This window comes from Aliifodinibius sp. S!AR15-10 (assembly GCF_031569985.1).
Taxonomy (GTDB): domain Bacteria; phylum Bacteroidota; class Rhodothermia; order Balneolales; family Balneolaceae; genus JAMQKA01.
In genome coordinates this window covers 1-47,133 of sequence record NZ_JAMQKA010000050.1, presented here as the reverse complement: position 1 = coordinate 47,133, position 47,133 = coordinate 1, and the positions used below count along the sequence as shown (strand labels likewise).

Annotated in this window: 53 protein-coding genes and 1 pseudogene; 22 read left to right on the top strand and 32 right to left on the bottom strand. The window is 48.2% G+C overall.

Annotation, left to right across the window (positions count from 1 at the left end; all coding sequences use genetic code 11):
* The first annotated feature begins 418 nt into the window (after positions 1–418).
* Positions 419–1,237, top strand: coding sequence for a helix-turn-helix domain-containing protein (locus NC796_RS21845; protein WP_310687744.1), 819 nt, complete (start codon positions 419–421; stop codon positions 1,235–1,237).
* A 9-nt stretch (positions 1,238–1,246) separates the two neighbouring features.
* Here the strand turns inward: NC796_RS21845 and NC796_RS21840 are convergent, their stop codons facing one another.
* The 3 genes from NC796_RS21840 to NC796_RS21830 all read right to left on the bottom strand — a co-directional run bounded on the left by NC796_RS21840 (position 1,247) and on the right by NC796_RS21830 (position 3,802).
* A complete protein-coding gene (locus NC796_RS21840) occupies positions 1,247–1,612 on the bottom strand; it encodes a winged helix-turn-helix transcriptional regulator (protein WP_310687742.1) in 366 nt (121 codons plus the stop codon).
* 66 nt (positions 1,613–1,678) lie between these two features.
* Positions 1,679–2,608 (bottom strand): NAD-dependent epimerase/dehydratase family protein, encoded by a 930-nt coding sequence (locus NC796_RS21835; RefSeq protein WP_310687741.1) that lies wholly within the window; start codon positions 2,606–2,608, stop codon positions 1,679–1,681.
* A gap of 159 nt (positions 2,609–2,767) precedes the next feature.
* Positions 2,768–3,802 carry an aldo/keto reductase gene (locus tag NC796_RS21830; protein WP_409070403.1) on the bottom strand — a complete coding sequence of 345 codons (1,035 nt, stop codon included), beginning with the start codon at positions 3,800–3,802 and terminating at the stop codon, positions 2,768–2,770.
* 178 nt (positions 3,803–3,980) lie between these two features.
* Between NC796_RS21830 and NC796_RS21825 the strand changes: the two genes are divergently transcribed.
* The 4 genes from NC796_RS21825 (at position 3,981) to NC796_RS21815 (ending at position 6,023) form a co-directional block, all read left to right on the top strand.
* Positions 3,981–4,829: an AraC family transcriptional regulator gene (locus tag NC796_RS21825; protein ID WP_310687736.1), complete on the top strand. Its 849-nt coding sequence runs from the start codon at positions 3,981–3,983 to the stop codon at positions 4,827–4,829.
* A 97-nt stretch (positions 4,830–4,926) separates the two neighbouring features.
* The gene (locus NC796_RS21820) at positions 4,927–5,178 is read left to right on the top strand and encodes an NAD(P)-binding oxidoreductase (protein ID WP_310687734.1); all 252 of its coding nucleotides are present in this window, start codon (positions 4,927–4,929) and stop codon (positions 5,176–5,178) included.
* Entirely contained in the window at positions 5,117–5,353 is a 237-nt protein-coding gene (locus NC796_RS26895) for an NAD(P)H-binding protein (RefSeq protein ID WP_409070402.1), read from the top strand. The genes NC796_RS21820 and NC796_RS26895 overlap by 62 nt, the downstream gene beginning before the upstream one ends.
* A gap of 70 nt (positions 5,354–5,423) precedes the next feature.
* Positions 5,424–6,023: an anthrone oxygenase family protein gene (locus NC796_RS21815; protein ID WP_310687732.1), complete on the top strand. Its 600-nt coding sequence runs from the start codon at positions 5,424–5,426 to the stop codon at positions 6,021–6,023.
* Positions 6,024–6,077: 54 nt separating this feature from the next.
* Here NC796_RS21815 and NC796_RS21810 read toward each other — a convergent pair whose 3' ends face one another.
* Genes NC796_RS21810 through NC796_RS21800 form a run of 3 tightly spaced genes read right to left on the bottom strand, consistent with a single transcriptional unit; the run spans position 6,078 to position 7,991 of the window.
* Positions 6,078–6,689 carry a protein-tyrosine-phosphatase gene (locus NC796_RS21810; RefSeq protein ID WP_310687730.1) on the bottom strand — a complete coding sequence of 204 codons (612 nt, stop codon included), beginning with the start codon at positions 6,687–6,689 and terminating at the stop codon, positions 6,078–6,080.
* A 59-nt stretch (positions 6,690–6,748) separates the two neighbouring features.
* Positions 6,749–7,654 (bottom strand): arsenite methyltransferase, encoded by a 906-nt coding sequence (locus NC796_RS21805; protein ID WP_310687728.1) that lies wholly within the window; start codon positions 7,652–7,654, stop codon positions 6,749–6,751.
* Position 7,655: 1 nt separating this feature from the next.
* A complete protein-coding gene (locus NC796_RS21800; RefSeq protein WP_310687726.1) occupies positions 7,656–7,991 on the bottom strand; it encodes a metalloregulator ArsR/SmtB family transcription factor in 336 nt (111 codons plus the stop codon).
* 278 nt (positions 7,992–8,269) lie between these two features.
* Between NC796_RS21800 and NC796_RS21795 the strand changes: the two genes are divergently transcribed.
* The 5 genes and pseudogenes from NC796_RS21795 (at position 8,270) to NC796_RS21775 (ending at position 11,555) form a co-directional block, all read left to right on the top strand.
* Positions 8,270–8,755 carry a helix-turn-helix domain-containing protein gene (locus tag NC796_RS21795; protein ID WP_310687724.1) on the top strand — a complete coding sequence of 162 codons (486 nt, stop codon included), beginning with the start codon at positions 8,270–8,272 and terminating at the stop codon, positions 8,753–8,755.
* Between the two features lie 193 nt (positions 8,756–8,948).
* Positions 8,949–9,916 (top strand): annotated as a pseudogene (locus NC796_RS21790) (aldo/keto reductase).
* Positions 9,917–9,931: 15 nt separating this feature from the next.
* Positions 9,932–10,519, top strand: a complete 588-nt coding sequence (locus tag NC796_RS21785) for a TetR family transcriptional regulator (protein ID WP_310687723.1) — start codon at positions 9,932–9,934, stop codon at positions 10,517–10,519.
* Positions 10,520–10,567: 48 nt separating this feature from the next.
* Positions 10,568–10,765, top strand: coding sequence for a tautomerase family protein (locus tag NC796_RS21780; protein ID WP_310687721.1), 198 nt, complete (start codon positions 10,568–10,570; stop codon positions 10,763–10,765).
* Positions 10,766–10,985: 220 nt separating this feature from the next.
* Entirely contained in the window at positions 10,986–11,555 is a 570-nt protein-coding gene (locus NC796_RS21775; RefSeq protein ID WP_310687719.1) for an ATP-dependent Clp protease proteolytic subunit, read from the top strand.
* Between the two features lie 12 nt (positions 11,556–11,567).
* On the opposite strand, the gene NC796_RS21770 is transcribed toward NC796_RS21775, so the two are convergent.
* From NC796_RS21770 to NC796_RS21750, 5 genes are read right to left on the bottom strand one after another with little or no spacing between them, the layout of a single operon-like run.
* Positions 11,568–12,806, bottom strand: coding sequence for an MFS transporter (locus NC796_RS21770; RefSeq protein ID WP_310687717.1), 1,239 nt, complete (start codon positions 12,804–12,806; stop codon positions 11,568–11,570).
* Positions 12,803–13,645 carry an arylamine N-acetyltransferase gene (locus NC796_RS21765; RefSeq protein WP_310687715.1) on the bottom strand — a complete coding sequence of 281 codons (843 nt, stop codon included), beginning with the start codon at positions 13,643–13,645 and terminating at the stop codon, positions 12,803–12,805. Before NC796_RS21765 ends, NC796_RS21770 begins: the two co-directional genes overlap by 4 nt.
* Positions 13,642–14,217: an NAD(P)H-dependent oxidoreductase gene (locus NC796_RS21760; protein ID WP_310687713.1), complete on the bottom strand. Its 576-nt coding sequence runs from the start codon at positions 14,215–14,217 to the stop codon at positions 13,642–13,644. Before NC796_RS21760 ends, NC796_RS21765 begins: the two co-directional genes overlap by 4 nt.
* A gap of 7 nt (positions 14,218–14,224) precedes the next feature.
* Positions 14,225–14,575: an antibiotic biosynthesis monooxygenase gene (locus tag NC796_RS21755; RefSeq protein WP_310687711.1), complete on the bottom strand. Its 351-nt coding sequence runs from the start codon at positions 14,573–14,575 to the stop codon at positions 14,225–14,227.
* A 10-nt stretch (positions 14,576–14,585) separates the two neighbouring features.
* Positions 14,586–15,197 (bottom strand): superoxide dismutase, encoded by a 612-nt coding sequence (locus NC796_RS21750; protein WP_310687709.1) that lies wholly within the window; start codon positions 15,195–15,197, stop codon positions 14,586–14,588.
* 226 nt (positions 15,198–15,423) lie between these two features.
* Here NC796_RS21750 and NC796_RS21745 point away from each other — a divergent pair, with 226 nt between their 5' ends.
* Complete coding sequence (locus NC796_RS21745) at positions 15,424–16,053, top strand: metalloregulator ArsR/SmtB family transcription factor (protein ID WP_310687707.1); 630 nt, start codon at positions 15,424–15,426, stop codon at positions 16,051–16,053.
* Positions 16,054–16,084: 31 nt separating this feature from the next.
* Here the strand turns inward: NC796_RS21745 and NC796_RS21740 are convergent, their stop codons facing one another.
* Complete coding sequence (locus NC796_RS21740) at positions 16,085–17,131, bottom strand: nucleoside hydrolase (RefSeq protein WP_310687705.1); 1,047 nt, start codon at positions 17,129–17,131, stop codon at positions 16,085–16,087.
* A gap of 262 nt (positions 17,132–17,393) precedes the next feature.
* On the opposite strand from NC796_RS21740, the gene NC796_RS21735 reads away from it, so the two are divergent.
* The 6 genes from NC796_RS21735 (at position 17,394) to NC796_RS21710 (ending at position 22,429) form a co-directional block, all read left to right on the top strand.
* On the top strand, positions 17,394–18,332 hold the full coding sequence (locus tag NC796_RS21735; protein ID WP_310687703.1) for an STAS domain-containing protein: 939 nt from the start codon (positions 17,394–17,396) through the stop codon (positions 18,330–18,332).
* Positions 18,333–18,343: 11 nt separating this feature from the next.
* Positions 18,344–18,709 (top strand): STAS domain-containing protein, encoded by a 366-nt coding sequence (locus NC796_RS21730; RefSeq protein WP_310687701.1) that lies wholly within the window; start codon positions 18,344–18,346, stop codon positions 18,707–18,709.
* A 163-nt stretch (positions 18,710–18,872) separates the two neighbouring features.
* Complete coding sequence (locus NC796_RS21725) at positions 18,873–19,325, top strand: anti-sigma regulatory factor (RefSeq protein ID WP_310687699.1); 453 nt, start codon at positions 18,873–18,875, stop codon at positions 19,323–19,325.
* Positions 19,315–19,944, top strand: a complete 630-nt coding sequence (locus tag NC796_RS21720; RefSeq protein ID WP_310687697.1) for a SpoIIE family protein phosphatase — start codon at positions 19,315–19,317, stop codon at positions 19,942–19,944. Before NC796_RS21725 ends, NC796_RS21720 begins: the two co-directional genes overlap by 11 nt.
* 7 nt (positions 19,945–19,951) lie before the next feature.
* The gene (locus NC796_RS21715; RefSeq protein ID WP_310687695.1) at positions 19,952–21,766 is read left to right on the top strand and encodes a PAS domain-containing protein; all 1,815 of its coding nucleotides are present in this window, start codon (positions 19,952–19,954) and stop codon (positions 21,764–21,766) included.
* Between the two features lie 24 nt (positions 21,767–21,790).
* A complete protein-coding gene (locus tag NC796_RS21710) occupies positions 21,791–22,429 on the top strand; it encodes a response regulator transcription factor (protein ID WP_310687693.1) in 639 nt (212 codons plus the stop codon).
* Positions 22,430–22,778: 349 nt separating this feature from the next.
* Here the strand turns inward: NC796_RS21710 and NC796_RS21705 are convergent, their stop codons facing one another.
* The 6 genes from NC796_RS21705 to NC796_RS21680 form a co-directional block, all read right to left on the bottom strand.
* Positions 22,779–23,810 carry a sodium:calcium antiporter gene (locus NC796_RS21705; protein WP_310687691.1) on the bottom strand — a complete coding sequence of 344 codons (1,032 nt, stop codon included), beginning with the start codon at positions 23,808–23,810 and terminating at the stop codon, positions 22,779–22,781.
* 472 nt (positions 23,811–24,282) lie between these two features.
* The gene (locus tag NC796_RS21700) at positions 24,283–25,050 is read right to left on the bottom strand and encodes a sulfite exporter TauE/SafE family protein (protein WP_310687690.1); all 768 of its coding nucleotides are present in this window, start codon (positions 25,048–25,050) and stop codon (positions 24,283–24,285) included.
* Positions 25,051–25,108: 58 nt separating this feature from the next.
* Positions 25,109–26,524, bottom strand: a complete 1,416-nt coding sequence (locus NC796_RS21695; protein WP_310687689.1) for an MBL fold metallo-hydrolase — start codon at positions 26,522–26,524, stop codon at positions 25,109–25,111.
* A gap of 40 nt (positions 26,525–26,564) precedes the next feature.
* Positions 26,565–26,984 carry a DUF6691 family protein gene (locus NC796_RS21690; protein ID WP_310687687.1) on the bottom strand — a complete coding sequence of 140 codons (420 nt, stop codon included), beginning with the start codon at positions 26,982–26,984 and terminating at the stop codon, positions 26,565–26,567.
* A gap of 27 nt (positions 26,985–27,011) precedes the next feature.
* Positions 27,012–27,572 carry a YeeE/YedE thiosulfate transporter family protein gene (locus NC796_RS21685; protein WP_310687685.1) on the bottom strand — a complete coding sequence of 187 codons (561 nt, stop codon included), beginning with the start codon at positions 27,570–27,572 and terminating at the stop codon, positions 27,012–27,014.
* A 41-nt stretch (positions 27,573–27,613) separates the two neighbouring features.
* Positions 27,614–28,003 carry a DUF302 domain-containing protein gene (locus tag NC796_RS21680; RefSeq protein ID WP_310687683.1) on the bottom strand — a complete coding sequence of 130 codons (390 nt, stop codon included), beginning with the start codon at positions 28,001–28,003 and terminating at the stop codon, positions 27,614–27,616.
* Positions 28,004–28,347: 344 nt separating this feature from the next.
* Between NC796_RS21680 and NC796_RS21675 the strand changes: the two genes are divergently transcribed.
* The 3 genes from NC796_RS21675 (at position 28,348) to NC796_RS21665 (ending at position 34,651) form a co-directional block, all read left to right on the top strand.
* Complete coding sequence (locus tag NC796_RS21675; protein WP_310687682.1) at positions 28,348–29,139, top strand: GntR family transcriptional regulator; 792 nt, start codon at positions 28,348–28,350, stop codon at positions 29,137–29,139.
* A gap of 781 nt (positions 29,140–29,920) precedes the next feature.
* The gene (gene glgB, locus NC796_RS21670) at positions 29,921–32,119 is read left to right on the top strand and encodes a 1,4-alpha-glucan branching protein GlgB (RefSeq protein WP_310687680.1); all 2,199 of its coding nucleotides are present in this window, start codon (positions 29,921–29,923) and stop codon (positions 32,117–32,119) included.
* A 1,047-nt stretch (positions 32,120–33,166) separates the two neighbouring features.
* Positions 33,167–34,651, top strand: a complete 1,485-nt coding sequence (locus tag NC796_RS21665; RefSeq protein ID WP_310687678.1) for a PLP-dependent aminotransferase family protein — start codon at positions 33,167–33,169, stop codon at positions 34,649–34,651.
* Between the two features lie 160 nt (positions 34,652–34,811).
* Here NC796_RS21665 and NC796_RS21660 read toward each other — a convergent pair whose 3' ends face one another.
* From NC796_RS21660 to NC796_RS21600, 13 genes are all read right to left on the bottom strand, one after another.
* Entirely contained in the window at positions 34,812–35,582 is a 771-nt protein-coding gene (locus NC796_RS21660) for a DUF899 domain-containing protein (protein WP_310687676.1), read from the bottom strand.
* A gap of 78 nt (positions 35,583–35,660) precedes the next feature.
* On the bottom strand, positions 35,661–36,275 hold the full coding sequence (locus NC796_RS21655; RefSeq protein WP_310687675.1) for a dihydrofolate reductase family protein: 615 nt from the start codon (positions 36,273–36,275) through the stop codon (positions 35,661–35,663).
* A gap of 283 nt (positions 36,276–36,558) precedes the next feature.
* Positions 36,559–36,906, bottom strand: a complete 348-nt coding sequence (locus tag NC796_RS21650; RefSeq protein WP_310687673.1) for a nuclear transport factor 2 family protein — start codon at positions 36,904–36,906, stop codon at positions 36,559–36,561.
* A gap of 39 nt (positions 36,907–36,945) precedes the next feature.
* Positions 36,946–37,275, bottom strand: coding sequence for an effector binding domain-containing protein (locus NC796_RS21645; protein ID WP_310687747.1), 330 nt, complete (start codon positions 37,273–37,275; stop codon positions 36,946–36,948).
* A 204-nt stretch (positions 37,276–37,479) separates the two neighbouring features.
* Positions 37,480–38,043 (bottom strand): dihydrofolate reductase family protein, encoded by a 564-nt coding sequence (locus tag NC796_RS21640; protein ID WP_310687672.1) that lies wholly within the window; start codon positions 38,041–38,043, stop codon positions 37,480–37,482.
* A gap of 22 nt (positions 38,044–38,065) precedes the next feature.
* Positions 38,066–38,464, bottom strand: a complete 399-nt coding sequence (locus NC796_RS21635) for a VOC family protein (protein ID WP_310687670.1) — start codon at positions 38,462–38,464, stop codon at positions 38,066–38,068.
* Positions 38,465–38,722: 258 nt separating this feature from the next.
* Complete coding sequence (locus tag NC796_RS21630; protein WP_310687668.1) at positions 38,723–39,124, bottom strand: VOC family protein; 402 nt, start codon at positions 39,122–39,124, stop codon at positions 38,723–38,725.
* A gap of 119 nt (positions 39,125–39,243) precedes the next feature.
* Entirely contained in the window at positions 39,244–39,603 is a 360-nt protein-coding gene (locus NC796_RS21625; protein ID WP_310687667.1) for a DUF1801 domain-containing protein, read from the bottom strand.
* Positions 39,604–39,649: 46 nt separating this feature from the next.
* Positions 39,650–40,027, bottom strand: coding sequence for a DUF1801 domain-containing protein (locus NC796_RS21620; protein WP_310687665.1), 378 nt, complete (start codon positions 40,025–40,027; stop codon positions 39,650–39,652).
* A 61-nt stretch (positions 40,028–40,088) separates the two neighbouring features.
* Positions 40,089–40,490: a DoxX family protein gene (locus NC796_RS21615; protein WP_310687663.1), complete on the bottom strand. Its 402-nt coding sequence runs from the start codon at positions 40,488–40,490 to the stop codon at positions 40,089–40,091.
* 182 nt (positions 40,491–40,672) lie between these two features.
* A complete protein-coding gene (locus NC796_RS21610; RefSeq protein WP_310687662.1) occupies positions 40,673–41,116 on the bottom strand; it encodes an SRPBCC domain-containing protein in 444 nt (147 codons plus the stop codon).
* Between the two features lie 21 nt (positions 41,117–41,137).
* Positions 41,138–42,070 carry a VOC family protein gene (locus tag NC796_RS21605; RefSeq protein ID WP_310687660.1) on the bottom strand — a complete coding sequence of 311 codons (933 nt, stop codon included), beginning with the start codon at positions 42,068–42,070 and terminating at the stop codon, positions 41,138–41,140.
* Between the two features lie 103 nt (positions 42,071–42,173).
* Positions 42,174–42,671 carry an SRPBCC domain-containing protein gene (locus NC796_RS21600; RefSeq protein WP_310687659.1) on the bottom strand — a complete coding sequence of 166 codons (498 nt, stop codon included), beginning with the start codon at positions 42,669–42,671 and terminating at the stop codon, positions 42,174–42,176.
* A gap of 301 nt (positions 42,672–42,972) precedes the next feature.
* On the opposite strand from NC796_RS21600, the gene NC796_RS21595 reads away from it, so the two are divergent.
* Together NC796_RS21595 and NC796_RS21590 are read left to right on the top strand one after the other, a co-directional pair.
* Entirely contained in the window at positions 42,973–43,953 is a 981-nt protein-coding gene (locus NC796_RS21595) for a helix-turn-helix domain-containing protein (protein WP_310687658.1), read from the top strand.
* 602 nt (positions 43,954–44,555) lie between these two features.
* Positions 44,556–45,899, top strand: coding sequence for an aminopeptidase P family protein (locus NC796_RS21590; RefSeq protein WP_310687656.1), 1,344 nt, complete (start codon positions 44,556–44,558; stop codon positions 45,897–45,899).
* Between the two features lie 660 nt (positions 45,900–46,559).
* On the opposite strand, the gene NC796_RS21585 is transcribed toward NC796_RS21590, so the two are convergent.
* A partial coding sequence (locus NC796_RS21585; RefSeq protein WP_310687654.1) for a hypothetical protein occupies positions 46,560–47,133 on the bottom strand: 574 nt, incomplete at its 5' end.

Sequence of the window (47,133 nt, the reverse complement as noted above, 5' to 3'; positions counted from 1 at the left end):
ATCAAGTTTCGTAGATTGCAGGCGAGACATGAGGACCTCCTCTGATTTGTTAAACAGGATTACAGGAAAGAATGTAAGACGAATCCAGGGGATGGTCCCCTTTTTTTAACATAAAGCCTGAACTTGTTTCAGGATCTGGCAAAGTTAATATCCGTTGACCTGGCTTTAGATATCATCAACGATTCCTCAATCCCCACGAGATCCCGGATCAGGTCCGGATGACTGATAGTTTTAAAACCAACCTGTCATAAATTAATCTGACATCAAATATCTTAAAATCCCGTTATTTTTTATTAGAAAAAGGCGACATCCAATTTTTCAGCAGATCCTGAAAGCTTGCCTGGCTATTGCAGTTTTAATCCGGCTGTTATATTATAATTTATTACCTGATTTCTCTCACCATCAACATTTTTTATAGATGAAATATCGAGAAATAACCCCTCCGAAGCACCTGCAACATGTGATCCGTTTTTTCTGGATTGCCGAGGCCGACGCAGATTCCGCTGAATCGGTAGCCTTTCGTATTGTGGCCGATGGTTGTCCCGGAATTATCTTTCAGCAGAGCAACTCCAGGTATGCACATGGGGCGGTTATCTCGGAGCCGCTTCCCAACCTGTTTTTATATGGACAAACGACCCGGCACGGCATCCTCTGCTCATTCGGTAAAACCTATACCATCGGGGTGAACCTTTATTCCTATGCACTGAAAACCATTTTTGGGTACGATGCTGACGAATTTATGGATGAGATCGTGGACCTGGACCTGGTCCAGCCTGATTTGTATGAAAGATTGTGTTACGCCTGGAAAACGAAAGGTAAAATTGAGCTTTTATGCTCTTTTCTTACCGAACAGATCGCCCAAAATACGTTTGTTGACGACAAGCCCGTCATGAGCAGCATACGGCAAATAAATGAGTCAAGGGGCAATATTCCGATTCAGAGTATACACAGCGAGCTACAACTCTCCGAGCGACAATTTCAGCGGCGGTTTAAGCAGCAGGTCGGCGTGACACCGAAGCTTTTTTCCCGCATTATCCGGTTTCAGTCGGCACTGCAGCAGGTGCGCAGCCACCAGTACCAACAGCTCTCGGATGTGGCTTTTGACAACGGCTATGCCGACCAGTCACATTTTATCCGCGATTTTAATGAATTTGCGGGACTGAATCCCGGTGCCTACGACAAAGGGGATGTCTCGTTCATTTGCCGGCACCGCGAATGGAATATGGCGTTTAGTTAGACCTGGTCACTAAGCCTGGTCTGCAGTCTCTTCCCGGTGCATCTCTCCCCAGTCCGACATTTGTTGCAGCATCGGCTCCATGGAATGCCCCAATTCTGTGAGCTCATATTCCACACGCGGCGGCACTTCCGGGTACACAATGCGGTTTATTAGCTGATCTTCCTCAAGTTCACCCAGCTGCTTGGCCAGCATCCGTTCCGAAACGCCGGAAAGCTGATCTCTAATTTCACTGAACCGTGATCTCCCGCTATCCAGCAGTGCCCATAAGATGCCGGCTTTCCACCGTCCGCCAATCAGCCTCAGCGTATACCCCATCCCACAGTTCGCTGTAATCTTTTTCTCATTAATCCAGTTGGTTGAGGTTTGTTTTCGCATAGATTTATTCCTATAAATTTAAAGATTACCCATTGTGTAAAACATTTTGAAGTTGAGCTATTTTTCTTAATTCCTTTCTGCTTTAACCGTTTCCCGGATTCCTTCCACATACGGAGTTGGAGCGAAATCAAAACGCTTTTCAAATTTGGTGCTGTTGAAGACGTAATCCCGGTCGTATTGGTAGTACATTTCAACGATTTCGCTCATGACAGAGTCAAATAGTCCGATTAATCTCACCACAAATTTCGGGGCTGTACGATATTTCGGTTTTACGCCCAGTTCATTTGCGATAGCTTCGATCCATTCTTTGCCGGTGGGAGGATCTCCGGCCGTCGGCAAGTGCCATATTTGATTGTAGGCGTCTTCCGTGTTTCCCAGCAATGCCGTTGCTTTGGCTGCGTCCGGCACATAGGTAAAGGAGTGTTTGACATCCGCTGATCCAAGCCAGTTTGCCTTCTTTCCCTCGCGCAGGGGGTTTATCACCGTTTCCGTCAGCATGCTGGTGTCTTTGATATTGGGACCATAGAAGTCGGCCGAACGGGCTATCAGCGCCGTCAGTTCGCCTGCGTCAACGGCCTCCATAAGCATTCTGGCAATTCGGGCCCTGATTTCTCCTTTCTTGCTGGGTGGATTCACCGGGGTTTCCTCATCCATTCCATCCAAATAGTTTTCATCATACATGTAGATATTGTCGAAGAAAACCAGCTTGCAATCGTGTTCATTGCAAGCAGTAATCACATTCTGCATGATTTTGGGCCAGCTTTCCTGCCACACATCCAGATCATATCGAAGTCCTGCCGTAAGGTATGCCACAGAAGCCCCGGCAACCGATTTGCGGGTATCGGAAAGATTCAACAAATCCGCCGAAACCAGCTGGTCGGAAGGGTTCACTTTCTCCGGGCTGCGACTCACCAACCTGATTTCACCGGTAAATTCGGTAAGTTCTTTGGCCAACGCTCTTCCTACGGCTCCACCTGCTCCAAGTATCGTTTGCATTCTTCAATGAGTACTTTTTAAAGATTCGATTTTATTCGCCTTTACAAACCTTAATGTATTGCTTTATCACGACTGTTACAGCGAGTTAACCTATTCTTAATCTCCCCTTTGGGATAGGCTCAGGGCGTCTCTCAATAGTAAGAAGATCGTTATTTTGGATCAGACAGCGGGTGGATTAAGTTGCTGAAACCCCTCTTGTCGGCGATACGGCCAGTAGGGATAGGCCGCCGTTTTCTCGCTGACCTCATCCAGCCGGGACATTTGATCTGAGGTGAGGTTCCAGCCGACCGCCCCGAGGTTGTCGAGCAGCTGTTCTTCATTTCGTGCACCAATGATCACGGAGGAAACCGTCGGCCGCTGCAGCAGCCAGTTGATGGCAATTTGTGGGATCGACTTCCCGGTTTCTTCCGCAATTTCATCAAGGACATCGACCACGTCGTACAGGTGCTCTTCGTCAACGGGAGGACCGAGATCGGCAGTTTCGTGCAGTCGGCTTTTTTCAGGCAACGGTTGGTTGCGTCGGATTTTGCCGGTCAGCCGACCCCAGCCCAGCGGACTCCATACCATCGCTCCCACGCCCTGGTCCTGCCCCAGCGGCATCAGCTCCCACTCGTAATCGCGGCCCACCAGCGAGTAGTAGGTCTGGTTCGCCACATAGCGCGGGTAGCCGTATCTCTCTGAGATGGCAAGCGATTTCATCAGCTGCCAGCCCGAAAAGTTGGAGACTCCTACATAGCGTACCTTCCCGGCTCGCACGAGATCATTAAGCGTGGCAAGCACCTCTTCTATCGGCGTTGATGCATCAAAGGCGTGGATCTGCAGCAGGTCGATGTAGTCGGTTTGCAGGCGCTGCAGCGAGGCATCCACGGCGCGGAGCAGGCGGGCGCGCGACGACCCGGAATCATAGGGACCGTCACCCATGGGCAGGGTGGTTTTGGTGGAGATCATCAGCTGATTCCGCCTTCCCTTGATGGCTTCGCCCAGGACCTCCTCCGAAGCCCCATTGGAATAGACATCGGCAGTGTCGAACAGGGTTACGCCCGCTTCCAGGCAGATGTCGATCATCCGGCGGGCTTCCTCAACGTCGGTGTCGCCCCAGTGGCTGAACAGCGGTCCCCGGCCCCCAAACGTTCCTGCACCAAAGCTGAGAGCGGGCACCTTCAGTCCCGATGCTCCAAGATTTCGATACTCCATGTTGTCAGATTGTGTATCCATTTTTGTGTAGTTTTTGATTGATAATTTGTTACTCAGATGAAGGCTTCTTTTGAAATCAGAGGCCTCGACGAGCTTGTATTTGGTGCTATCAATAAACGGAGAGGCGCCGGGCTGGTCGTTGTATAATTTTGATATCATTTTGTAAACAGGCAGGAACATGGAGCGATACGTACAGTTTGAGCCCTTCATGATTGAAGATTTCGAGACCGACCACTGGGACCATCTCAAGCACCGACACAACCATTTTGAGATTATCTTCATCATGCATGGGAGCGGAAAGCATATCGTCGATGATCACGAGATGACTTACAAGGACGGGGATCTTTTCCTGCTCCGTCCGGAGGATTCCCATGAATTCAGGGTCGATCGAATGACCCGTTTTATCTACTTCAAGTTCACACAACTGTATGTTTCCAACAACAAACTCCAGGTACCAGAGCACTGGAACCGTGAGGTCGATCTGCTGCTTCGGAAATCACTGGTATCCCACAGTAGTTTGCTTAATTCTGCCGAAGACATAGGAATGACCCGGAACCTGATGGAGATGATATCAGGAGAGTGCCGCCGGTCTTCAGCCAGGTACCGGGAGATTATTTTTCAACTCTTTTCCGTTATACTGACGCTAATCAAGCGCAATCAGCCGCAGCCTTATCAAAATTTTGAAGAGGATGATACTTCCAAAATTGAATCGATCCTCTACTATATTGAGTGCAATATTCACGATCCCGATGCATTGAGCGGAAAGAAGATTGCCGAGGAGTTCTACCTCTCTCCCAATTATATTGGCTCCTTTTTCAAACGTAATACAGGCGTAACACTGAGCGGTTATATTTCGGAATACCGGTACAAGCTGATTGAGCAACGGCTCCGCTACAGCAGAGACTCACTGAAGCAGATTGCCGCTGATTTCGGTTTCTTTGATGCCAGTCACCTGAACAAGTTTTTCAAGAAGCACGCCGGTGAAAGTCCCTCTGATTACCGGATGGAAACGGGGCAAGAAGATTAGCGATTCTAAAAAAAGATGTCGGTTTTATTCTATTCCAAGATTACTGGGGTGAATATCTTGTTACAAATCAGAGATATAAACCCAAATTATACCACTAATGAAACTACTGGATTTTGGTGCTACCGGCAGCATCGGTAGCCAGATTGTTGAGCAGGCGCTTGAAAAAGGTCACCAGGTAACCGCTTTTTCCCGATCGGCATCATCATTGGATTCACATCCAAGCCTAAAGATTGTAGAAGGTGATGTATTGAATTATGATGAGGTAGAAAAGGCCGTGCCCAATCACAATGCTGTTTTTATTGCATTGGGGGGCGGCAGCAAAAGGCACTGTCCGGTCAGAAGGAACTAAAAATATTATCCGGGCGATGCAAACCCATGGTCTTCGCCGGTTGATCTGCCTCTCCATGTTGGGCGTGGGTGAGAGCTGCGGCAACCTTAACTTCTTCTGGAAGTACATCATGTTTGGCATTATTCTGCGTAAAGTGTTTTGCCGATCACAGGAAACAAGAGCAGTACATCCATGAAAGCAACCTGGAGTGGACTATTGTCCGTCCGGGGGCTTTACGGATGGTCCGCGAACCGGCAACTACAAGCATGGGTTTTCCGGCAGAAAAATGGCATGGAATTGAAGATTTCCCGCGCTATAGAAGGCACAGATATCTGGGCAAATTTTACCCAAACTATAAACTGCTAAATCTATCTGTATTGATGATTTCCCTCGACCACCTACTTTCCCTAATAACCCTTTTAGCGTCATTAGGCAGTGGCCTCATGGCAGGACTCTTTTTTGTTTTTTCTTGCAGCATTATGAAAGCACTTGCTGAACTCCGGTCCGGCGTAGGCATTACAGCTATGCAGGCCATCAATCGTGCGATTCTCAATCCCGTGTTTGTCCTTGTCTTCTGGGGCACGCCGGTGTTCTGCGTGTTAGTGATGATTTCTACCTTCCTCCATTGGCAGGGACCAAGCTCCATCTACCTGATTGCAGGCGGTGCGTTCTACCTGGTTGGTGGATTGCTGACAACTCTAATCATCCACGTGCCCATGAATAATGCGCTCGCCACGGTAATCCCTTCCGACCCGGGAGCAGCATCTCATTGGGAAAGTTACGTTAATAGATGGACGAGCTGGAATCACCTGCGGACGGTGATGACGCTTTTGGCAATGGCGTTATTTATTGCAGCGCTTTATTGATTAAGTAAAACACTCCATTTCACTTAGGTAAAATTTATTTTTAACTGCGATTGGTCAGTTCAGCCGGGAAAGCATGTAATACATTTCGGCAGCAATTTGCCTGCAACGCTCGTCATACACCTGCTCTTCCTGCGGGGTGCCATCGGCCTGTTTGGGATCCTCATATGTGATCGTTATTCGAAAAGCAGCTCCGGGAACGACGGGGCAATTCTGGTCGGCATCTGAGCAGGTCATCACTGCCACAAAATCCTGGTTGGGATTGGCCGCATCATCAAACGTTTTGGAATAACAGACGAGCGGCTCTTCGCCCTCGTCATAGAATACCTTGTAATGGGGATTGTCGCCGCCCGGGTTCTCTACGGTAAATCCTGCACGTCTGATCGCTTCCACCGCCCGGGGATTAAACGCCGTCGCCTCAGTACCACCGGAATAGGTTTCGATGCCCCCCAGGCCCCAATGATCTGCCATGGTAGCTGCCCATATCTGGCACAGGTGACTTCGACGGCTATTGTGGGTACAGATGAAGGTAAGTTTCGCCAGTTTGTCATTGTTCAGGCGCTTCCTGACGGATTCCGATAGTTCGGAAAGTTTTTCTTTTCGCTCCCCGGGGATTTGGGATACTTCTGTTTTCAGGTTGTTGAGGTACCCCTGCAAGTTATTATTCATATTATCAGTTCATAATTCAGCTTGGATTGTGGGATGATGTCTTATGGCTTTCCTGAGAGTTAGCAGCAGCCGGAGCCAGGCGTGCATGCTGGGCCAGATTGCTCTCCCCCAACCATTTCTAATTCCTTGAAAGAGTTGTCCTCAGCTCCCGGTTTCTGGGCAAAAACCGTGATGCTGTAGATGCCCGTAGAGCCATTTTTAAAGTCTTCTATCTCCTGTTCAGAAAGATATTTATCCAGAATATCGTCGGGGATCACAATCGTCTTTTCTTTTTGAAGGGTGATATTTTCAAAACCCTGCTCTTTAATATACCCGAGGTAGTCTTCTTTCTGGATAGCTCCCGCTACGCAGCCGGCATACATTTCGGCGTCTTCGCGCAAAGCTTCGGGAAGATCGCCCACCAGCACAATGTCGGAGATACTGAAATGGCCGCCCGGCTTGAGCACACGGAGTATTTCAGAGAACACTTTTTGCTTGTTCGGCACTAAATTGAGCACACAGTTGCTGACGATTACATCGGCCAAGTTATCGGAAACCGGCATATCCTCAATATCTCCGTAGCGGAATTCTACATTGTTGAAGCTTAACTTTTCGGCATTCTTGCGGGCTTTAGTGATCATGGACTCGGCAAAATCGATACCCAGTACCTTGCCGGTCGGACCGGTCTCGTGGCGTGCCACAAAGCAGTCGTTCCCGGCACCCGATCCCAGGTCGATGACGGTGTCGCCTTCGCTGATGTGAGCGAACTCGGTAGGAAGTCCGCAACCAAGTCCCAGGTCAGCATCCTTGTTATAGCCTTCGACAGAACTATAGTCGTCATTCATAATATTGTAAACTTCATCAGACGCTTCGCCGGACCCACAGCATGAGCTGGTGTTATAGTCTTTTGATTGTCCGCTAATCTGATTGTATTTAGCTTTGACAGTTTCTTTTAGCTCTTCGTCGGTTTGTTTTTTGGTACTCATATCAGCAGCAGTTGTTTTTGATTGCAGTTGTCAAATTCTGAACAAGTGGTGAAAAAAGCTCTTCAATTTCTTTGATCCCTTTTTCATCCAGGCAGTAACATACGCGCACCCCATCAATTTCTCCCTTGATAATGCCAGCGGTCTTCAGGGCTTTCAGGTGCTGGGAGACGGTGGATTGGGCCAGCGGTAACTCATCTGTGATATCTCCACAGATACAGGTGTTGCGTTCAGCCAGTAGCTCAATTATGGCAATTCGTGCAGGGTGCCCGAGGGCTTTCATCAGCTCTGCCGTTCGTTTTTGATTGGGTTCAAATAGTTTTGCCTTTGTGATGGCCATAACGCTTAATTGATTATCGTAAATTTACGATTAATATAGGACTAAACTATCTTCTTGTCAATAGATCTGTTTCCTAAAAAGTCAGCTTAATATGATATTGGAACTCAAAATACCATAACTTCCTAAATAGATGTCGGTTTTATTCAAGTGCTTGCCAGCCCAACCATTTATCTTCTTCAGCATCATAGTTTTGCCATTTACCGGAAGGATTAATCCAGTGGAGTGAAGAAATAGTCGGGAAATCTTCTTAAAATTCTACCTAACCAAATTTGGATATTATGCTTGATAAAAAGACATCTCCCAGTACATCCTACCGGTTATTCCTTAAATCACTTAAATCTTTGTTGACTTGGTCCGGTATACACCATTCGCGGCAACCAATTGTTGCTGAAAGTGAACCAAGCAAGAATCGGATCAAGTTGCCGGTAACGGTGCGTTCGCCCAGGGTAGGCAGGGTGATCCTGTATATGGAAGAGCATCTCAACGAAGAGCTGAGTCTTGGGCAGCTGGCCGAAAGTGTCCAGTTGAGCAAATACCAGCTGATCCGCCGATTTCGAAAAGAGATGGAAACGACGCCCTGGAAATACCTGCTCACTCGGCGGATAGCAAAAGCAAAACAGCTGCTGGAACAGGGAATGTCGCCGGGACAGGTAGCCATTGAGACCGGTTTTTATGATCAGAGTCATCTGAACAAAGTGTTTCGAGAGAAGCTTGGCCGCACCCCAAAAGGATACCAGGAAGAAAATTTTGCCAACAGGAATTAGGTTGCTTTAAGCTCTTTTAGAATCTTCTCCGGAATAGGCACTTAAATGTGTCGTCCAGTCTCCCGATCTACTGAATAACCTCTTCCTAATCTAAAATTGATGGTTTTGGATTACGCACTGTTTGTTGACAAGAAGCGATTCAATCGTTTTATTAATTACAAATTACAATAATTGTAATTTGTAATTAATATTTATGGAAATTAATTCAATTGGATCGCAGAATATTCGTTTAAGCAGAATAGGATTAGGATGCATGGGCATGTCAGACTTTTATGGGCCTGCTGATAAACAGGAAAGCCTTGCCACGATCCACAAAGCGCTGGACGCCGGCATCAACTGGACCGACACCGGTGATTTCTACGGGATGGGGCACAACGAGATGCTGATACGCGAGGTGGCCGAGGAGCGTCGTGATGAGATGTTTATTGCCGTTAAGTTTGGTCCCAAGCGTGCCCCGGATGGCTCATTTATCGGTATCGACAACAGTCCTTCTTCCGTCAAAAACTTTCTTACATACACGCTTAACCGGCTTGGCGTAGACCATATCGACCTTTACCAGCCCGCCCGCGTGGACCCCAACGTACCCATTCAAGAAACCGTGGGAGCAATCTCTGACATGATTGACCAAGGCTATGTGAAGTACTTAGGCCTCTCGGAAGCGGGGGCCGATACCATCCGGAAAGCACATGCTGAGCACCCGGTGAGCATGGTGCAAATGGAATATTCGCTGATGAGCCGCACGGTTGAGGAGGAAATCCTGCCCACGTTGCGGCAGCTGGGGATAGGCCTCAGCGCGTATGGCGTGCTGTCTCGTGGACTGCTGGCCGGAAAGTGGAAAAAGGCAGAGGATTTTCGGAGTCACCTGCCCCGTTTTTCCGGCGACAACCTAGAACAAAATATGCGCATAGTAGAACAACTTGGTGAAATAAGGGGGTGTCCCGCGCGCAGCTTGCCACCGCATGGGTTTTGGCTCAGGGCGATGATATCGTACCTTTAGTGGGCGCTCGTACCCGCAACCGGCTGGAGGAGTCGCTCGGTGCGCTCGAAATTACCCTAAGCGATGATGAACTCAGGCGTGTTGAGCAGGCGGTTCCTGCGGATCAGGTTGCAGGTGAGCGGTATCCATCTGAACAAATGAAGCTGCTGGACAGCGAAACATGAACTGCAAAATTCCCGATGAGCCCAAAAGAGGATGTCCATGACAAGATAATTGATAACGCGGAGCAGTGTCTGCGCCAATTTGGTCCCGAAAAGACCCGCGTGGTGGATGTGGCCAAAGCTTGTGGATTTAGCCATGCGTATGTCTACCAGTTTTTTTCCAGCCGGGCCGACCTGCTGGAAGCGGTAACCGAGCGCTGGCTGGTACGCATCGAAAATAGTCTTGATGAGGTAGTACAATCCGATAAACCTGCGGAGCAAAAGATGTACGACCTTTTCCAGGAGCTTCACCGGCTTAAAAAGTCCAAGCTGGCCGATGATCCGTATCTTTACGAAACGTTCGAAGATGTGGCAAAGACCAGTGCAGACACGGTTGATCGTCATATAAATATCATTCAGTCACAGGTTACATCGATTCTAAACCAGGGCGCTGATGAAGGCACGCTTCACTTCGATAACGCCGAAAAAGTGATGCAACTGTTCTGGAACGCCACGCTTTCATTCCATCACCCAATATTGGTTTCAGAACATATGGATCAAGACCGAACGGCAATACTCGACCAGATTATTCGTCAGCTGCTACAGTCATATAAATCAACAGAATGATCTTTTAATCTAATATTCAGTATAATTAACCCAAACTATTCTATCATTATGCCGACAGTTCAATTAACCGTACCCAAAAACGACCTCAACCGATCAGAAAAAACAAAATTCATTGAGCATCTTACTGATTCAGTGGCGCAATTTTATGACGAAGAGAAGGATGAGCAGATAAAAGAGTTCGTCAATGTACAAATCCGTGAAACTACTGAGGGAGGCTATGCCGTGGGTGGAGAAATTATAGGCTAGAATTTTTATTGGTGTGGTCCACTTTCCAAGTGGACTGAATCTTATTGCAGAATTAATTACGTCCTCATCTGCACCATCCGCGGGAATTTATGTAGTCCGCTGATATCGCAGTTATGCGACTAACGTCTTCTTCATTACTCATTAGCGCAATATTTTACAATACATCGACTGTTCCATTTTTTAACTTACCTGTGTCATCAATAAACAAGAGCATGTTATTATGGATTCAAACGATAAAACACCATTACAAAAAACCATAGCCGATCGACTCTTTAAGTCACGTATTATCATTATCAATGGCCAGATTACACAAGAATTAGTGGGAGAAGTTACCGGCCAGTTGCTGGCGCTTTCCGCTGAGTCAGATGAGCCGATCACCCTGTTCATCCACTCGCAGGGTGGGCATGTGGATTCCGGCCATGCTATCTACGATGCCATCCGATTTGTGGATTCTCGCGTCCGCATCGTTGGCAACGGCTGGGTGGCCAGTGCCGGCGCTCTCATTTATGTGGCTGTCCCCAAAGAAGACCGATACTGCCTGCCCAACACCCGGTTTTTGCTACATCAGCCTAGTGGAGGCGTGCAGGGTAGCGGCAGCGATATCGCCATAGAAGCGGAAGAGATCGTAAAGATGCGTCGCCGCCTGAACCAGATTTTAGCAGAGGCTACTGGAAAACCGATCGAACAAATTGAAGAAGATACGCAGCGTAACTTTTGGCTGACCGCCAAAGAAGCAAAAGAATACGGTTTGGTAGGATCGATTATCCAACGTATTTCTGAAGTGACGTGATATCCATTTTATTCACTCTGCTTCGGGAGTGGTGGCTATCGTATCTGACGATGTTTTTATCGGTGCATGGTGCACTTGCGGCATCACAAAAGAAAGAATGGGTTGGCGGAATACGATTAGCAACGTGACGAAAACCAGCAACAGGAATCCGGCACCATGGAATAACATTCCAAGATCGATAAAGTGCATTGCGGGTTCGCTGGCCAGTGGAGATAAAAATTGCCCGAGAAAAATGGCGGTCGTCAAGCCGCCCACAGCACGTCCCCTGGCGGACTTGGGTACTTCAGAAGTCAGCCACACATTAAAATTGGGAATCATCAGCCCCATGCCGAGACCGCAGATGGCAAGTCCAGCGACTACAACCACGTAGCTGTCTGCAAGCCCAATTACCAAGTAGCCCATGCCCATCAACCCGAAGTTGAGCGCAAGAATGGAGAGGTATCCCATCCGCGCCCTGATCCTGCCATAAGAGAGTGAAGTAACCATGCCGAAAAGCGTGGACACGGCGATAGCCATTCCGCTGGCGGTGGGACCGGCGTTGACCAGTGCTTCCAGGTAAAACGGGATCTGGATCGGGACAAGATAGAAAATAATCATCCCGAACAGACCAACTCCGTAGATAAAGCCTAGTAGTTTTGTGGGGAGTTGCTTCGACTTCTCAGCAGTATCCTGACTGCTATTCTCGTTAGTATCTGGATCAGGCAGTGCAAAAAGTGCCATCGGAATCAGGATAATGGAAAAAAGGTAGATAGCAAACGGCCAGCGCCAGCTTATTTCTGCCAGACCGCCGCCCGCAGTCAGGAAAAGCACGCCGCCAAAACTCATGAATGCAGCCTGCCACCCCATAAATTGCGAACGCTGCGGCCCCTGGTAATAATCGGCAATAAGAGTAGTGGCACTGGTCATAACACCCGCAACCGCCACGCCAAGCAGGGCCCGTCCGGCCAGGATGCCACCCAGCGACTCAAGGTAGAAACCGGAACTCCCTGCCAGCCCGTAAAGAATCAGCGATGGCATGAGCAGCTTTAACCGTCCCCAGCGGTCAACGATCATCCCTGAAAATGGAGCCGACATTACAATAAGAAGTGCCGGGAGGGTAAGCACCAGTCGCACCCAAAAACTGATATTTTCCACACCGCTGAAATGCGCCTGCATGGATGGTAGTGCCGGCGCGATAGTAGCTCCTGCCATCACTGTCAGGCTGCTTACCAGCAATAGTGTAGCACGCGTGCTAAATCTGCTTGTATTCATGAGGTGGTTTCCTTTTCTGAATTTATAACCTGCTGTAACTTCTCATCCAGCTCGTTTCCCCCGGGCAGCGTAAGCTGGAAATAGGTTTCGAGCACCTCGCGGATTTCAGCCGGCGTATCAAGCCGTCGCTTTTCGGTTTCTCCATCCAGGTGGTGAACCGAAAGCTTGTTATTGTGAAGTGCATACCGGAGATTCTTCTCCACATCAGGACGCGCGGCAATAAGCCCGGTTACAAAATGGGAGTCAGGCTTATTGGACAAGTACCAGCTGCTGACTTCGTAGTCCGGCAGAAACTGCTCCTGCAGGTCAAAGCTGTAGGTCGATTTCCACTCCCCGCGTACCAGTGCCTGTTCAATGTACAAACCATCTTCTTTGATCAGGCGGTAGGATTCATGCGTGGTTTCCTGGATCTTGTCCGGCTCCAGCAACAGCGGATCCGTAAGTGTGAGTCCGCCAAAGCCGGTGTCGGCAAGATAGTTTTTCCCATCCAGGTTGATCAGCAGGAGCATGTGTCCCCGCGGCGTGATTCGACCGTCCGGGAGATTCCAGCGAATACGGGCCGCCAGACCTTTTACGGAAAATCCGATCGCCTCCAACACATGCTTGAACAGGAGGTTCTGCTCAAAGCAATACCCGCCCCGGTTTTGATGCACCATTTTTTGCTCCAGGGAATCCAGGTCCAGTTTTACCGGCAATCCCAGCAGGGGATTGAGATTTTCGAAGGGAATTGCCTGCGTGTGGTGCTCATGAAGGGTCCGAAGCGTACGTTCATTCGCTTCGCGAGCCCCTTCATATCCAATGCGTGCAAAATAGGCGTCCAGGTCTATTGCAGAACTCATGCGGCCTCCTCGTCGTAAGCATTTATTTTTTTCTGGTGAATCGCATCGGCAAACCAGAGGAATTCATCCAGGAACTTGTCGGTCGACTTGACAATATCGTCGTGTTGAGGCTCAAATGAGTCATCAAACGCATTTCCTACGCCGGAGACCAACAGTTTCATTGGCATGGGATACGCCCCGATACTCAAAATGATCTCCTGCAGATGATGCGAAGCGTTAATCCCTCCAAATGAGCCAGCCGAAGCCGTAACAACGCCAATCGGCTTTTTCTTGAATTCGCTCCAGTAGTAATCGATGGCATTTTTAAGCACGCCCGAGATACTGCCGTGATATTCGGGGGTGACCAAAAGGAGGGCGTCGGCGTCATCCAGCCGCTCGCCAATCTGCAGCGCATTCTCCGGTGGATCGGGATGATGCCCGGCCCGTTCTCTGAGAATCGGCAAGGAGTCTTCTGCCAGATCGATCAGGTCGGTTTCTATGTTACGGTTGATGAGTTCATTTTTGAGATAGTAAGCAGCCTTATGGGTTTGTCTGCCCATACGAACGCTGCCCAATAAGATTGCGACTTTCATATTGCTGTTATTTTAAAGTTGAAGTTATCTTGGTAAAAATTCCTCGTTCAGCCGTGATATCGTTTTGCTGGAAGAATTCGGCGGGATCGAACCCCTGTCGCTGGTATTCCTCCTTAACTGCTTCCTTGGCGTTGGACAGCGACTCCTCGTCCTCCCACACGGCTACTGTTATGCAGACCAGATTTCCGTCTTCATCCGTGCGCTGATAGGCACGGTCCTCAACAAAGCCGGGCAGGTTTTTGATATAGTCCTGGTTGATATGCAACCGTTCGACAAATTCTTCTTTTGCCTGCCCGGGGACGATAAACCTGTTGATGAATATCGGCCTGTTATCGTGGTTATTTGACTGTGTACTCATGGCGAAACCGTTACACTTTAGCTTTACGGTAATTTTCAGCTACCGCATCCCAGTTCACCACATTCCAGAACGCATCGATGTAGGCACCGCGCTTGTTCTGGTAATTGAGGTAGTAGGCGTGTTCCCACACGTCAATGCCCAGAATGGGGGTGCCCTGTACATCAGTTACATCCATCAAAGGATTATCCTGGTTGGGGGTAGAAGTAAACGCCAGCTGATTGTCACCAGTCACAACCAGCCAGGCCCATCCAGAGCCGAACCGGGAGCCCGCTTCCTGTGTAAACTGATCTTTAAACCCATCAAAGGAATCAAAGGTGCTGTTGATGGCATCGGCCAGTTCACCCTCGGGGGTTGCTCCACCGTTTGGGCTCAGGATATTCCAGAACAGGCTGTGGTTGTAATGCCCGCCGCCGTTGTTCCGGATGTCGGGCGGCAGTTCGGATGCGGATGCGAGGATCTCTTCGATCGATGAATCCTCGTATTCTGTCCCTTCTATAGCGTTGTTGAACTTGCTGACATATCCCTGGTGATGTTTGGTGTGATGAATTTCCATCGTCTGGGCGTCAATAAATGGTTCCAGTGCATCGTATTCGAATGAAAGTGTTTGAAGTTGATAGCTCATGGTTCTGTTTGTTTTGTCGGTTTCGATTCGATACCAAGTTAGAAAAATGAATTAATAAACAAAATAAACACTTGGTTTATTTGTATAATTAGTTTTTATCAAACCGATAGATAATTAAAAAGTGAATCTGGGCTGCGAGAAAGGCTTTTTGTAACTTCAGGAATTTATTTATAGAAAGGAATTCAGTATGTTGGGGTGATTAGACCAATTAAATGCTTTGTTTATTATGGAAAAAGAAGTGCCGGCCAATGAGCGAGCTGTTTGGATCCTGAAAACCCGTGGACCGCAGCCCCTGTCTGCAATCGCCAAGGAGATGGATGTTACCAAAGAAGGGGCCCGGTTCCACCTGCTGAAGTTAGAGAAAGAGGGACTTGTAGAATCCCGAAGTGAAGCCAAGGGTCGCGGGCGACCTAAAAAAATCTGGTCCCTTACAGACAAGGGGAACGCCCGGTTTCCCGATATGCACGGTGAGCTCGCAGTCAATCTCATCGCCATGATGCGGGAGTCGCTCGGCGAAGAGGCCCTGCAAAAAGTGGTGGAAGCCAACGAAAACCGAACACTAAAGCAGTACACACGGGAGCTGGAGGAGTGCAACAGCCTGGAGGACAAGGTGGCCCGCCTGACTGAGATCCGCAGCCGGGAAGGCTACATGGCTGAATACGAGAAAGACGACGAGGGCTACCTGTTTGTGGAGAATCACTGCCCGATCTGTTCCGCTGCCCAGACCTGCCAGGGATTCTGTCGGGCGGAACTTAATATCTTCCAAGAGGTATTGGGTGATGATGTTAATGTTGAGCGAGAGGAGCATATCATTAAGGGCGCCCGCCGGTGTGCCTACCGCATTACGAAAGATTGAGAACCTCTATTCATCAGAACTACTGTTCATTTCACTCCATCTGCGGATTTTCCATGGTTTGGAAAAAATCATGCATGATGCTGTAAATATGAAAGTTTTCCCAGATGGTAATCATTCGTTGATTTTCGGGACGCTCCACCCACTCCCCTTCAATGTACACGGGGCCAGGAATCTGCTTTGATTCCGCCCATTCAGGATTCTTGACAATCGCCACCGCCGCCATGTCAAACAGTGGACGGGAAGGCGGATCCCCATCCATCTGGTAATTTTCAAACAGGTTCACCGAGTAATCGCCGAAATTATTGAACAATCCACCGTGCCGCCCCTCGACCGGTTCCGATATATGAGGACCTTTGCCGGGCATGCGCTGCAGGATTTGTGCTTTTGTCACCTTAACGGCATCGGTGCCCGAGGGTTTACCGTAGCGCACCGTCACCATATCGAAGGGCAGATCCGAATTCAGCAGGTAGTTCATCGCTGTGGTATCCGCGTTTTGATTATGTTCCCCGGGTTCGGGGTAATTTGATCCCAGCCAGACCAGCCGGGCCTTTGAGGCGATCGCGGGCTCTTTCTCCAGGGCCAGCGCAATGTTTGTAAGCTTCCCGACAGCCAGGAGAATAAGCTCTTCTTCAGCGGCCATCGACTGCTCAATAATAAAGTTAACCGCCTCGGATCCTTCAAAACCGGGTTGGTCTATCTGTCCCCTTATTTCGTTAAAGGTGCCATCTGCTCCTTTGTGCAATGGGATCTCACTATAAGACTTGCTGAGCTTCAGTATCCTCTCGGCCTCGGCATAATCCAGGTCCACACTCGGTTCCTTGGTCGAATTAACGGTAATTCCCTCTATATCAAAGATATCCTGGTTGAACAACAGGCAAGCCAGTGCATGCTGATCATCGATCTCGTTGTTGGTATCTGAATCAAACAGAATCCGTTTTGGAGACTGGACTTGCAGGTTATGACCTGTCGCTTGTCGATTATATTGGTCGGAACTACAGCCCATGGTGCTACTGAAAATAAATAACCCTAAAAATAATATTCCCCATTGCATCGCTTCATACCTGATGTAAAATTTCATGGCCGTTAACCTATAATTCTGTAGTTTATTTTGTTCGTGTAATCTTGAAATAAATAGTGCAACCTCCAAAGAGAAGAAATATCCTTCTTGTGGTGACCTATTGGTAACACCTCTGTCGTCTTTCCTCCCTGCATCAAGCTCTGCTGTAATAAAAAGAGCTACGAATATTTCGTAATTCTCGCTACTTCTTTTTCAGAAACCGTTTTATATACTCTGTAGTAATTGGTATGAAGATGAATATGCAAACAACAGGCTACGCTATATGGCATCACAGAATGAAGAGCAAGAAAACAAAACAAATGTGGCAAAAGGGAAAAAGTATCCACACATTCCCGGCCAGCCCCCGGATGAGTCGACGGCCTCTTTGCTGAAAGAGCTGGTGGCTCATTTGAGGCAAAAAAGAAGCGAGCTTCGCGAGGAGTGGGCGCGCAGGATACAGGAAGCTGAGCTGCTGACCGCAATGACCAAGGAAGAAATCCTGGCGGAAGCAACCTCGGTTTATGATAACTATGTAGAAGCACTTGAGACGGGAACCTATGAGGCCCTGCAGTCCTATGCCCGTAACCTTTCGGAACGCATTATTCCCAGGGGAGTGGAGACGCATGAAGTCGTTGGCATCGTATTGTTGCTGCGAGACGTGCTTGCCCGCTCACTGTTTGCCAAATACCGCGATGATTTTGACAAGCTTAACCGTATCCTGGATGCTTACGAGCCGGCTGCCAACCGTATCGCCAACACTGTGGCGGTGGGATTTGTACAGGAGCGGGAGCGGGTAATCCGCGAGCAGCAGGAGGCGATCCGGGAGCTTTCCACACCGGTATTGCAGGTTCGTGAACGCCTGCTCATTCTCCCCATCATCGGCATCATCGATCCGAAGCGTGCCCAGCAGCTCACCGAACAGCTGCTGCAAGCCATTCGCAGGAACCGCGCCAAGGTGGTGGTGATCGATATCACAGGTGTGCCCACGATGGATGAGAAGGTCGCCAATCACCTGGTGCAAACAGTGGACGCCACCCGCCTTTTGGGAGCCAGTGTTATTGTAACCGGCCTTTCCTCGGAGATCGCCCAGACACTGGTGACCATCGGTGTGGATCTGACTAAAATTATTACCGTCGGTGATCTGCAGGGCGGTATTGAAGAAGCAGAACGCAAACTGGGATACCGGGTGCAGCAGGTAGACCCGGCCAAGGCTCAAGGGTAACGGCGATTATTATGAGGGTGCCAATTTTAAAACAGGGTGATTACCTGATTGCCTCGGTTCAATCTTCACTGAGCGATGATGAGCTTCTGAAACTACGCGACAACCTCGTCGACAAAGTGTCCAAAGTTAGAGCAAAGGGTGTCATCATTGATGTGACTGTACTTGATGTAATGGATTCCTTTGCTACCCGTATTCTTCGGGATATCGCACAGATGATAAAACTAAGAGGAGCGCCCACCGTTGTGGCCGGCATTCAGCCGGATGTTGCTCTGGCGATGGTTCAGCTGGGATTAACACTGGGACACCTTGAAACGGCCCTGGATTTGGAAGAGGGATTGGCACTACTGGATGACTATAATCAACCAAAGAATAATTAATGTTCCCACCTGTGCTTTTTTCTAATGATAACAAGCTAGATATCTCTCCAAATGGACTATTCAGTTGCCCACCCTCTTTGCAAAATTTAATGTGCATAGGAGTACTTAATTATTTGGGAATGATGTAGTTTGCGGTATTGGTAGCACCACACTAGCAGCAGCCATGGCAGATCACTCATCGGAAATGAAAAAGAAAGAAACCCCGCTCGAAGGGCAGCGTTTTGTGATTAATTCTGACAGAGACCTGGTTACAATACGAGATTTTGGACGAAAGCTGGGTGAAAAAATAGGGTTTCAAAGCAATGACCGGACGCTGATTGCAACGGCCCTGTCCGAAGTATGCCGGAATGTCCTGGAATATGCCGGTAGCGGTGAAGTGCGCATAGAACCGGTCGCCCAGCTGAAAACAAAGGGAATGACCATTACCGTCACCGATACCGGTCCCGGAATAGAGGATGTGGAGAAAGCACTGCAGGAAGGCTTTTCCACCGGCCGGGGCATGGGGCTTGGTTTGCCCGGCGCCAAGCGCATCATGGATGAGTTCCAGATTAATTCGAAAATAGGGAATGGAACAACTGTCACGATGAGTAAATGGCTAAAAAACCATGAGTTTTGACCGGATAGAAATGGAATCAGGACAGTTGTCGTTTGGCGAATGGTGGTCTGCGAAATCTCCCAAACGGGATGAAGCTGTCTGTGGTGACCAGGCTTTAATAAGGCAGATTGGCAACCAAATTTTATTTGGTGTTGTGGATGGGCTTGGACACGGAATCCGGGCGGCCGAAGCCAGCACACAAGCAATGGAGCTGCTGCAGACCTTCAAAGAAGGAGAATCGATTATCTCTTTGCTTAAACGATGCCACAAGCACCTTCGCTACACACGGGGCGTCGTACTTAGCCTGGGCGTCATAGATTCCGAAGAGGATACCTTAACCTGGACGGGTGTGGGCAATGTAGAAGGCATATTGCTAAGGCCCGGGAAGGAGAAGTTAAACTATCTTGAGGCTATTACCCTGAGGGCGGGCGTAGTGGGTTATAAATTGCCGTCTCCCCGGGCTTCGATTGTCCCTGTATCTATTGGTGATCTAATCGTTTTTACTACCGACGGAGTTGAATCCAGCTATTTGGGTTATTTTGAAAACCACATTGATGCTGAAGAAACCGTTGGTAAGATAGCCGGCAACTGCTTTAAACAGACCGATGATGCACTGTTGTTTATTTTCCGATACAATTGATTGAAAAATGGAGACTGAAGCTAAAAAATTCAGAGATATATTCCGTGCAGGACTGAAAACGTACCTTTCCGACAAAAATGAAGCGAGCTTGACAGATGCCTATGAGCTCGGCCGCCAGGCTCTGAAGGATGGATTCAGTGAACTTGCGATCATCGAAATGTATCATGTTGTACTTAAAGATATCCTGCGGGATAGAAACGGAGGTAACGACTGTGAAATATTGGAACGATCCTCAGTCTACCTGGTGGAGTGCCTTGCCCCATTTGAAGTGAAACTCCGAAGCTACCAGGATCTGATAGAGGACCTCAACAAAAAAAACGAGCAGCTCAAGGAGGAGATTCAAAACAGGAAAGAAGTTGATAAGGAGCTGCAGCGAAGCAAAGATCACTTTCAATCCCTTATCGAACATGCCCAGGATGTGATAACGGTGCTGGATGGCAAGGGCATTATCCGTTATACAAGCCCATCCATCAGAAGAATCCTGGGGTACGGAAAGAGTGAGTTGCTGGGCCGAGACACGTTCCAGTATTTACATCCCCGGGATTTGGATCGGGTAAAAAATATTTTTGATGAACTCCTGGCTGAACCTGACAGGATACGCTCTGAAGAGTTTCGGTTTAAGCACAGGGATGGATACTGGGTATTTCTCGAGAGCATTGCCAAGCATGTCAGCGATGAGGATGGCACCCGCATTATAGTCAATTCTCGTGACGTTACGGAGCGTAAACGGGCGATTAAACAACTACGAGAAAATGAAGCCCAGCTTTCTGAGGCGCAACGGATTGCCAAAGTAGGTAGCTGGGAGTGGCGACCCGGAGAGGAGGACGGCCTAAGCTGGTCTGACGAAATGTGCCGGATTTATGGAATTGACCCGACTAGTTTCAACCATACCTACGAGACATTTTTGGAGCATGTCCATCCCGAGGATAGAGACCGTATCGAGCGTGAGGTAACGAGGGCCCTTGAACTTAAACAGCCATTTGCTTTTGAGCACAGGATTATCCGGGGCAGTGACGGGGAAGAGCGAAAACTGCTGGGGCGGGGACAGGTCATTACCGATGGCAAAGGCCAGGTTGTAAGGCTGATAGGGACCGGGCAGGATATCACAGAGCAAAAAGAGAGGGAACAGAAGCTCCGGGAATACAGTAATCGGCTCCGCAGGCTTTCCGCACGCATTGAACGGGCCCGGGAAGAGGAACGAACTCGGATAGCCCGGGAGGTTCACGATGAGCTGGGCCAGATGCTGACCGTCTTGAAAATGGACATCTCAATGCTTTCGGGGGAATTAAAGAAGAAAATAGACCCGGAGATCATGGATTTCCTCGAGCGCGAGACCCAAAATATTCTGAAACGTATCAATACCATCATCTCATCGGTACAACGGATAACCGCCGAGCTTCGTCCGGAAGTGCTGGACGACCTGGGATTGAAAGATGCTATTGAGTGGCAGGCGCAGGAGTTTGCCGAGCGCAGTGGCCTAAGAGTCAATTTCAACAGCAATATTTCGAATCCCAATATGCTGGATGAAGAGCAGTCAACGATCATATTCCGCATTTTCCAGGAGACGCTTACCAATATTATCCGCCACGCACAGGCAAGTAAAGTGGACATCAGGCTGGATATCGAAGATGAGTGCCTTGTGCTGGTTGTGAGAGACAACGGCATTGGTATTACTGAGGAACAGCGGGAAGCTTCTGCCTCGCTGGGACTGATCGGCATGCGCGAACGCACCCAGCTGCTGGGTGGCACAGTCCGCATTGAGGGAAAGGAGAACGAACAGACAAAAGTAATGCTGCAAATACCCCTCGACAAAAGGGATTAAACTGAAACTCTTTAGGCTAGCACCATGATTAATGTAGTTATTGCGGATGATCATCCACTGGTAAGGGAAGGACTTAAAAAAGTGGTAGACCAGACAACAATCGACATCAAGGTCATTGGGGAAGCTTCGGATGCGGGTGAACTGCTGGAACTTCTGCGGGAAAAGGACCCCGATATTGTAATCCTGGATATCGCAATGCCGGGCAAAAGCGGCCTGGATGTACTCAAGGATATTAAAGAATACCATCCCGGGCTGCCGGTCCTCATCCTAAGTATGCACCCCGAAGACCGTTTTGCCATCCGTTCACTAAAAGCCGGGGCCTCGGGGTATCTCACCAAAAGCAGTATTTCTGAACAAATGGTTAGTGCGATCCGAAAAATTGTAGTAGAGAAAAAGCGGTTTATCAGTCCCGCGGTGGCTGAACAGCTGGCAGACCGTGTGGATGTGAACAGCAACAAACCCCTGCATGAGGAACTTTCTGACCGGGAATACCAGATTATGTGCATGATTGGATCTGGGAAAAAAGTGAACGAAATTGCAGAAGAGCTATCAATTAGCAAACAAACGGTGCACACCTACCGGTCCAGGATCAAGGACAAAATGAAGCTTAAGTCAAACGTGGAGATTACGCGTTACGCACTGAAACACAGCCTGATTGACTAGCGGACAACGTTTCTGCTCGTGAAACCGCCTCTTATCCCAGCCTCATCGCTTGTAGTAAATTTTGATACCCTTGTCAGACAATTTATTACACCCCGGCTGTAGCGAGATTACAAAAAGTTCACATTGGCTATTATACCGTGCGAACAGTACGCTACCTATGTTCTAAATGAACTTCATGAAAGGAAAAAGATTGAACAAGTAGTGGCCTGCAGGAACTGAAAATGCTTTTATCCTGCAGTGCATATAAAAATTTTGAGTAATGATTCTTGTGTGAGAGCGAGAACGAGAGCAAGTAGATCAAGACCCCAAATTTGGCAGTTTGGGGTCTTTTTTATCCTGGATTACAAGCTTAGCCTGGCAATGACGGGATCGAATCGATAACACCGAAATTCTCAAGACCCATCCAAATAAGAAACAGTATGTAAAGCATAATAAGTGCAACCGACTCCCGGCGACCCAGGATCATATGGGTACGCATAAAACTGAACAGCAGCAGGGTGGCCAGCGTCAGCGCTCCCATCAGCGGGGCGGCCACCGAAAAGTTGATTACTGCAGTACCGGCAATGAGTACGCCCACCGGTATACAGATCAACAGGTCAAAAATATTGCTGCCCAGTACATTCGCCAGCGAGGTGACCGCCTCTCCTTTCCTGGCTTTTTTCACGCTGACAAATGCATCCGGGACGCTGGTGCCGGCCGCAACTACCGAAATACCCCACAGAAACGAGGGGGTGCCCAGCAGATCTCCGAACTCAATGGCCGCCCTCACCAGCAACTCTACCCCGATCAGGATCACCACCAGGCTTAAGCCTAGCATACCCCACTGTTTTAAAGGATTTATTTCCTGGATCTCCATTTCGGGTTCAAAGTCCATGGTGTCCTGGTACTGAATAAATATATAAAAGCAGTACAAAGCGATAGGAAGCAGTGCCAGTGTACGATCCATTTCTCCCAGAATTGTACCAAGCTCTGCTGAAACGGGGTTAAAGATAGCTGCAAACGAAAAAGTAATGATCAGCACTGCTACCGAAATGATATAGAACTGCGCTTCTTTATAGACCAGGTCGCGGTTGGATTGCAGCGGGTTTTTGGCCACCAGTCCAGCTGCAGCAGGAATGATCAGGATATTGAAAATAGCCGATCCCACGATGGCAGCCACCCCGAGCTCGAACTCCCCGTGCAGTATGGTGGAGATCACCACCGTGGCCAGTTCCGGGAAGCTCGATCCAACGGCAACCACCAGCGCTCCCTGCACAATATCGGGAAGCTCATAGTAAGTTGAGAGACCTTCACTGGCTTGTTCCAGCCAGTCGCTCCCTTTCCAGAGAATACCCGTTGCAAGGACGGCTACAAATGACCAAAGCAGAAGTGAAAGAATCATAATGTGGCAGATCAGCTGTTAGTTTAAAAACCCGGTATCAATAAATGAAGTTTATAGATGCCGGTAAAGGCCCGACCGACCAAGTGATCTATTAATTTATTAATCCAACGCGTGGAGGGATAGTAAAGCTTCTCAGTCAACCTGAACCATGTGCTGAACTTGTTTCAGCATCTCGTAAACATTACAACTGTGATATTGAATCGAAATAGAATCAACGCATATATCCATGCGAGATCTTTGCATGGGGGGGGGATGACTGAGTAGTTCTATTGTAGAGTATATCTTGATTACTCAATCCCTCAACGCGTTTTATCTGGATATTCATGTAACGCTTTTCCCGGTTAGGCATCTTTACGGGCGACCCATAACGATGGATGTACCAGACAATCTGCGGAATCCGCGTCATCTGCGGGCCCTGTCGTTCTCCCGCTGATTACGCAGATCGCGCAGATACCGTATCATAGCTCTAAATTCAACCGGTAAATGCGTTCATGTAAATGATATAGCCCCCCATGCCTACGAGAAATACGGCGAAACCCTGTTTCAGGCTTTCGTTTGTGAGGTTGGAACCGATCCTTTTGCCCACTAAACTCCCAACAGCACCTATCAGGCTGAATACCAGTACCAGGCTCCAGTTCATGGAGAGATCCAGATTCTCCAGCACATCGATATATTTGAAGAACCCGCTGAAGCTTTTCATTGCTATTATAATAAGGCTTGTTCCGATAGCGAGGTGCATGGGTAATCCGCCAAGCAGCACCAGAGCGGGAACGATCAGAAAGCCGCCGCCCACTCCGACCAGCCCGGTCAGGATACCGACGACCAGTCCTTCAATCGTAATCTTCCACCACGCATGTTGCTCATGATCTCCATTCGTTTCTTTAACTTTTGCTTTATCTCTGAACATCAAGACCGCTGCAATGACCATGACGGCGGCGAACAGCATCAGCTGAAATGTACCGGAAACATAACCGGCAATGATCGCTCCACCGTAGGTTCCGGCCATGCCCGGCAGTCCAAAAAGGATTACGCTCTTCCAGTGCACCTGCTTTTTCAATGCATAAGGCACAAATCCGGCCAAACTGATGGCTCCCACGATACCCAGCGATTCTGCAATGGCTACCTTCTCCTGTTCACCTGCCAAATAGATGAGCACCGGTACGGTCAGGATAGAGCCACCGGAGCCCATTAGGCCCAGGGAAAGTCCCACGAGCAACGCGCCAATCCATGATAAAATCATAAATACTCCTGTTTAGTTAACAAGATGGCCGGCAGATCCCAGCCATCTTGAATTGGAATTATTGCGTGACCGCATAGTCCGATACTTTATCCTGGTATTTACTCCAGTTGGCAAATTCATCGGCAACCCACTGAACAGTGAATCCGTTTCGGGCCAATAGTGCAGCGGCGTATGAGGCCCGCTGACCGGTGCCACAGTGAACGAGTATCTCCTGTTCTTTGGAAAGGTCTCCCAAGTGTTCAGGAAGTCGCGTGTGAGCGATGTTCCGGGAACCCGAAATGTGGCCTTCGGCGTACTCGGTTGCTTTTCTAACATCCAGCACCTGGACGTTGGGATCTTTTGCTTGATCTGCCACTATCTCAAAATCAATAGACTTGATCGTGGCTTTACCACCGGTCCAATTTTTTAGCTCTTCAGGTGATATATACCCTTTCACATTATCGAGGCCCACACGTACCAGATCCCTAATTGCCTGTTCCAGGTTTTGCTCCTCAATGACCAGGTAGAGATCTTCGTCGGCCTCGGCATACGACCCGGCAATCGTGTTGAAATTACTATCAAACGTAGCCAGCAACGAACCAGACAGATGTCCGGCAGCAAACTCCTCCCCGGTGCGGGTATCGAGGATGATGCCGCTGCTTTTCTTGATCTCATCAATTGTTATGTGGTCGGGTTTGGGGAGTGTCCTTAATACTGCAGGCCCTTCTCTGTTTACCTTCTTCATGCGGCCAAAATAGAGCGGAGGTTCCGGCTGGCCGTCCAGGATAAAGTCGACAAACTTATTTTCGCTCGTAGAGGCTTTAAAAGCCGGACTAAACCGCAATTCATAACCTACTGTCGTCTCAGGAACCGCACCAAGAGCTTTTCCACATGCACTGCCTGAGCCATGGGCGGGCCATACCTGGAGGTATTTCGGCAGGTCTTTAAAATTTTGAACTGATTGATATAGTTCTCTGGCTGCGGGTTTCATGGCTCCTTTTTGTCCTGCCGCGGTCTCCAGCAGGTCTGGGCGACCGATATCTCCCACGAAAACAAAATCTCCGGAGAGGATACCCATCGGCTGGTCGGTTGCGGCCCCGTCTGTTACCAAAAAGCTGACCGATTCAGGGGTATGACCCGGCGTGTGTACGGCATCGAACCTGATGTTTCCGATGCTAAAGGAGTCTCCCCCGGTGATCAGTTCGTAGTTATAGTCGCTGTCAATCAGCCACTCATATTTCCAGTCCCGGCCTCCTTCATCAGAGCCGTAGACTTTGATTCCCTGCTCGGCAAATTCCCGAAGCCCCGACACGTAGTCGGCATGGATATGGGTATCTGCTGCTGCAGTGATCTCCAGCCCTTCATTCTCGGCCAGCTGGTGATACTGATCGATATCACGCAAGGGGTCAATCACAATTGCTTCACCATTTGCCTGGCAACCGATGATGTATGAATACTGTGCTAGTTTCTTGTCAAAAATTTGTTTGAAATACATAGTTTTTCTCTTTTTGTGTTTTTAGATAACCTTCTAAAGGTCAGTGAGGCAGTTTTGGACGCAAAACTCCATAGGTCCATGTACCCAGGATGGCGCTGGCTATGGGAACCAGGATGATTCCATACCCTGCACCGGTCAGTGTAAAGAGCGGGCCTGGGCAAGCCCCGGTAAGAGCCCAGCCCAACCCGAACAGGCTTCCTCCCACGAGGTAGCGGGTAACCTGTTTGTGATCTTTTGGGGGGATAGTGACCGGGTTCCCCTCAATATCCTTCACGTTCATCTTTTTGATTATCTGTATGGAAATCATTGCCACGAGAATACCGAGGCCAATGATGCCGTACATGTGAAATGCGTCGAAGCGAAACATCTCCTGGATACGGAACCAGGAAACGACTTCTGCTTTGACTAGCACAAACCCAAAGAATGTACCTGCCAGTAAATATTTGATATACTTTTTCATTGTGTTATTGTTGTTTCAAATTCATGTTTATAGCAAAATTGGAAAGACCAGGTAGGTGATGGCCAGTCCACCGAGGAAGAAGCCAAGCACTGCAAGCAGTGACGCAAATTGCAGGTCGGCCAGCCCGCTGATGGCGTGACCCGAAGTGCACCCGCCGGCATAGCGGGCACCAAATCCAACCAGGAACCCACCCAGCACCATCACGGTAAGGCCCGGCAGGGTGGTGAGGTTCTGCCAGCTAAACAGGTCCTGCGGCATCAGCCCGGAGAAGTCACGTATGCCCATCGCCTGCAGTTCGGCTACGGTTTGCTGCGAAATATTTACGGGTTCAGGATTGCTGAGTAGCCATCCACCGAGGAATCCACCCGCAACGGTCCCGAGGACAAACACCAGGTTCCAGCTTCCCGCTTTTTTCCAGTCGTACTGGAAGAATTCGATTTTGCCTGGTGTGCATGCTGCACAGGTATGGCGCAGGTTGGCCGAAACACCGAACTGCTTGCCGCCCATTATTAATAGGATGGGAACGATAAGTCCGATAAGTGGCCCGGTCACATACCAAGGCCAGGGGTCTTGTAATAATTCAATCATTCTATTCTTCTGTTTAATCGTTGTTAGGGTATTGTGATAGCTTATGCGAGCTGGTTAATAACACGTTTTAATCGATCTCGAACTTCCGTGGCTATCGATTCAAGCTTACCGTTTTGCACGGCCTGCATCGATGCTATCGGGTTTACAGCCGAGACCTCCACTGTTCCATCTTCGTGCTCCTCCACTACCACATTGCACGGTAGCATCACACCGATTTTATCCTCCGTCTGTAGCGCTTTATGAGCAAACTCAGGATTACAGGCTCCAAGGATGCGGTATTTTTTGAAATCCACATCCAGCTTTTTCTTTAGCGTGCTTTTGACATCTATTTCAGTCAGTACGCCAAACCCTTCTTTCTTCAGCTGCTCTGTTACTTGTTCAATGGTTTCCTCAAAAGGACGAGTGCTTGTTGTACTAAAGAAGTATTCCATAATATTACTCCATTGGTTGTTTTTGTTTTAATCCGATAAGAATATAAGTGAGAAAATCCAATATGTAAATACTTGTATTAACAAGTAGTGAATTTATTCTTTATCCTGTCTATAGATTTTATTGATATAACCTGGTAATCAGATTGTAAGTGTATTTATGTCTTTATTATCGCTCTATATGGATATATGAGGAGCTTACCCTGTTGGGTTTCGACCGAAAATAATTTTTAGACTTGTTGTTAGTATCGGCCAACAGTCAAACAACCCATACTTGTAACTACAGGTATTGATAGTATCGGTGATCCGCTGTATATTCAGGACAGATATTCAACTAATATTATTTGATGATGTTAAAAGAAGGTATTCCCCGCCACGAGCAGATCAGCAACTGGATACGTGATAAAATTGAATCTGGTGATTACAAGATCGATGAGAAGTTGCCCTCTGAAAATGAATTTAAGGAGCAGTTTGAAGTGAGTCGCGTAACGGTGCGGCGGGCACTTCAGACACTCCAGAACGAGGATCTCATCTATCGATGCCAGGGGCTGGGCAGTTTCGTCAAGGATAATCGATCTCATCAAACCCTGGTTCAGCTCACCGATTTTGTTGAAGATATGAGACGGGCGGGCATGGAGGCCTCCTCAACCGTAATCAGGATGGAACCGACCAACGTGTCAGAGTACATTACCTCTTTACTCAAGCTTGATGCCGACAAAACGGTGCTGCGGCTTGACCGACTCAGGATGGGAGATGGTAAACCGATCGCTTTTGATATCACGTGGCTGCCGATGTTTTACGGGCAGCTTATTGAGGGGTATGACCTTACGAAGAAAACCATTTACGGCATCCTGGAGCAAGATTATGATATTCCCATTGAAAAGGGCTGCTATCGCATTGAAGCAGAAAATGCAACCGACTACGTGGCCACCCATCTCGGCATAAATGAGGGAGATGCCTTGTTGCTCATTGACAGGCTTTCGCTTACAGTCGGAGAAAAACCGATCTATTACCAAAAGCGATATTACCGGACGGACTGCATGGTGTATGAACTGATGGCCGAACGAAAACCCGGCACAAAGACGAGTGACGGGAACATGCCACTTAAAGAGTTTGCTCCAGTATTTAATAAAGAGTGACTTTTTGGGATTGACTAAAGATTGAACTGAGTAAAGTATTACACACCTGTTTCGGTTATATATTTTAGAGGCCCATGTTTCTAACATGCCTGCTTAAAATTCCAGGTTCTTCTTTTTAACTGGCGCTGTGGAATCCTTCTTGCCCGGCTTTCAGTTTTTCTTAGATAAACCGGTATACTCGGAATAAGCTATCATTATTTATTCGGGCGGAGTTATGACTATTGTGAGTAAGTAAGAACCTGTAATAAAAGCTGTTATTCTTCCTGTCTCTAAAGCCAAGAAAAATAGTTAGTTCACCTGCCTATTAGACAGTTCGAGTTGAATCATCGTAAGTTTATATATAACTTAGATTTACAGAGAACTGAAAAGTTATAAGAGCGCAAAAATCATCTTAGGAAGGACCCTCTAGATGCAGTAAAAATATTAACATAATAGAGCGCGGAGGTTCTAATATGCAACTCCAACACGCCGATTCCTCGAAATGGAAGGTAACCCTCAAGCGAAATGAACTCGACACTCTCATGGTTGCAGCTAAGAAACTATTGGAAGGACAAAAGGGAAGGATTCCAAGACAAGCCAAAAACCAATTGCGGGATATTATAAACAGTTATAATGCGGAATGTAGCCGATTGTATAGAAGAAGTAGACAGTCGCGTGAAAAATCTGCAAGTAAGTAGGACGTAATTAAAGGGTTATATAATTTGGGATGTGGTTCTTATTTTCACATGTGGGTAAGGTACGCCTACAGTAAATAGGACTGTAACCTAATTTAGGGGAAAATATGGAAGAACCTTTATTGAATCTTCAGGAAACCCAAGCACTTTCCCACGGAAATCATGGAGATCCTTGTGCTGTTTTGGGAATGAACACGGTATCAGACGGCCAAAAAGGGGTGGTGGTACGCGCTTTTCTTCCCCATGCGGAGCAAGTGTCGATAAAATATGAGGATGGCTGCAAACAAATGAAGAGGATTTCCGAACAGGGATTATTTGAATATCTCTTCACAGATCGCAGGGAGCCTTTTGGATATACATTTAAAGTGCAACCCTATCATGGTGAGGAATATGAACTGCATGACCCTTACGCTTTTGGTCCGCTTATCAGTGATTATGACTTGCAACTTTGGGGAGAGGGGAACCACCGCAAGGCGTACGAATGGATGGGAAGCCACACCCGGGAGGTTAACGGGGTAGCTGGCACCCATTTTGTGGTCCCCGCTCCTTCAGCGCAGAGAGTGAGCGTTGTCGGCACATTCAACAACTGGGATGGCCGCGTACATCCCATGCGCAAGCTCCACGACCAGGGACTATGGGAGCTTTTTATTCCTCATGTTACGACCGGTGATCTCTACAAGTATGAGGTCAAACCCCAAACGGAAGAACCTGTCCTAACCAAGGCAGACCCCTACGCGTTCTATGCTGAACAGCCGCCCGGGAATGCATCGATAGTATGTGATTTAAGCGGATACAGTTGGGAGGACCGGGAATGGATGGAAAGCCGCACTAAGATCCAGGATTACGACTACCCTCTATCCATTTATGAGGTCCACCTGGGTTCATGGAAACGAAAGCCGGAAGAGGGGCATCGATACCTCTCCTACCGCGAACTGGGCGATGAACTTATTCCCTATGTGAATGAAATGGGATATACCCACATAGAACTGATGCCGGTTGCAGAGCACCCCTATGATCCATCGTGGGGATACCAGGGCACTGGATTTTATGCACCGACCAGCCGCTTCGGTTCCCCAAAAGAGTTTATGGAGTTTGTAGATCGATGTCATCAACATGATATCGGGGTCATTATGGACTGGGTTCCCGCCCATTTTGCCAAAGACGCCCACGGACTGAGGCGGTTTGATGGTACAGCACTCTATGAGCATGAAGATCCCCGCCAGGGCGAACACCAGGACTGGGGAACCAACATCTTCAACTACGGGCGAATAGAAGTTCGAAATTTCCTGCTTTCCAACGCCATGTATTGGTTTGAAGAATACCACATTGACGGTATGCGGGTGGATGCCGTGGCTTCGATGTTGTACCTGGACTACTCCAGGAAAGAGGGACAGTGGATCCCCAACCAGTACGGCGGGAGGGAAAATATCGAGGCTATCGAGTTCTTGCGCGATTTTAATAGTATAGTGCATGACGCGTTTCCCGGGGTGATCACGGCAGCAGAAGAGTCAACGGCCTGGCCCGGAGTTACGGACTCGGTCGATAACATGGGACTTGGATTCGACTACAAGTGGAATATGGGGTGGATGAATGATACGCTGGAATACATCCAAAAGGACCCGGTATACCGCAAATATCACCAAAACGAGCTCACATTCCCCCTGTTGTACTCCTTTGCCGAGAATTTCATTCTCCCACTTTCCCATGATGAGGTCGTCCACCAAAAGAAATCCATGGTCAACAAGATGCCGGGCGATTACTGGCAAAAATTTGCGAACCTGCGCCTGCTCTATACGTATATGTTTGGTCATCCGGGCAAGAAACTTCTGTTTATGGGGAATGAATTTGCCCAGTGGGATGAATGGGACCAGGAGCAATCGCTTGACTGGCACCTTCTGGATTTCGACAACCACCGGAAAATGAGAACACTGGTTCAAGATCTGAATCAGATCTATTGCGAGCAGCCGGCACTGCACCAGGTTGATGAGAGCACCGAGGGTTTTGAATGGATCGACATGCAGGATGCGGATAAAAGCATTATCTCGTTCATTCGAAAAGGCCGGGACATTAAGAGTCACCTGATCTTTATACTCAATTTTACACCGGCTGTCCATCACCAGTACAAGGTGGGAGTGCTGGAAACCGGCCGATACAACATACTGCTCAACAGCGACTGGGACCGCTATGGGGGCAGCGATGTAGACCTTGGAACGGTAACCGCCAAGAAAGAAAAATGGCACCACCGGCCGGCGCACATCTCCATCACCATACCCCCACTGGCTGGATTAATATTGAAGCCCAAATAGGGAATGAATTGGGAAAGCCTCTCAATGTAAATTCTTTATAAATGAATAAAGCGTACTACGAGGTACCCAAGACAGGCACAAAAACCACAAAGTTTTTTCACTTTGCGAAACTTGGTGTCTTCTTTGGGGCGCTTAGTGCAATCGCTTTACAGGTCAGAATTATCCCAAAAAGGCCCCTATCTGGCGCAAGTTTACAACTTATGTCGTATATGCTGTCAACTGCTTTTTTTTGGTCCAAGTTGCAACCTTGGATCAGTAGTGAATGCTATTTTTAGAAAAGAGACCTTACCGGGAAAGATTTCTTCCCGATAGCCTTCGGGATCGAAATGACGACAACGGGATGAAACCGGATGTTGGTTGCTGCCCTTTTGTTTATTCCTCTATCTGGCGCAAGTTTGCAACTTGTGCCTTACAAGCAGTCAGCTACTTATTGGTCCAAGTTACAATACAAACTTGAACCAGTTGTGGGAGCTAAACGGGATGCCCTCCCGTGCCAGGTGCATCGCATATCTGTAACGTCCCATGCTGTAACTCCTACTGTACCCCCGCTCCACCCTTACGGTACAGTTCCCTTATCATTATAGTTATCGGCTGTCTGAAAAGGGTGCTCAGGATGTCTGATCCCAGCAATCAGATTCCATGATAAGTAGTGTCGGTCGGTATGATATTACCTGTCAGGCATTATGATATGCCTTATCAGCCTGTGTGATATACAGATATCACCCATTATGATATGCCTTATCGCAGCGAATGATATGGTATATCACACACCATGATAAGCCCTATCATACACCCTGGAGCTATAAGGACAGGAAGCTCGAGCCGTAAGGTTAGCAACGTGGGTGGTAAAGGGTAACCCGACCAACCAGCAAGGGGCAAGAGGATGGGCAAGGTGGTAGTGGCATCCCCGGATTTGTGAGACCAATCCCCGTTAGGTAGATTTCGTTGGGAGTTAGTTGTACTACCGACCGGAAGCCTTGTGGTCGACCGTGCAACGGTCTCCCAACGGGCTTGAATTAGAAGTAAAGTGTTAACACAAGAGAATTGATGCAAGATTTAGAGATCCTGAAAAATCTTATCGAGATTGACCGCGACTCGGAACGTGCCGTATATCTGCAGGTCGCACAGTCGTTTGTTCGGAATATTCGCAGGGGCCGACTGCGGAAGGGGCTTAAGCTGCCCGGAACGCGAAAGGTGGCAGACCTGCTGGGCATCAACCGAATGACGATGGTGGCGGCGTTTGATGAGCTAAAGGCCCAGGGATGGATTGAGACGGTCCCCCGAAAAGAGACCTTTGTAAAGAGAGATCTGCCCGATATTACACCGAAACGGTTTGCCCGGGAAAAAGAGATCAGTCACTTTCCCAGGGAGGCGTCTTTTCCCGTTAACACTGACCGCGTGGTGCAGTTTCCTCAATCGAATTTCCAGGTCGTCGGTAAGCTGATGATCGACGACGGCTTCCCCGATACCCGGCTGGCCCCGGTGGACCGGTTGATGCAAAGCATGCGGAGTATCTCTCGCAAACCGGTTTATAAAAAATACCTGCGCTATGGCGGTCCCCTGGGTACGGATCGACTCCGCGAGACGCTGGCGAATTACCTGGCTGATACGCGTGGACTCCCCCTGTCAACAGAAAATATTATGATTACCCGCGGTGCCCAGATGGGTATCAACCTTGCGGCCCGTCTTTTGCTGCAGCCGGGGGATGACATCATTATGACGGAGCCGAGCTTCTTCGGGGCACAGCTTACGTTTCAGCAGCGGAAGGCGGTGATCAACAGGGTCCCGGTGGATGAGCAGGGCATGGATCTGGATGCTGTGGAGCGCCTCTGCCAACAGAAGGATATCAAGCTGATTTATGTGGTGCCGCATCACCACTTTCCCACTACGGTCACGCTCACCCCGAAACGACGGATCAAGCTGCTTGACCTGGCGAAGGAGCATAGATTTGCCATTATCGAGGATGATTATGACTATGATTTCCACTATGCCAGCAGCCCGATGTTGCCGATGGCCAGCCTTGACCAGCACGGGAGTGTCATCTACATCGGTACATTGACAAAGACACTGGCACCATCGATTCGGATTGGGTTTACCCTTGGGGCAGAGAATTATATTGCGGCGGCATCCCACCTCCGCCGAACGATAGACTGGCAGGGCGACAGCCTGAGGGAACTGGCGATTGCGGAGCTATATCGGGATGGCACGATATCCCGCCACATTAAAAAATCGGTGAAAACCTATCGTAAGCGCTGGGATCACTTTTGCGGGCTGCTGGAGTCGCACCTCGGGGGTCACGTTACGTTTGCAAAACCAGAAGGTGGCATGTCGGTGTGGACAACGTTCAGGGATTGTGATCTGAAGAAATTATCGGCTAATGCCAGCGAAAAGGGACTCATTATGGGGGATGGAGAGTTGTTCAATACGGAAGAGCATAATTACAATTCAGCTCGCCTGGGCTTTGCTTCTTTAAATGTAGAGGAGCAGGAAAAGGCAGTTAAGATTTTGGCGTCCTGCCTACCAGGCTTGTAGTACCTTAAGGTTAAATTAAAGGTACCACAGAGGTACGCGAAGCATGCATAAAGTACCTCAAAGTCACTTAAACTTTGTGGTTCTCAGTGTCTTCTCTGTGCAACTTTGTGTTATAGTCCAAGTAACAAATTTGAGCCAGTTACTAAGGACTAGGTGGTCCTCATTCATATTCATCAGGGTACAGAACATCGTCGCTGCCAGCTTGCGCTTTAAATGCGTTGGCACGGCCTTCCGGCTCTTCCCACTCCTCCTGTCGGCCTAGCGGGGTAAGGTCCAGGAAGTAATAGGAGCTGCCAACCTGTTCGAGTCCACGACCATAGGTGGAATAGGTGTGAAAGACGGAATTACCATGGCGCAAGAAGCAGCTTAAACCTGGCTGTTCTCCCTTCACGTGATAATGTTGCCCGAGGTGTTCAAGCGTTGCTTGGTCCCGGTAGTTATAGAACACCGGTGCCACCTTCTCATCCGTAGTGGCGTGATAATCGTAATTAAAGTCGCTTCCATAAGAGGAATACCACGGGATATTCCAGCCCATTCTTTTTTTAAATGCCTCAAGCTTGGGAAAAGGAGCCCGTGAGACCAGGCACAGGGTAGTATCGCTGGCGTGCAGGTGATTCAGGTGACCCTTGGAAACCTGGTCTGCCCAGTTGGAACAGCTCGGGCAGCCCCGGTCCCATGAGGGATCAAACATAAAGTGATAGATCATAAGCTGGTGACGCCCTTTAAACAGGTCTTGCAGGCTAAGCTTGCCCTCCGGGCCGCCAAAGGTATATTCCTTTTCAATTTTCACCATCGGCAGCTTGCGGCGCTCCGCATTCAGGGCATCGCGGGCACGGGTGAGTTCCTTTTCCCTTTTCAGCAGTTTTCTGCGGGCTTCCAGCCATTCCTCTCGTGTGGTAATCTCGGGTAGGTTGGTTACAACTTTCTTCATGGGATGATCCTCAAGTTAATATTAACTGTCCTGCTATTCAAAGAGAGCAAATCGGTTAGATAGAAATAACGTAGAATGCTACTTTATTTTGTACCTGAGATGTGTGACAAGCGGTGAATCCAGGACCTCCTCTTTTTCAAACTCCAGTTCCCTGAGAACGGCAGCATCAAATAGTCGTACGCCACTACCTATAAATATTGGTGCCAGGTGGATGGTAAACTCATCGATCAGTCCCACCTGCAGGAATTGCTGAATGGTATCTGCCCCACCGGCAATTTTGATGTCCTTGTCGCCGGCTGCTTCTTTGGCTTGTTCAAGCGCCGATTCGATGCCTTCGGTGACAAAGGTAAACGTAGTGCCCCCTTTCCTGACCCACGGGTCCCTCGGATGGTTGGTAAGTACATATACCGGCGCGCGAAACGGGGGTTCTTCCGGCCAGCCCTGTTCGCCTTCATCAAACATCCGGCGACCCATAATATAGGCCCCCGCTCTCTCAAATGAATGTCGCATGATCTTATCATTCTGGTTTTCAATTCCGCCTTCCATACCCAGGCGTTTTCGCCAACTCTTCAGCTCATACATCCACAAGTGAATGTCTGTACCGCCGTCGCCGATTGGGTTATCAGGTCCGCCATTGGGACCGGCAATAAATCCATCAAGTGACATTCCGACTTCAAAAACTATGTTGCTCATAACAATCTGTTCTCTTTTTCAGGTTTTATTTCAACCTCGTTTGGAGGTAGTTGCACTACCGACTTATTCGGTTATGGTCGACCGTGCAACTGTCTCCCAACGCTGGGTTTACCGATTGGAAGACCCTAATTATTGGTCTGAAACCGCTTATCCGACAAATACAATTGCATTTTTTGCCTTATCCATAGCGCGGGAATTAATTCCCGCGCAAGTGATGGGGCGCGATTCAGCAGGGGCAACTTTCTCCACAGTTCATATTCTCATCGGTATTTGCGTTTTCTGATTAAGATGTTTCAATGACATACGAGGTCATCTCCTTTATTAGCGGATTCTTAAATCCCCGAAATTTATAGACATCACAAAAGGAATAGCTTTTGCCAGTTACTGATTTCATGATGCCGTCCACCGCGGCCGAATCTCCATGGGTGATGATGTTGTGAATGTCTATTTCAAACGGCTCTTCCGCCTCCATCTCCTTCAGGGCCCTGGCAAATTCATCTTTGCCCTGGATCTGCTGATCCCCGATGACGGTCCACTTGATGTCATCAGTGACGTTTTGCAGAATATATTCGGTATCACTCTTGGCAAAGGCCTCATTCATTTTCTGGAGGAATTTTCCTTTTTTAGTCATGGTGGTGTTGATGAAGTTAAATGTATCTTTCTGTGTAACCTACGCCCCTATCGGAATCCATATTTCTATGTCGCTGGTTCCTTTTTGGGGATCAAAATCCTCTCCATATTGCTCAAAAAAGAAATCGGCATCCTGCGGCTTTTCATATCCCGATTGGGGGACCCATTCCTGGAAGATAGCATCGCAGGTCTGGCGAATAATGGAAACATGGCCCTCATGTTGAAATACAGCGTATGAAAATGAGGGGAGCTGTTTCAGCTCAATATTTTCCGGCAAATCAGATGCCTCTATATCATCAGAGACCTCCACGCCGCACACATATTCAATGCCCATGCCGTTGTCGATGTCAAAACAGAGTCCATAGCTAATGTACTCTTTTGCCCGGGTATTTTATCCACGCATGCACCTAATTCCTGCCATTGTGCAGTCGCATTCATGCGGTCTTCGCCAAATATGCATGCTCTGCTTAATCCCGCAATGAGCATTGGATCCGCTTTTTCTTCGATTCGTATAGGTTCTATAATGTTACTTGTTGATTTATTGCTTCTCATAATTATTTCTCATCAATCTACTTTATTCACGTTGATAACGTAGCATGGCCACACCACAGCTGAATCTTCGCGTTTCGATCGGTTGCAGTCTAAACGTTTCGTTTGCCGGGAACATCGGTTTTCCACCTCCCAGCACCACCGGATGAACATATAACCGGTATTCATCTACCAACCCAAGTTTTATAAACGTGGAAGCGAGATCGGCCCCGCCCACATCCATGTTGTTCCCGGGTTGTTGTTTTAGCTTTTTGATCTCTTGTGGATCCACTTTCCGCTGTAGGCTGGAGTTCCATTCGACCTCGTCAAGCGTCGTAGAGAACACAATTTTAGGGGTCTTTTTCCAGGCGCTTGAGAATTCTCTCTCTAGTGCGGTCGCACTGTCATCAGCTTCCACTTCGGGCCAGTATCCAGCCATATTCTCATATAGCTTTCGGCCGTACAGGCTGGTGTCAATCTCTCCCGCCAGGTACTGGTCGTTGAAGTGTTTGTGCAGCTCGTCGCCGGGAACCGACCACTCCAGCTCTCCGTTTGGTCCCTCGACATATCCATCGAGGGAGACCATTTGCGAGTAGATTATTTTTCGCATATCCAAACCGACTTTCTGGAATTTAATTGGAATTCATATACAGCACATTCCAGCGATGGCCATCCAGGTCGGTAAAAGCACAGCCGTACATCCAGCCCTGCACCTCCGCGGGTTCGCTGAACACGTTGCCCCCGGCCGCTTTTACTTTTTCCGCCAGCTGGTCCACTTCCTCCCGGCTTTCTGCATCAAAAGAGATTATTGTTTCTGAGGATTTTTCGGTATCCGTAACCTCGTGCTGAATGAAGTTTTTGAAGGTGTCTTCATGAAATAGCATCACCGGTACCTCTTTCTCCCCTACCATCATGGCGGCCATTTCCTCGGTCTCTCGATCCTCATTAAATGAGAAGCCGATTTCGCTAAAAAATGCTTTGGATTTCTTTACGTCTTTTACCGGCAGGTTAATCCATAGTTCTTTAGTCATAATTTTCCTTTCATTTATTGCTTAATTAAATAGAATAAGCTTATAGCAGATTCTAGAATTTTGACGTGAATTCAATACACTATTCATTTATATACTCTTGTTTTGCGTCATCTCGACCGTGAGGGAGAGATCTTTGCGGAATAGGGCTATGCCTTGAAAGACAAAGATCTCTCATTCCGCAAGCTCCATTCCGCCGGTAGTCGTACACAGTCGAGATGACACGGGGAAGAATATCTCCCATGGCAGAACACACATTGTCTAACCCTCATCCATTGGAACAGGCTGCAAAATTCCCGCCACATTGCCTTCGGTGTCTTCGAAATAGACGAACATTCCAACACCAGGAATCTCGTCCGGTTTTCCCAACACTTTGCCATCGGCCTCTTTAACTTTCTCAATGGAAGCGTTGATATCTTCCACAGCAATCACCACAGTAGTATGCTGCACGGGAAAATCTTTCGATCTCTTGTAAAATCCGCCGTTGATCTGTCCGGGTGTTTTAGGCATCCCGTTTTCACCGTTCTCGGTGGTCGTGACCAGCGAATATTCATTCATCTCTGGACCCAACAGTTCTACTTGCCAGCCAAAGGTTTTCTTATAGAATTCTGCCATACGCTCTCGGTCTTCTGCAGGCATTTCAAAATGGATTACTGGATTCATAGTTACTCCTCCTAATGTTTCTGTTAGTAATATTGTGTTATTGAGCTACTATAAGGTGTCGATGCCAATCACTGGCACGGGAATTAATTCTCGCGCTATGGACGGGCATAATATCCCCTTTAGTTACTTGCTGAATTCTCTTCTACTCTAAACGCTACAATTCTCGAAATCAGGCCTAAAGGTAATGGCTTTTCGTTCGGAAATTTGATAGCCCCCTTCGATGTTTCATACTCAGACAGTTCATCCTGGAAGGCCTTAACTCCCGTCGGAGTGGGATAAAATCCGATATGATTCTTATGTGCCGCAAAGTGCACCAAAATACCGTTTTGCCTGAACGTCGGCATTTGATAGCTGATTACTTCTTCGGTATCCGGTGCTGCCTTTTGAATCGTCTTCCGCATCTGTTGCAAGCGTTCCTGGTCCTCCTTTGGAAATGTTTCTATGTATTCGTCAATGGATTTAAAGTCTGTTTTTGGCATGAATTTTATCCCGGTTTACCTTTAAAATTTATCGAGCTCTTAGGTACTATGATTTCCAATTGACTCCCTTCTCCCGGCTTTCCCACACGCGGTATTGGGTTAGCTTTCGAATCAAATCGGTTGGAAGTTCCTGCTCCAGCGGAATTTGAATGGAACCTTTGCCGGTTTTAAATCCTGAGAGATCCTCTTCAAAAGCCTGGAGAGTACTGGGCGTAACATAAAACCCAATGTGATGCTTAAAAGCAGCAAACATGACTAAAATCCTCTCATCATCGGAGTAGGCCGGTCGGCTCCATTTTATCTTCTCATGGGCCTGCGGTGCAGCAGCTTCAATACATTCACGAACTTCTCGCAACTGTTTCTGAACGTCCTCCGGAAAAGTGTTTATGTATTCATCAATTGTTTCGAGGTTCGATTTTGCCATGTTATCCCTTCATCTTTTCAGAGCTAATTTTGAACTAATCTCATCGAAGCGGCGCTTCGAGTTACGTCCTGCATGTGCGCAGTGGAATAAGATTGCGTAACCGTTCATCCCTCAACCAAAGGCCGCCCCATGCCAGTATCGCCAGGTAGACCGGGAACAGGATATGAGAGAACAACGGATTGTCCAGCCGAACGTGTGTGGCGATAGCTCCACCGAAATACCCGGTCAGCAACAGTGCACCCAGCACTGAGGTCTGTGGATAGGCGTACAGCAGGATTGAAAGCAGTCCCAGCACCCCGATGGTCACAAGATGATGCTGGGCATAACCCAACTCGACTGTTCCCTCCACTACGGCTTCCGGCTGGATGAATTTGAAAATACTGTCAGCCAGCATGAACAGGATGACGATGCCGCTCATAACCCGGGCGGTCCAGAGCCGGCTTTTTGAAATGGTGTCAGTCATAATATTTAATCTTTGATTCGTTGTGCATTTGAACTACTTAAAACCATCTAATTGGTTCAGGATCTGGAAATAACCGTTGATGTAGGCGTATTGACTTAATCAACGCTACTGCCCTTACGAGGTCTCGCATCAGAGTGCGGGATGACTGAGAGATCTTCCAACCACAGAATGTGTTCCTTTTGTTATGACTTAGTTTCCGCAAGTTTCTTGAGCTTTTCGAGGGCTTTTGGCCACATCTCCTGGAACATCTCGGCATACTCCTCTTCCGTGTCCATATCCACCAGCACCTCGGTTTGCCCGTTTTTCTCCCGGAACGTGTAGTTTTCCAGGGCCCCGGCCCAATCGCCGCTAGTTTCTTCTTCTCCATTCTGGATAAAGCCCAGGTGCTCAATCGATACATATTCATACTCGCGGTTTTCTTTGATCCGACTCACCATGCCCTGCATGTTGCCCTCTTCATCGGGAGCAAGAAAACGGATTTTGCTTCCCTGGCTCCAGCTGCCCTCGTAATACGATCTCTCCATAAAAACATCGGTCCATTGCTTGTAGGACTCTTCGCCGAGCATGGTATCCCATACTTTTTCTTTGGGCGCATTAACTTTAACTGAGAAATGTAATTTCTGCATATCCTTCCTCCTTATTGATCATTATTTGGTTGTGTAGACTTCTCGTAGCTGCCGGAGGTCGAGCTTCTTCATCTGCATGAAAGCGTCTGTTACCCTGGCCACTTTTTCTGCATCGGGGTCCAGCAGCATTTTATGTAATTCGGAGGGCGTCACCTGCCAGGAAACGCCAAACCGGTCTTTGAGCCATCCACACTGCTGCGCTTTGGGGTCGCCCCCCTTGGTGAGGGTTGACCAGAAGTGATCTACCTCTTCCTGAGAGTCGCACTCGATGACCAGCGAAATGGCTTCGTTAAATGTGAAATCGGCATGCTTCGGTGAGCTGTCCATGGCCATGAATGTTTCTCCGTTCAAACGAAACTGGGCATGTTTTACAGATCCCTCCGGTTGCTCTTCTCCTTCTCCATAGCGAAGAATGCCCGTAATGTCTGAATCCTCAAAAAGAGAAGTGTACAGGTTTATCGCCTCTTCCGCCTGGCCCTCTTCACTCACAAACATCAGGGAAGGAGTGATCTTTTGGCCTACATCCTCCAGCTTGCCGAGGGAAAGCTGCCAGGAGAGCCCGTACCGATCCTCAACCCAGCCATACTTTTTACTCCACCCGTATTCGCCCAGTTTCATCAGCGGCTTGCCGCCTTCGGAAAGCTTCTCCCAAAGGTGTTCGACTTCCGTCTCTGTCTCACAGACCACGAAAAATGAGATGGCGGGTGTGAAGGTGAAGTGCGGTCCTCCGTTCAGGGCTACAAACTTGGTGCCGGCCAGTTCAAAGTCAACGGTCATCACCGAACCGGCTTCTTTTCCGTGAATTTCTTGCCCGGCTTCAACATAGTTCGTGATCATTCCTATCTCTGAATCATCAAACAGTGATACATAAAAGTTTGCTGCCTCCTCGGCCTGGTCATCGAACCACAGGCACGAGGTAATTTTTTTAGGTCTCTTTCCCTCTTTTCTTTTCATGGTATTCTCCCTATAAGATTAAAACGTATTAAACACCTATATTTTGTCTCTATCACTTGCGAGGGGAATTAATTCCCGCGCTATGGATAAGGCGGCCACATCATTACTTTTCCAGGTACTCCTCTAGCTTGTCCAGTGTCTCGTTCCAGCCGTTTACAACTCCCATTTCTTCGTGCTTTTTACGGTCTTCAACAGACTGGTGCATAATTTGGATTGTGAGCCTGGTATCATTGCCAATATCATCAAAAGATGTAGTAACAATCATGCCGCTTGGCAGGTCGTCGGGTAAATTTCCCTCCTCGTCCTCACCGAATTCGTCAGTACTCACGATTTTTTTCTGCGCAACGATCTCCTTGAATACCCCTTCGGATGGATATTCGTTGCCCTCCTTGTCTTTCATAATATACAGCGATTTTCCACCCGGACGCAGGTCCAGCTCTGCCACCTCGGTGGTAAATCCCCTGGGACCGAACCACTGCTCCACGTGTTTTGCTTCGGTCCAGGTCTGCCATACCTGCTCCCGCGGGGCGTTAAATATGCGTTCTATAATGATCTCTTTCTCGTCGGTTGCTCTGGTTTTTCCTGATTTAGTGCTTCCCATAATGAAGTCATCCCGTTTTTTGATGTTGCTGTTCAATTCAACTTTCTAAAACAATTATAATACCTGGTTGGGTACCTTGCGCGGTGTGATTACGCCATTACTACAGGTTGATTGCGACAAATTTGATATGTAAAATTATGTCAAGAGGGTAAGCATGATTTGGGATCCACTTGAGGGATTGTGAGTAAATATTAAAACCAGAGTTCTTCCAAATTGCCCACTCGATAATTTTTAGGAACAACTTAAGCAGAAGTTAGCAGTTCGAATCAATATTAATTTAATCTCCCAAAAGAGGTAGACAATGAAACATGTATCTATACTCATTCCGCGTGGACACACCAGCCTTGTAAACATTGCCGGGACGCACCAGATCTTAAATATGGTCAACGAATTTCGTAAAGAGCGAGGTAAAGCGCCCGTTTTTGATGTGCACTTGGTGGGATTGGAGAAGGAGGTACGACAATCGACGGGACTTTTCACCGCCACCCCGGACTGCCTGGTTGGGGATGTGGAAAAGACTGACCTTATTATCATCCCGGCGATCCACGATGATCCGCACAAAGGGATTGAACAGAACAAAGAGTTCATCCCGTGGATTGTGGAGCAGTACAAGGGCGGGGCCGAGGTGGCCAGCCTGTGTGTGGCGGCGTTTTTCCTGGCTTCAACGGGTCTACTCAACGGCAAAGAGTGTGCTACCCACTGGATGCATGCCCAGGACTTCAAAAAAATGTTTCCGGATGTGAACCTGGTGGATGAGAAGATCATCACGGAAGAGGACGGCATTTACAGCAGTGGAGGCGCTTACGCATTTACGGACCTGCTGCTCTATATCATCGAAAAATATGCCGGGCGCGAAGTGGCGATCCTGGCATCAAAGGCTTTTTCCCTGAATATCGACCGGGACAGCCAGTCGGAGTTCATCATTTTTGAGGGACAGAAAGATCACAACGACGAAAAAGTGATCCAGGCACAGCGATTTATCGAGCAACATTACCAGGACAATTTCCAGGTTGATGACCTGGCCGAACGTTTTGCCCTGAGTCGAAGAACGCTGGAGCGCCGGTTTAAGAAAGCGACCCACAATACCATTACGGAGTATAAGCAACGCGTGAAGGTGGAAGCGGCCAAAAAAGACCTGGAGACGACCCGGAAGAATGTGAATGAGGTGATGTATGATGTGGGCTATTCCGACAGCAAATCATTTCGCAACCTGTTTCGAAGAGTTACCGGCCTGACGCCCAACGAATATCGCGATAAGTATAATAAGGAAGCTATCGCATAATTACTTTTCCAGTTAATGGGGAGTGAGAGATTGCTATTTAACCTGAGTTCGACGCAAGATTTCACAAAAAGTAGCTGTCATCGCGAGGAGGCTTTGGTGGATGGTCGATTATCTTGTGTGTAGGATCAGCCGATTTCACATTTTACACCTGGAACCGGGATGGGCAGGATTAAAGGATTTTCGGGATTCCTTCTCAAGTTCACTTCTTATACAAAACATTACATCCTGTTCATCCTCTAATCCTGTAAATCCCGGTTCTAAGTGCATCCTCATAATTACACTGGCTCACTGACCCTGCTTTTGATGCTACTCAATCTGCTCCTGCAACCTTCAGTACAGGTGTTATAAGCTCTCATCGCAAGGAGTTCAGCGAAGCAATTCCTCTTTTAGACTTCCTGATGAATATTTTGTCGGTTACCCTGCCCGAATTTGGCTTACCGAACCTGAAGTTTATAGAACACTCTCGATAAGTATCGGTAAAGCACTCATTTCCAGTTTCATAGGACGGTAGAAGTACGCGGTCTCATTTCCTGACCCAATCATTTTGCTTTTTCCATTTAAGCTGTAACTTCAACATCCATCGCAACCACAGTTGATATCTTATGAGACATTTGCACCGCGAAAAATTGCTCTCCCTTTTTGATGAAAGTCAGGATGCCCTGATCTATATGAAAGGAGCGGATCTCAGTTACCGATATGATACCGATTATGAATTTCCGTTCCGCCAGGAGTCCAACTTCTGGTACCTAACGGGTGTCAACGAACCTGACTGTCATCTCATCTTTGATCTCCGATCGCACGAGTATCACCTGTTTGTTCCCAGGCGCGATGCCAACTACGCCGTCTGGCACGGACGGGTTAAGACGAGGGAGCAATATCAAAATGAATATGAACCGGAACACCTACACTGGGATGCCGAACTGCCGAAGGTGCTTAAGGAGATAGATCCGGATCGCATCTACTGCCTGAATGAAGAGCAGGCCGAGTATATCGAGGAGTTTGAACGGAAAACACCGATCGACCTGGACGCCCTGGAGGAGGCATTGACCCACTGCCGTGTTTTTAAAACCGAGTGGGAGCTCGACCAGATGCGAGAAGCGGCGCGGATCAATAATATCGCTCACACCGAGGTGCTGAGGTCCTTGGAGCCCGGAAAATATGAGTACGAGATGAAAGCGGTGTTCGATTACCACCACCTTCAGCACGGGCTGATGCAGGACGCCTATAACGGCATTTTTGCCTCCGGTTCCAACTGCGCCATCTTGCACTATGTGGAAAATGACAAGCAGATTTCGGACGGGGATCTTTTTCTTATTGACGCCGGTTTTGAGTACCAGGGGTACGCCTCCGACTTCACTCGCACCTATCCCGCCAACGGGAGTTTTACCAAAGACCAGGCGGCCGTCTACCAAGCGGTTCTCGATGCACAAAAGCAGGTGATCAAAGATATCAAGCCGGAAGTGAGCATGGAGGACCTGCATATAAAGTCCGCTGAAATTATGATGCAGGGACTCGTTGACGCCGGTCTCGTAAAAGGTAGCATTGACGACCTGATGGAGAACGATATTTTTGCCCTGTTTTTTCCCCACGGGTTGGGCCATTTCCTGGGACTGGACACCCACGATGTTGGCGGTTATCCCAAAGGGGTAGAGCGGATCGACCGTCCGGGCATCAAGTACCTGCGGGCGCGGCGTGCGCTTCAGCCCAGTATGGTGCTGACGATAGAGCCGGGCATCTATTTCATTCCTGCCCTGCTGAAGCCGGCTTTTGAGGATGAAAACACGGCGCAATTCCTCAATAAATCCAAATTGGAAAATTTGTTCGATTTTGGCGGTGTGCGTATCGAGGACAATATCATTGTTACGGAAGAGGGCCACGAAAATCTCACCAATGTTCCGAAAGAAAGGGAAGAGATCGAAACGATTATGGCCGGATCATCAGCTTAAAAGTTGTTCATAATAAATTAAGGTGAGTTCGAGATTAGACTAACTCAAAATAATAACTGTCATCGCGAGGAGACTTTGTTGTCCTTTTGGGCTTAACGATGAGGTCAAAGCGGCGATCTCCCCATCCTTTTATTGTTCACCCATCGGGAGATTGCCTCCTGAAAATTTTCGAATTCCGATTGTCGCTGAATCTCTCGCAATGACAGATTTTATTTCGAACTGACGTTAAATTAAGATTAGTTCGATATAAAAGTGCCCATTGCTTGTGCAGGGAGGGAGTTGTACTCCCGGCCATGATGACCAAGCCCAAGCGACCATTGGACGGCAATCGCGCGGTAATAACCCGATTATGTGAACGAGAATACGAACATGGGGATCGTCGCGCCCCCCTCATTGTGGTTCCAATACCGCATCCCATAGCTCAAAAGTCTTGAGCAGTAATGACAAGAACCTTGAGCAGTAGGTTCAAGAACTTTGAGCAGCAGGCTCAAGAATCTTGAGTAGTAATCGCAAGACGATTGAGCAGAATTGTATAACTGCATCCCCAGTAGCCCGTCAAGTTGAATTAAGAATAAAATGAGAAAGGATATAAGAAATAAAAAAGGATCCCGAACCGGTTGGCTCGGGATCCTTAGGGTTTCCTAATTGGAAGCTGAATACCTAGTTGCCCAGGTTAGCCAGAACCATGACGTCCGCCACAAATTCGGCCTCTGCATCGTTGGCAGTTGTGAAGCTTTCATCCACAATTGTTTTGACTTCAGAATAGAATGTAGTGTATGCATCTACAAATATCTGAAGACTCAGCGTAGCTTCAAGTGAAGATTCAAGTTCAGCTTTGGCCCCGTTGTCTTCATTAATTCGGGCATTAATTTCCGTCATCGTTTGAGCATTAGCGGAAAACTCTTGGGAAAGAGCATTAACGACAGCTTCGTTATATGTTTCGAAGGCAGCGTCAATATCTTCCTTGGTAGCTCCTGTCATCGCTTTGATATCGCTACGGAGTGTTACTGCAGCATCAGCAGCAGCCTGGATGTTAGATTCCGCAGCACCTTGCGCTTCCATGCGTGCCTGTACAGCAGCACCTATAGCGTAAGAGGTAAACAGGGAAGCTGTGGTTCTCGCTTCAGATTCAGCTTCAGCAGAAACTTCACTGCTGTGCTTTACAAATACGCGATTTGACATCTCTTTAGCCTTGGCATACAGCTCAGCATCGACGCCAGCGTCAGCGTGTGCT

Bases quoted from the DNA above. Each gene is read 5' to 3' on its own strand.
- NC796_RS21660 (WP_310687676.1), bottom strand. From the start codon at position 35,582: ATGAAGAAAGTTGTAACCAACCTACCCGAGATTACCACACGAGAGGAA.
- NC796_RS21845 (WP_310687744.1), top strand. From the start codon at position 419: ATGAAATATCGAGAAATAACCCCTCCGAAGCACCTGCAACATGTGATC.
- NC796_RS26895 (WP_409070402.1), top strand. From the start codon at position 5,117: ATGCTGTTTTTATTGCATTGGGGGGCGGCAGCAAAAGGCACTGTCCGG.
- NC796_RS21640 (WP_310687672.1), bottom strand. From the start codon at position 38,043: ATGCGAAAAATAATCTACTCGCAAATGGTCTCCCTCGATGGATATGTC.
- NC796_RS21780 (WP_310687721.1), top strand. From the start codon at position 10,568: ATGCCGACAGTTCAATTAACCGTACCCAAAAACGACCTCAACCGATCA.
- NC796_RS21620 (WP_310687665.1), bottom strand. From the start codon at position 40,027: ATGGCAAAATCGAACCTCGAAACAATTGATGAATACATAAACACTTTT.
- NC796_RS21655 (WP_310687675.1), bottom strand. From the start codon at position 36,275: ATGAGCAACATAGTTTTTGAAGTCGGAATGTCACTTGATGGATTTATT.
- NC796_RS21830 (WP_409070403.1), bottom strand. From the start codon at position 3,802: ATGGAGTATCGAAATCTTGGAGCATCGGGACTGAAGGTGCCCGCTCTC.
- NC796_RS21835 (WP_310687741.1), bottom strand. From the start codon at position 2,608: ATGCAAACGATACTTGGAGCAGGTGGAGCCGTAGGAAGAGCGTTGGCC.
- NC796_RS21820 (WP_310687734.1), top strand. From the start codon at position 4,927: ATGAAACTACTGGATTTTGGTGCTACCGGCAGCATCGGTAGCCAGATT.
- NC796_RS21725 (WP_310687699.1), top strand. From the start codon at position 18,873: ATGGCAGATCACTCATCGGAAATGAAAAAGAAAGAAACCCCGCTCGAA.
- NC796_RS21595 (WP_310687658.1), top strand. From the start codon at position 42,973: ATGAAACATGTATCTATACTCATTCCGCGTGGACACACCAGCCTTGTA.
- NC796_RS21705 (WP_310687691.1), bottom strand. From the start codon at position 23,810: ATGATTCTTTCACTTCTGCTTTGGTCATTTGTAGCCGTCCTTGCAACG.
- NC796_RS21755 (WP_310687711.1), bottom strand. From the start codon at position 14,575: ATGAGTACACAGTCAAATAACCACGATAACAGGCCGATATTCATCAAC.
- NC796_RS21610 (WP_310687662.1), bottom strand. From the start codon at position 41,116: ATGCAGAAATTACATTTCTCAGTTAAAGTTAATGCGCCCAAAGAAAAA.
- NC796_RS21765 (WP_310687715.1), bottom strand. From the start codon at position 13,645: ATGAGTTCTGCAATAGACCTGGACGCCTATTTTGCACGCATTGGATAT.
- NC796_RS21770 (WP_310687717.1), bottom strand. From the start codon at position 12,806: ATGAATACAAGCAGATTTAGCACGCGTGCTACACTATTGCTGGTAAGC.
- NC796_RS21795 (WP_310687724.1), top strand. From the start codon at position 8,270: ATGCTTGATAAAAAGACATCTCCCAGTACATCCTACCGGTTATTCCTT.
- NC796_RS21710 (WP_310687693.1), top strand. From the start codon at position 21,791: ATGATTAATGTAGTTATTGCGGATGATCATCCACTGGTAAGGGAAGGA.
- NC796_RS21590 (WP_310687656.1), top strand. From the start codon at position 44,556: ATGAGACATTTGCACCGCGAAAAATTGCTCTCCCTTTTTGATGAAAGT.
- NC796_RS21680 (WP_310687683.1), bottom strand. From the start codon at position 28,003: ATGGAATACTTCTTTAGTACAACAAGCACTCGTCCTTTTGAGGAAACC.
- NC796_RS21625 (WP_310687667.1), bottom strand. From the start codon at position 39,603: ATGCCAAAAACAGACTTTAAATCCATTGACGAATACATAGAAACATTT.
- NC796_RS21615 (WP_310687663.1), bottom strand. From the start codon at position 40,490: ATGACTGACACCATTTCAAAAAGCCGGCTCTGGACCGCCCGGGTTATG.
- NC796_RS21685 (WP_310687685.1), bottom strand. From the start codon at position 27,572: ATGATTGAATTATTACAAGACCCCTGGCCTTGGTATGTGACCGGGCCA.
- NC796_RS21720 (WP_310687697.1), top strand. From the start codon at position 19,315: ATGAGTTTTGACCGGATAGAAATGGAATCAGGACAGTTGTCGTTTGGC.
- NC796_RS21760 (WP_310687713.1), bottom strand. From the start codon at position 14,217: ATGAAAGTCGCAATCTTATTGGGCAGCGTTCGTATGGGCAGACAAACC.
- NC796_RS21665 (WP_310687678.1), top strand. From the start codon at position 33,167: ATGCAAGATTTAGAGATCCTGAAAAATCTTATCGAGATTGACCGCGAC.
- NC796_RS21745 (WP_310687707.1), top strand. From the start codon at position 15,424: ATGGAAAAAGAAGTGCCGGCCAATGAGCGAGCTGTTTGGATCCTGAAA.
- NC796_RS21735 (WP_310687703.1), top strand. From the start codon at position 17,394: ATGGCATCACAGAATGAAGAGCAAGAAAACAAAACAAATGTGGCAAAA.
- NC796_RS21815 (WP_310687732.1), top strand. From the start codon at position 5,424: ATGGGTTTTCCGGCAGAAAAATGGCATGGAATTGAAGATTTCCCGCGC.
- NC796_RS21700 (WP_310687690.1), bottom strand. From the start codon at position 25,050: ATGATTTTATCATGGATTGGCGCGTTGCTCGTGGGACTTTCCCTGGGC.
- NC796_RS21690 (WP_310687687.1), bottom strand. From the start codon at position 26,984: ATGAAAAAGTATATCAAATATTTACTGGCAGGTACATTCTTTGGGTTT.
- NC796_RS21825 (WP_310687736.1), top strand. From the start codon at position 3,981: ATGGAGCGATACGTACAGTTTGAGCCCTTCATGATTGAAGATTTCGAG.
- NC796_RS21650 (WP_310687673.1), bottom strand. From the start codon at position 36,906: ATGACTAAAAAAGGAAAATTCCTCCAGAAAATGAATGAGGCCTTTGCC.
- NC796_RS21675 (WP_310687682.1), top strand. From the start codon at position 28,348: ATGATGTTAAAAGAAGGTATTCCCCGCCACGAGCAGATCAGCAACTGG.
- NC796_RS21840 (WP_310687742.1), bottom strand. From the start codon at position 1,612: ATGCGAAAACAAACCTCAACCAACTGGATTAATGAGAAAAAGATTACA.
- NC796_RS21740 (WP_310687705.1), bottom strand. From the start codon at position 17,131: ATGAAATTTTACATCAGGTATGAAGCGATGCAATGGGGAATATTATTT.
- NC796_RS21750 (WP_310687709.1), bottom strand. From the start codon at position 15,197: ATGAGCTATCAACTTCAAACACTTTCATTCGAATACGATGCACTGGAA.
- NC796_RS21605 (WP_310687660.1), bottom strand. From the start codon at position 42,070: ATGAAAAGAAAAGAGGGAAAGAGACCTAAAAAAATTACCTCGTGCCTG.
- NC796_RS21635 (WP_310687670.1), bottom strand. From the start codon at position 38,464: ATGACTAAAGAACTATGGATTAACCTGCCGGTAAAAGACGTAAAGAAA.
- NC796_RS21715 (WP_310687695.1), top strand. From the start codon at position 19,952: ATGGAGACTGAAGCTAAAAAATTCAGAGATATATTCCGTGCAGGACTG.
- NC796_RS21805 (WP_310687728.1), bottom strand. From the start codon at position 7,654: ATGAGTACCAAAAAACAAACCGACGAAGAGCTAAAAGAAACTGTCAAA.
- NC796_RS21785 (WP_310687723.1), top strand. From the start codon at position 9,932: ATGAGCCCAAAAGAGGATGTCCATGACAAGATAATTGATAACGCGGAG.
- NC796_RS21600 (WP_310687659.1), bottom strand. From the start codon at position 42,671: ATGGGAAGCACTAAATCAGGAAAAACCAGAGCAACCGACGAGAAAGAG.
- NC796_RS21775 (WP_310687719.1), top strand. From the start codon at position 10,986: ATGGATTCAAACGATAAAACACCATTACAAAAAACCATAGCCGATCGA.
- glgB (WP_310687680.1), top strand. From the start codon at position 29,921: ATGGAAGAACCTTTATTGAATCTTCAGGAAACCCAAGCACTTTCCCAC.
- NC796_RS21730 (WP_310687701.1), top strand. From the start codon at position 18,344: ATGAGGGTGCCAATTTTAAAACAGGGTGATTACCTGATTGCCTCGGTT.
- NC796_RS21800 (WP_310687726.1), bottom strand. From the start codon at position 7,991: ATGGCCATCACAAAGGCAAAACTATTTGAACCCAATCAAAAACGAACG.
- NC796_RS21695 (WP_310687689.1), bottom strand. From the start codon at position 26,524: ATGTATTTCAAACAAATTTTTGACAAGAAACTAGCACAGTATTCATAC.
- NC796_RS21810 (WP_310687730.1), bottom strand. From the start codon at position 6,689: ATGAATAATAACTTGCAGGGGTACCTCAACAACCTGAAAACAGAAGTA.
- NC796_RS21630 (WP_310687668.1), bottom strand. From the start codon at position 39,124: ATGAATCCAGTAATCCATTTTGAAATGCCTGCAGAAGACCGAGAGCGT.